A 56,015-nucleotide genomic window follows, 5' to 3' on the forward strand; every position below is an offset into this window, starting at 1 on the left:
CCCAGAAGGCCTCGCGGGCGGAACGCAGCCACTCGCGGAAGCTGGCGCGCGGCAGGGCCGGCAGCTTCTTGATGCGCGCAACGATGTAGATCGCGATCATCAGTGCCAGGCCGAGCATCACACCGGGAATCACACCGGCCATGAACAGCTTGCCCACCGACTGCTCGGTGGCGGCGGCGTACACCACCATCACGATCGACGGCGGAATCAGGATGCCCAGGGTACCGGCGTTACACACGATGCCGGCGCCGAAGGCCTGCGGGTAACCGGAGCGCACCATGCCGGCGATAGCGATGGAGCCTACGGCCGCGACGGTGGCCGGCGACGAGCCGGACAGCGCAGCGAACAGCATGCATGCCAGCACCGCACCGATGGCCAGGCCACCACGGATGTGACCGACGCAGGCGTTGGCGAAGTCGATCAGGCGACGTGCCACGCCACCGGTGGTCATGAAGGCACCGGACAGCAGGAAGAACGGGATCGCCAGCAGGGTGTAGTGCTCGGAGGTCTCGAACAGCTTGATCGCCAGCGAGCGCACCGAGTCGGGGCTGAACAGCATGATGGTGATCGAGCCGGCCAGGCCGAGCGATGCGGCGATCGGCACGCCGATGAACATCAGCAGGAACAGCAGCAGGAAGAGGAACAGCACGGTCATTATTTGGCCTCCTCGTGCTCATTGATTTTCAGCGCATCGGCGGCTTCGTCAGCCAGGCCGAGGCCGGTCTGCTCGTTGCGCAGGATGCGCACGAGGATTTCCAGGAAACGGATGAACACCATGGCGTAGCCGAACGGCACGATCATGCCGATGTGCCATTGCTGGATGCCGTAGTGGCCCAGGTCTTCGGCGCCGATACCGGCCCTGAACAGGGTGCTGACCCAGTCGAAGCTGCCGACGGCGATCAGGCCGGCGTAGCCCAGGCAGGCCGAGCAGGCGATCACGCCGATGACGCGCTGCACGCCGCGCGGAGCGAGTTTGACCAGAGCGTCGACGCCGATGTGGCCGGCGGTACGCACGCCGTAGGCCAGGCCGAAGAAGATCAGCCAGCCGAACAGGGCCTTGGTCAGGGCGTTGCTCCAGGTCATCGCCTGAGCAAGGTCGAGAATGAAGTCGCCGATAGTAAGCAGAGCCTCGTTACCGCCGAAGGTGTCACCCAGCCAATAGAACAGGGTGTAGAAGTTGTTGAGGATCACGTAGACGAAAGTGATCAGCGTCATGGCCGCCAGGAGGAAAGCAATGAAGCCTTCCTCGAAGTGCTCCCAGACGCGCCGCAAGGCGTTCATGGTCGGTTCTCCCGAATGGAAAGGGCGTAGGGTGGGACGGCAGCCGGCCCACCGGTTACAGCATTGAACGACGCCCGTCGCGGGCGTCGTGGTGGGTCAGCGCTGCAGTGCCCTGCCCACCCTACGGCTCTCCGGCCTTATTGCTGGTTGGCGGTTTGCGCGGCCTTGATCAGGTCGGCACCGATTTCGCCTTCGAACTTCTTCCATACCGGCTGCATGGCGTCGCGCCACTGGCCGCGCTGCTCGGGAGTCAGGGTCAGGATCTCGGTAGTACCGGCATCGAGAATGCGCTGCTTGTCGCCTTCGTTGAGGGCGTCAGCCTGCTTGTTCACCTCGACGGTGACCTCGGCGATGATCTTGTCCAGCTCGCTACGTACGTCAGCCGGCAGACCGTCCCAGAACTTGGTGTTGGTGATCAGCATGTAGTCCAGCAGGCCATGGTTGGACTCGGTGATGTACTTCTGCACTTCGTGCATCTTCTGGCTGTAGATGTTCGAGTACGGGTTCTCGGCACCGTTGACCACGCCGGTCTGCAGGCCTTGGTAAACCTCGGCGAAGCTCATCTTGCGCGGGTTGGCGCGCACGGCCTTGAACTGCTCTTCCAGTACGGCGGAGGCCTGTACGCGGAACTTCAGACCACGGGCGTCTTTCGGCTCCAGCAGCGCCTTGTTGGCCGACAGCTGCTTCAGGCCGTTGTGCCAGTAGGCCAGGCCGGTGATGCCCTTGTCAGTCATGGAGGTCAGCAGCTTCTGGCCTTCCGGACCTTTCTGGAAGCGATCGACTGCAGCCATGTCGTCGAACAGGAACGGCAGGTCGAATACCTGCAGCTGCTTGGTGTAATGCTCGAACTTGGCCAGGGACGGGGCGATGATCTGGACGTCGCCGAGCAGCAGCGCTTCCATTTCCTTGCCGTCGCCGAACAGCGAGGAGTTCGGGTAGACCTCGACCTTGACCTTGTCGCCCAGGCGCTCTTCGGCCAGTTGCTTGAACAGCACGGCACCCTGACCTTTCGGGGTGTGCTCGGCAACCACGTGGGAGAACTTGATGACGATCGGGTCGGCAGCGTGAACCACGCCAGCGATGGACAGGGACAGGGCGCAAGCCAGCGCCTTGGCAGTCAGTTTGAACATGCGGATGCTTCCTCTTGTTGTGTTTATCGCATTTGCGCCGAGGCGCTGCTGACGAACGGACAAGAGCAAGTCTAGGCGGCTTGGAGAAAAACGCCGGTGGCATCAGCGAGGCCTGGACTTGTACTTGTGGGTTCGCTTGGAGCTAGCCTAGAGCAACCCTTGTGCCAGTCTGCCATGGGGTGCGTGCCTGCCTAGAGGAAAAGCCCGTGGCTGTGGGCTTTGATGGCGTTTTGCCGAGCGCCTGGCGGGCGTATGCGCCCGCTGACGGCCAGTCTTTGATGATGGCTTTGGCGGTTTGCCGCCAGTCAGTCGAAGTCCTCTGGCGAGCTTCCGCCAGCACCGGAGAAATTCAGCCCATGTTTGCGCAGCTTGTCGTGCAGGGTCTTGCGCGGCACGCCCAGCGCTTCGGCCAGGCTGCGCAGCGAGCCGTGCGGACGACTCAGCTCGGCGGCGATCAGCGCGCGCTCGAAGGCTTCGACCTGTTCGCTGAGCCCGCCGTTGACCGGTGGCAGGTTCGGCGCGTTGCTATCGAGTGCCAACTCCAGGCCCAGGGCGAAACGTTCGGCGGCGTTCTGCAGTTCGCGCACGTTGCCCGGCCATGGATGACGCAGCAGCAACGCACGCTGTCCCGGTTGCAGCTCACGCGGAGCCAGGGCGTGGCGGGCTGCCGCCGCTTCGGCGAAATGCTGGAACAGCAGCAGGGCATCCTCGCCGCGCTCGCGCAGCGGCGGGATGGACAGCGGCGCGACGTTGAGCCGGTAGTAGAGGTCGGCGCGGAAACGCCCGGCGTCGGCAGCCTGGCGCAGGTCTTCCTTGGTGGCGGCGATCACGCGGATATCCAGCGGGATCAGCTGGTTGCCGCCGAGGCGTTCGACCACGCGCTCTTGCAACAGACGCAGCAATTTGACCTGCACGTCCAGGCTCATGCTCTCGATCTCGTCGAGGAACAGGGTGCCGCCGTTGGCGAATTCGAACTTGCCGATGCGGCGCTTCTGCGCGCCGGTGAAGGCTCCGGCCTCGTGGCCGAACAATTCGCTTTCCACCACGGACTCGGCCAGTGCACCGGCGTTGATGGCGACGAAGGGCCCGTCGCGGCGGCTGGACAGATCGTGCAGGGCGCGGGCGACCACCTCCTTGCCGGCGCCGGTCTCGCCGAGGATCAACACGTCGGTGGTGATGCCGGCGAGCGCGCCGATCTGCTCGCGCAGGCGCTGCATGGCGGGCGACTGACCCACCAGGCGGCTGGACAGCTGCTGGCGGTCGTTGAGCGCCATGCGCAGGCTGCGATTGTCCAGTACCAGGCGGCGCAGCTGCAGGGCGCGGCGAACGCTGTCGAGCAGCGCCTCGTTGGCGAAAGGTTTCTCGAGAAAGTCATAGGCCCCAGCGCGCATCGCCTGCACGGCCAGCGGCACGTCGCCGTGGCCTGTAATCAGCAGTACCGGCAGCTCGGCATCGCGCTCGCGCAGTTGCTGCAGCAGTTGCAGGCCGTCGATGCCGGGCATGCGGATATCGCTGACCACCACCCCTGGCCAGCCCACCGGAATACGTGCAGCCAGACCCTGGGCATCGCCCAGGCTGAGGACCTTGAGCCCGGCCAGGTCGAGCGTCTGGCTGAGCGCCTGGCGCAGATGGGCGTCGTCGTCGATCAGCAATACCTGAATGCGGCTGTCGATGGCGCTGTCGCTGGTCATGGCGAAGGGTCCTCAGAAGGTTGCAGGTTGACGCCGGGGCTGGCCAGGCGCAGGCGCAGGGTAATCAGCGCGCCGCCGGCCGGATGATTGGCCAGCAGCAGTTCGCCGTCCAGCGCCCGCACCAGACTATCGCAGATGGCCAGACCTAGCCCCAGGCCCTGGGCGCTGGTCTTGGTGGTGAAGAACGGCTCACGCGCGCGGGCCAGGGATTCGCTTGAGAAGCCGGGGCCGTTGTCGCGCAGCAGCAGGTCGAGATGCTCGGCCTGATGCTCAATGCTGATCCAGATACGCCGTGGCGGCGCCTTGTCGACCAGGGCGTCGAGCGCATTGCCGAGCAGGTTGCCGAGTACCTGACGCAGGCGCGTTTCGCCAGCCTGAACCCAGAGCGTGGCGTCCGGCAGGTCGCGAATCAATTCCACATCCATGGCCCGGCGGCGTTTGGCGAGCAGGGCAAGGGCGTCGTCCAGTGCCGGTTGCAGCGCCACTCGCTCGGGCGCATGGCGGTCGCGGCGGGCGAAGGCGCGCAGATGCGCGATGATCGAGGCCATGCGCTCGGTCAGTTCGCTGATCAGCTTGAGGTTGGCGCGGGCATCGTCGCTGCGCTGGTGGTCGAGCAGGGTACTGGCGTTCTCGGCGTAGCTGCGGATCGCGCCCAGTGGCTGGTTGAGCTCGTGGCTGATACTGGCACTCATGGTGCCGAGCGCGGAGAGTTTGCCGGCCTGGACCAGTTCGTCCTGGGCGCGCACCAGCTCCTGCTGCGCCTGCTCGCGTTCGAGCACTTCCTGCTTGAGTCGGCTGTTGAGCAGCTCCAGGTCCTGCGTACGCTCGGTCACCCGCTGTTCCAGTTCGGCCTTGGCGCTAGCATCGAGGGCGATGCGTTCGAGGTAGTGTCGGCGGCGCAATATCAGCAGGCCGAGCAGCAACAGCAGGGCCAGCAGGGCAGCCGCCCCCACGGCCACAGCGCTGCGCACGGGGCGATCGAGAAGGATGCGCGGGGCGAGAATACTCACCGTCCAGCCGGTTTCCTCCAAGGCCCGGCTTTGCGTCAACCAGGCGTTGGGATCAAGGTCGAGCGCGGGCGGCGCCTGGGTCGGGTAGGGCTGGTTGGCGGCGATCGCCGATTGTTCGACGCGGTCCAGCGGGCGGCTGGCGTGAAAGCGCCAGTCAGGGCGCGAGGTGAGAATCACCACGCCATTGGTGTCGGTGACCAGCAGCTGTTCCGGGGTGTTACCCCACAGCGTTTCGGTGTGGTCGAGGTCGACCTTGACCACCAGTGCGCCAATGTTGTGGTCGTCCTCGCGCACCGGGTAGGCAAAGTAGTAGCCGCGTTTTCCTGAGGTGGTGCCGAGGCCGAAGAAGCGGCCCAGGCGGCCGGCCAATGCTTCGCGAAAGTACGGGCGAAAGGCGAAGTTGCCGGCGACGAAACTGTCCGGCTTGTCCCAGTTGGAGGCGGCCAGGGTGACGCCGCGGGTGTTCATCAGGTAGATCACGTCGGCCCCGGTCTGGCTCTTCACGCGGGCCAGCAGGCGGTTGGCGTTATCCAGTACTGCGGGGTCTTCGGGCGTCTTCAGGGCTGCGCGCAGGCCGGGCAGGTCGCCGAGAATCTGCGGCAGCACCTCGTAGCGGCGCAGCGTGCCAAGCAGGTTGGCAACGTACAGGTCCAGGGTTTGCCGGTTCTGTTCGATCAGGACTTCGCGGTAGTAGCGTTCGGCCAAAAAGTGTACGGGCAACAGCAGGGGCGCGAGCAGCAGCGCCAGCAGCACGAGGCTGCGCCAGCGCAGGCGGCGGGGAGTGGCAGTGTTCGTGCTCATGGAGAACCGTGCAGAAATGATCGGCGCATTATGCACGTTAAGCGTGCGGCCGGTGACGTGCGCCGGCCGCTGGTGATGAAATGTCGGGCGTCAGCCCATGCGCTGCAGGCAGGCGTCCAGTGCCGTTCGCCAGTCCGGCAGGCGAATCTGCCATTCCTCTTCCAGGCGTTCACCGTCCAGGCGCGAATTGAGCGGGCGCTGCGCCGGCGTCGGGTACTCGCTACTGGAGATCGGGCGCAGCCGGGCACAGGGCTTGCCGGTGGCGCGCAGGCGCTCGGCGATGGCGCTGGCGAAGCCGAACCAGCTGGTTTCACCCTGGCAGGTCAGGTGATAGGTGCCCCAGCGATGGCGTCCTTGTTGCCACTTGTCGATCAGCTCGGCGGTGGCGCTGGCGATGCTGCCGGCCCAGGTCGGCGCGCCGATCTGGTCATCGACCACGCTGAGTTCTTCGCGCTCCTGCAGCAGGCGCTGCATGGTCAGCAGGAAGTTGCGCCCATGCTGCGAGTAGACCCAGCTGGTACGCAGAATCAGGTGGTCGCAGCCACTGATGCGCAGTGCCTGTTCCCCGGCAACCTTGCTGGCGCCGTAGACACCCAGCGGGCGCGGCGTGTCCGCCTCGCGGTAGGGCGTAGTCTTGCTGCCGTCGAAGACGTAGTCGGTGGAATAGTGGATCAGCGGGATGTCCAGCTCGAAGCAGGCATCGGCCATGACGCCCGGCGCTTCGGCATTGATGGTGAAGGCCAGTTCGCGCTCCTGTTCGGCCTGATCGACGGCGGTGTAGGCGGCGGCATTGATCACCAGCGCCGGGCGTTCGCGCAGGATGGTTTCGCGCAGGCTTTCCGGGCGTGACAGGTCGAAATCCTGACGGCCGAGGCTGATCAATTCATGCTCGCGCAGGGCCAGTTGCAGCTCGCGCGCGACCTGGCCGGTGTGGCCGCTGATCAGAATCTTCATGCGAACGTCTCGGCGTCGGTCAGGCTCAGGCCTTGTTGATCCTTGGCCGACAGCTGTGGCGTCAGGCCGTCGAGCGGCCAGTCGATGGCCAGCTGCGCATCGTCCCAGCGGATGCAGCGCTCAAAGGCCGGGGCGTAATAGTCGGTGGTCTTGTAGAGGAACTCGGCGTACTCGCTGAGCACCAGAAAACCGTGTGCGAAGCCTTCCGGCACCCACATCTGGCGCTTGTTCTCGGCAGACAGATGCACGCCCACCCACTTGCCGAAGTTCGGCGAGCTGCGGCGTACGTCCACTGCGACGTCATAGACCTCGCCGGCACTGACGCGCACCAGCTTGCCCTGGGCCTGCTGCAGTTGATAGTGCAGGCCGCGCAGTACGCCTCGCGCGGAGCGCGAGTGGTTGTCCTGCACGAACTCTCGGGTCACTCCGGTCGCCTCTGCGAAGCGCTGCGCATTGAAGCTTTCGTAGAAGAAGCCGCGCTCGTCACCAAATACCTGAGGTTCGAGAATCAGCACTTCCGGTAGTGCGGTCGCGATCACTTTCACAGCGACTCCTCCGCCAGTTTGTAAAGGTATTGACCATAACCCGTCTTGCCCAATGCCTTGGCACACGTAAGCAATTTCTCTCGGTCGATCCAGCCCTGCTGATAGGCGATCTCTTCCAGGCAGGCGACCTTCAATCCCTGACGCTTTTCCACCGTTTGCACGTATTGCGAGGCATCGAGCAGGCTGTCGTGGGTGCCGGTATCGAGCCAGGCGAAACCACGGCCGAAGCGCTCCACGCGCAGGTCTCCACGGGCCAGGTAGGCATTGTTCACATCGGTAATTTCAAGCTCGCCGCGTGGCGAGGGTTTAACGGCCTTGGCGATTTGCACCACATCGTTGTCGTAGAAATACAGGCCGGTTACGGCAAAGCTGGACTTGGGTTTCGCCGGCTTTTCCTCGATCGACAGCGCGTTGCCGGCGGCGTCGAACTCGACCACGCCAAACCGCTCCGGATCGCTGACCCAATAACCGAATACCGTGGCCCCACTGTCGTGGCTGGCGGCGCGAAGCAGCATTTCGGTGAAGTGTTGGCCGTGGAAAATATTATCCCCGAGGATCAGGCAGACCGAGTCGTTACCAATGAACGACTCGCCGATCAGGAACGCCTGGGCCAGGCCGTCCGGCGAGGGTTGCTCGGCATACTGCAGAGTGATGCCGAACTGGCTGCCGTCGCCGAGCATCTTCTCGAAGTTGGGCAGGTCTTCAGGGGTGGAGATGATCAGAATCTCGCGGATGCCGGCCAGCATCAGCACCGACAGCGGGTAATAGATCATCGGCTTGTCATAGATCGGCAGCAGTTGCTTGGACACACCCAGGGTGATGGGGTGCAGACGGGTGCCGGAGCCGCCGGCGAGAATGATGCCTTTCATTGAAGCTCCTTAGAGTGCGCCGAGTCGCTGGCCCTGATAGCTGCCATCCTGCACGCGGCGACACCAGTCGAGATTGTCCAGGTACCACAGCACCGTCTTGCGCAGGCCGGTTTCGAAGGTTTCCTGCGGCACCCAACCCAGTTCGCGCTCGATCTTGCTGGCGTCGATGGCGTAGCGCAAGTCGTGACCCGGACGGTCCTGCACATAGGTGATCAGGTCTTCATAGCGCGCGAGGCCGGCGGGTTTCTGCGGTGCCAGCTCTTCCAGCAGGGCACAGATGGCGCGTACCACGTCGAGGTTCTTCTGCTCGTTGTGTCCGCCGATATTGTAGGTCTCGCCGACTTCGCCTTGGCTGACCACCTTGAGCAGCGCACGTGCGTGGTCTTCCACGTACAGCCAGTCGCGTACCTGCTGGCCGTTGCCATACACCGGCAGCGGCTTGCCGGCCAGGGCATTGAGGATCATCAGCGGGATCAGCTTCTCGGGGAAGTGATAGGGGCCGTAATTGTTCGAGCAATTGGTGATCAGCACCGGCAGGCCATAGGTGCGTTGCCAGGCGCGGACCAGATGGTCGGACGCGGCCTTGCTCGCCGAGTAGGGCGAGCTGGGGGCATAGGGGGTGGTTTCGGTGAACAGGTCATCGACACCGTGCAGGTCGCCGTAAACCTCGTCGGTGGAGATGTGGTGGAAGCGGAAGGCCGCCTTGCGCTCGGGGCTCAGGGTTAGCCAGTAAGCGCGCGTGTTCTCCAGCAGGCTATAGGTGCCGACGATATTGGTCTGGATGAAGGCCGCCGGGCCATCGATTGAGCGATCGACATGGGATTCGGCGGCCAGGTGCATGATGGCGTCTGGCTGGAATTCGCTCAGCGTCGCAGCGACTCGCCCGGCATCGGCAATATCGGCCTGAACGAAGCGGTACCGGGGGCTTGCGGCGATCTCCAGAAGGGATTCCAGATTGCCGGCATAGGTCAGCTTGTCGAGATTGAGCACTTCGTGCTCGGTGTCCTGAATCAGGTGGCGAATCAGTGCCGACCCGATGAAGCCGGCTCCGCCGGTAATAAGGATGCGCATTTACTGTGTCCTTGGCGATGAGTGACGGCAGACGAGGCCCTGGATCAATTGAAAGTCGCGGAAGCTGTGGCGCAGCAGGCCACGTAGAGGCTCAATAGCCATAAGCCTGAATGGTTGATGGCGCATTTTGTACATCAAACCGCTTGGGTTGCGCGAGTCGTTTTGGCGGTAGTACGAGCACATGGCGTTCTTCAACAAAGCTTCTTTTTTGCTGGCTTTCTGGCGCCAGAAATTAACTGTGCTATTCATCAGTGCGGATGTTGAAATGCCATCATAAAAGTGGTTAAGTCGCGCCATAAAACAATTTGACGATATTCTGTCGAAAATTTGATTTTTTGCATTTTACTGCCTGTTTTTTGACGTCATCGGATGTTCATGAGCGAAATTAAGGCGGGAGTGACTTTTCATGCGTCTGCAATCAGCCGGTGGTTCCTTGCTGGCGCGTCCTGGGTTCATCGAATATTTCTTGGCGGCCATTCGCCTGGTTCATGGCATTACCGCCATTTTGCCAGGGTTTGCTCTTCTGGTATGGCTATCGGATGAGCCCGTGCTGACACAAAGCTACGCCACGGTACTGCTCTTCTTTGGCGTTCTTACGGTAATGATGTTTCAAGCCCTGGGCGTTTACTCCGAGGAGATATTCAGTAGCCTGTTGCGCTTTCGCATGATGTTCTTTGCCTGGTCTGCGGCGTTCTGTCTGTTGCTCTTCATGCATCAGGCGCTGGCAATGTTCAGCTTCATGGAGTGGCATTTCCTCAGCCTCTGGTTTCTGGCCAGCCTCTTCGCGTTCGGCGCCGAGCGTTTGGCGTTGCTCGCTCTCTATCGGTATTGGATGCGTGCCGGACAATTTCTGCAGAGCGCGGTCATCCTCGGGGCGACCGAGAATGGCCTGCGGCTATCGGAATTCATGCAGCGCCATAGCGACATTCGTTCTGGTTTGATCGGTTTTATAGATGACCGTATCGGTCGCTTGCCCGATACGTTGGGTGGTCTACCGTTGTTGGGCGACAGCAATGCCCTGGAGCGCCTGGTGCGGGATGAGCGAGTGACGCAAGTGCTGGTCGCACTGCCTTGGTCAGCCGAGAATCGCATCGGCCAGATCGTGCGCGAATTGCGCAAACTTCCGGTAAACGTTCTGCTGGTGCCGGACATGCTCGCTTTCCGGCATGCGCGCAACCGCATCACCGAGGTGGCCGGGCTGCCGATGTTCAACGTCTCGGAAAGGCCGCTCGACGGTTGGTCGCCTTTGATCAAGCGAATTGAGGACCTGCTTCTGGCGCTGCTGGCTCTGGCTTTCGCTCTACCCCTGATGATCCTGGTCGCACTGGCGATCAAGCTCGACTCCCCTGGGCCTGTGCTGTTTCGCCAGAAACGTTACGGTTACAACAACAAGTTGATTGAAGTGTTCAAGTTTCGTTCTATGTACTGTGACCGCGCCGACGCCAACGCCGAGCGGCAGACCACGCGCAATGACGACCGCATCACCCGAGTCGGGCGCTTTATCCGCAAGACCAGCCTGGATGAGTTGCCGCAGCTGTTCAACGTATTGCTCGGCAGCATGTCCATGGTTGGCCCGCGCCCGCATGCCACGGCGACCAAGGCGGCTGGCATCCTTTTTGAGGATGCGGTGAAGGAATACACCGCCCGCCATCGGGTCAAGCCAGGCATTACCGGTTGGGCACAGGTCCATGGCTATCGCGGCGAGACCGACACGCTGGAGAAGATCGAGAAGCGTGTCGAGTTCGACCTGCAATACATCGAAAACTGGTCGGTGTGGTTCGACCTCTACATCCTCTTCCGCACCTTGCCGGCGGTCATCCTCACCCGCGAGGCCTACTGAATGAGCGTCCTGATCCCCTGTATCGTCGCCGGTGGTGCCGGCACGCGCCTGTGGCCGGTTTCTCGCGAGGCCATGCCCAAGCCGTTCATGCGCCTGGCCGATGGCCGCAGCCTGTTGCAGAAGACCTTCGAGCGTGTCGCCGGCCTGGATGACGTTGCCCGATTGCTGACGGTGATCAACCGTGATCTTTTGTTTCGCACGCTGGATGACTATCGCGCGCTGAATCGGGGACTTGTGGGGCTGGACTTTCTCCTCGAACCCACGGGGCGCAATACCGCGCCGGCGATTGCGGCTGCAGCGTTGCACGTCGCGCATCATTACGGCGAGGACGCCCAGTTACTGGTGTTGCCTGCCGATCATCTGATTCGCGATCAGGCTACTTTCGTCGCCGCTATCGCACAGGCGCGAGCACTTGCCGAGGCCGGCTGGTTGGTGACTTTCGGTATTCAGCCGGATCATGCCGAGACCGGCTATGGCTATATCCAGCAAGGCGAGAGCCTGGAGGGCGGTTACCGCGTCGCCAGTTTCGTCGAGAAACCCGATCTGGCGACGGCCGAGGCCTACCTGGCCGGTGGCCGGCATCTGTGGAACGCTGGCATGTTCTGTTTCCGCGTGGACGTACTGTTGCACGAACTGCGCGAGCATGCGCCGCAGGTCGTCGAAGGCGTGGAGAAATGCTTGGCTCTGAGCGTGTCCACGGCAGGCAAGCAGGGCGTGCAGTGCGAGCTGGACGCGGCGAGCTTCGCCGAAGTGACCGACATTTCCATCGACTACGCCCTGATGGAGCGCTCGCCCAAGGTGGCCGTAGTGCCCTGTGACCTGGGTTGGAGCGACATCGGTTCGTGGCAGGCGCTGCGCGAACTCACCGCCGCCGATGCCAACGGCAACCAGATCAATGGCGAGGTGGTGCTGCACAACGTGCAGGGCTGCTATATCGACTCGCCCAAGCGCCTGATTGGCGCCGTGGGCGTGCGTGACCTGGTTGTGGTGGACACGCCCGATGCGCTGCTGATCGCCGATGCCAACAGCACGCAGGACGTCAAGTACGTTGCCCAGGAACTGAAGAAGCGAGGCCACGAAGCCTATCGCCTGCATCGCACCGTGACCCGTCCGTGGGGCACCTACACCGTGCTGGAAGAGGGCGCGCGCTTCAAGATCAAACGCATCATGGTGCGCCCTGGCGAGTCCCTGTCGCTGCAGATGCACCATCACCGCAGCGAACACTGGATCGTCGTCAGTGGCATGGCGCGGGTGGTCAATGGTGAGCGTGATTTCCTGCTCAATACCAACGAGTCGACCTTCATTCCCGCCGGCCACCGCCACCGCCTGGTCAACCCAGGGGTGATCGACCTGGTGATGATCGAGGTGCAGAGCGGCGAGTACCTGGGCGAGGACGACATCGTCCGTTTCAACGATATCTATGGTCGTGCGCCGGTGAGCGAGAAGACCAGCTGATGCGTGTGGCCCTGATCATCCCGACTCACAACGCTGGCGCTCATCTTGATCGCCTGTTGCCGGCGCTCGCCATGCAGACGCTGCAGCCGGACGAGTTCCTGGTTGTCGACAGCGCCTCGCGTGACGATACGGTGGCGCGCTTTCGCGGCGCCGGGGCGCGTGTGGAAGTGATCGACCCATCGCAGTTCAACCACGGCGGCACCCGCCGCTGGGCGAGCGAGCAGGTCGATGCGGACGCGCTGATCTACCTGACCCAGGACGCGATTCCGGCCAACGCCGGTACCTTCGCCAACATCATTGCCGACCTGCACGGCGAGGCCGATATCGGGGTTGCCTATGGGCGACAACTGCCGCACCCGGATGCAGGCCTGCTGGGCGCGCAGTCGCGTCGTTTCAACTATCCGCCGCAGAGCCGCACCAAGCGCATGAGTGATGCACCTGAGTTGGGGATCAAAACCTGTTTCAGCTCCGATTCGTTTTCGGCCTACCGGCGTGATGCGCTGGTCGCCGTGGGTGGCTTTCCCGAGGACGTGATCGGCAGCGAAGACGCCTACGTCGCGGCCCGCATGCTGCTCGGCGGTTATGCCGTGCGTTATGCAGCGCCCGCCGAGGTGTATCACTCGCACGATTACAGCGTGCTCGAGGAGTTTCGTCGTTACTTCGATATCGGCGTGTTCTACGGGCGGGAGAACTGGATCCGTCAGGCCTTCGGCTCGGCTGGCGGTGAGGGCAAGCGTTACGTCAAGGCGGAGCTACAGGCGCTGATGGCGGCCGGGGCCGTCTGGCGAGTTCCAGAAGTATTGCTGCGTAGCGCCGTGAAGTTGCTGGGCTATCGCATAGGGCAGGGTGAGCGCCATCTCGACGTGGGATTGAAGCGGCGCCTGAGCATGTTTCCGGGGTACTGGAAGTGAATATTGGGGTCTCAAAGGAAATTTCCCATATGAAAGCGTTTCTGCTGCTTGTTCTGACGCTGGGCTTGACGGCCTGCACCACGCCGGCACGTATCGGCCTGCCGGACTCCGATACTGTCGACGCGGGCCATGCGGCAGCATTGACCCTGGCGGATCTGCCGCCCGCGCAGGAGCGCATCTACCCTGGCGATACCCTGCGTATCGTCCGCGAGAGCGGGGAGACTCCGACCATTTCTGCCTTCACGGCCAACTCCATCTACGAGCTCACCCTGTACACGGTGCTCAATGATGGCACCTTCTCCTATCCGTTCATCGGCAAGGTCCAGGCCGGTGGTAAAACGCCGGAGCAGCTGTCGGCCGATCTGGAGCAAAGGCTTGCGCCCTACTACCGCGAACCCGGAGTGACGGTGAACATCAACCAGGCGCCGGGCAACACGGTGTTCGTCGGTGGCTCGGTGCGCAACCCGCAGCCTTACTCGACGAGCGTGGCGACCACCCTGGAGCAGGCCATTCTCACCGCCGGTGGCGTCATGCCCAATGCCGACAGCCGCAATGTAGCCCTGCTGCGCTCTGATGCCGAGGGCCGTTACAAGACCTACTTCGTCGATTTCAGTCAATTGCTCATGGGCGGCGACCAGCCGCGTCAGGCAATAGCGCTGCAGCGTGGTGACGTGGTCTTCGTGCCCAAGTCCGGTGTGGGTGACCGCATCGAAGGTGTCGATCTGTACCTGAACCAGTTGATCCCCTTCACCAAGTCGATTGGTATCGGAGCCAACTATGACCTCCGTAACAACAACTAATCGCTAGGGACAGCCCTCATGATCGAAATCCGCACATTCCGTGATCTGCTGCGCCTGTTCTTCATCTTCTTCAGGGAGTTCAAGCTGGCGGTGATCGCCACCCTGATCGTCGTGCTGCTGGGGGCCTTCCTGCTGCCGACCTCCTTCGAATCCAGCGCGCGTCTGCTGGTGAAGCCGGGGCGTGACACCAACACGCTGCCCATCGAAATGGCTGATCGCCAGTCGATCGTCCTGCCCGCCACGCAGCGCGACCCGATTCTCGATGAGGAGCGCATGCTCACCGGCCGCCCGATCAGCCGCCAGGTAGCGGAGCGCTATCTGGAGCAACTGGCCAATGCGCCGCGCCCGGAAGGCTTTCTAGCGACCCTGAAGTACTACGTCGGCCAGGTGACTGGCGGCGCCATCGAACTGGTGCGCGGCTTCCTGCAACTGATCGGCCTGTCCGAAGAGCAGACCCCGGTCGATCGACTGGCCACCAAGCTCGAAGACAAGTTCAGCGTCACCCACGCGCCGGGCTCTTCGGTGATGGAAATCCGCTTCCGTTGGAGCGATCCGGCGGTGGCCCAGTCGGTGGTGCAGAGCTGGGTTGAGCTGTACATGGAAGAGCGCACCCGCGCCCTCGGCCGACGCAGCCTCTATGACTTCTATCTGAACCAGAGCGATGCCAGTGCGGCCGAGATTCTCAAGCTCAAGAGCAAGCTGGCCGAGAACATGGAGCGTCTGGGCGCCGTGGAAATCGAGGCGCACCTGGGCAACCTCTCCGACCGGATCAACCAGCTGCGCAATGATCGCTTCAATTCCCGCCGTCTAATCTCGTCGACCGAAGGCAGCCTGGCCACCCTCAACCAGCAGATCAAGAGCCTGCCGGCGGAGATCCGCACCGTGCGCGAGATCGCCCTCAACCCGGTGCATCAGGACCTGCTGCGTACGCTCAATGGCAAACGCGCCGAGCGCCAGGACCTGCTGCGCACCTTCACCGAAAATGCTCCGCCAGTGAAGAGCATCGACGAGACCATCGCCAACCTGGAGGCCATGGTCAAGGGCGAGTCGGCCACCGTTCAGGTCTCGCAGAACCAGGCGCCGAACCCGATTGCCGAGCGCCTGCGCAGCAACTTCATGGATCAGCAGTCCGACCTGGCGCGGCTCAAGGCCCAGCTGGTGCGTCAGGAGGAGCAGCTCAAGCAGCTCGAGGAGGAGCGCACCAACGTCATGTCGCAGGAGCCGGAACTGGCCCGCCTGCAGCGTGAGCTGACCGCCGCCGAGAAGAACTTCGTGCTGTACAACGAGAGCCTGGAGAAGGCCCGTATCGACCGCGAGCTGGACAACAGTCGCATCAGCAACATCGCGATGATCGAGCAGGCCACCTACAACCCCAGCCGGGTCTTCCCCAAGAGCATCCTGATGATCCTGCTGGCGTTGCCGCTGAGCATTCTGGTCGGCTTCCTGGCGGTCTATATCTGCTACCTGCTGGATCAGCGCATCCACGACGGTGGCCGCTTCGCCGCCAGGTTCGGTATCCCGCTGTGGACCACGCTGCCCGAGGTATCCGGCGATGCCAGCCAGAACAGCGCGTTCCTGGCCGCCCTGTACCGCCTCTACGGTCTGCTGCCGCTGGACCAGTTGGATGAGCGCGGGCTGGTCTTTGGCCTGACGTCTGCGCGTCGTGGCGAAGGCGTTAGTTTCATCATCGACAAGCTGCAGCGTCTTCTGGAAGAGCGCGGCCACAAGGTGCGGGTCGGCGGTGCGCCAGCGCAACCGGGCGAGGTGGTGCTGCTCGATGCCTCGGCGCTGCTGTCCAACCCCGAAGCCTTCGTCAGCCTGCGCCGTGCCGATCTGGTGGCGCTGGTGGTCGAGGCTCAGCAAAGCAACATCCCGACCGTGGCCCATGCCATCGGTGTGCTGAACACCGCGTTCAACAAGGTCGACGGAGTGATCATCAACCGTCGCCGGTTCGAGGTTCCCGACCGTGTTCTGCGGGCAATGGCCAAGGTTAGGGGCGCGGCCTGATGCGTGTGGCCCTGCTGGCGCCATTGCCGCCCGAGCAGACCGGGATTGCTGATTATGCGGCAGTGCTAAGGGCGGCTCTGGAGTCGACCGCGATAGAAGTGGTCACGCCATTGGCCGGCTGCGGCAATGACCATCAGCGGGCGTTGCAGCGTGTCGCCGATTTCGACTGGCGCGGCGTCGACCTGGTGCACGGCGAACTCGGCGGTGGCCGACTGGCCGAGTTCCATGCCCTGCGTGCCCTGCGCGCACGTTTTCCGCGCCTGCCGATGACCGCGACTGTGCATGACCCTGAGCGTCTGGTATGGCGTCGGGCATCCTTGCCCTGGCCACTGTCCCTGGCGCAGTCATGGTCATCGCCCTGGCCACAGGCGGCGACGGTGCTGGCCGATCCGTTGTGCCTGCACGAGGAGCGCCAGCTTGCCAGTAGCCTCGACGGCCTGATCACGCTGACCGACACTGGGCGTCGCTGTCTGCAGCGGCGCATGCGTCTGCCATTGGGCAAGGTTCATGTCATCGCCCACGGCAACCAGTCGGTGGCGCCTGTCGCTCTGCCGCCGCTGGAGCCCGTCCGCCTGCTGTACTTCGGCTTCATCTATCGAGGCAAGGGTATCGAGGACCTGCTCGATGCCCTGGCGCTGGTGGTCAGGCGCCAGCCCCAACTGCTCGATCGCGTGCGCCTGACGCTGGCCGGTGGCACAGCGCCCGAGATGGCCTTTGAGCCCGGAGAAAGCTACCTTGATCAGCTACGCCGGCGTATCGTCAAGCAGGGGCTCGAGACGCTGATCGAATGGCGTCTGGATCTGCCTGCCGAGGAAATCGCCCCGCAGATCCAGTCTCACCATGTGATGGTGCTGCCGTATCGGGAGTCGAGGAAGCTCCGGCTGCTGGGCGAGCAGCGTGGTACCAGCGGCGCGCTGTCATGGGCTGCGGCCTGTGGGCGGGGTGTGCTGACTTCTGACGCCCGCGCGTTTGCCGAGGAAGTGGCGACGGGCAACGGCGCGCTGTTTCCACAGGGCGATATCCAGGCACTGGCCGATCAGTTGGAGGCTTTGTTGTTGCAGCCTCAGCGCTGCCAGCAGTGGGCCGAGCGCGCTGCGCAGATCGGCCGCGAGCGGCTCTGGCCGCTGACCGCCCAGCGCTTCAAGGCCATTTTCGTCAGTTTGTGCGAGGGTAGGGCTCATGCAACGTAAGCCAATTCTTCTGTCGGGGTTGCTGATCCTCGGTGTGCTGTTCGGCGCGGCCATCCTAATCAGCCGCAATGCCGAGGCCGACGTTACCAGCCTAAAGCCCAGCCGCAGTGTGGTCTGGAAGGACTTTCTGGGCGTCAACGCGCAGTTCCACTTTTTCCCCGAAGCGACCTATCGCAAACAGATGGAGAGCCTGCGGGAGTTGGATCTGCAATGGGTGAGAATCGCCATGCACTGGGCCATCCTGGAGCCCGAGCCCGGCCGCTATTACCCACCATTCGATGCCGCGACCAAGATCATGGCCGAGGAGAAGCTCAAGGCCGTGGGTTTTTTGGCCGGATCGGCACCCTTTGCCACAAGTGCGCCGCGCAACTCGCCCTATCAGGACTCCTTTCCGCCGAAGGACAATCGCGTGTACAGCGAGAGCCTGACTCGGTTCATCGAACGCTACCCCGAATTCGAGGCGTGGCAGATCTGGAACGAACCCAACCTGCCCTCCTTCTGGCGGCCGAAGGAAGACCCCGACGCCTATGCGGCGCTGCTGCATGACGCAGTGATAACGGTGCGCCAGCGTTTTCCAGAGAAAACCCTGGCGACCGCCGGCATGGCTTATTTCAGCCAGATGCCGTCGCGCGGCATGGACCTGATGCTCAAGTCGCTGCTGGCCAAGGGTTTGGCCAGCGAGAACCTGATCGTCGCCTACCACCCCTACACCGAATACCCAGAAGGCAATACCGTCGGCAAGAACGAGTTTCTCGACACTGCCCGCTTTATCAATGACGGCCTGCGCAGCGCAGGGGTGAAACAGATCTGGGCCACCGAATGGGGCTGGTCCAGCTACTCGGGGCCGAAGGAGATGCAGGCGATCATCGGCATCTCCGGTCAGGCAGATTTCACCTTGCGCCGGCTGGCGCTGATGAGTGCGCTGGATTACGACCGGGTGTTCCTGTTCAACCTGAGCGATCTGGATGCCCGCGCCAGTGTGCGTGATCAGTCATACGGCCTGCTGGACCTCGATGGTCAACCAAAGCCGGTGTTCCACGCCCTGAAGAACTTTCTTGAGGTCACCGGGCCGCGCCTGGAGCCTGCCGAGCCGCCAGTCTTCACCAGCGCGCCGAAGGATCTCTACAGCGTTGCCTGGACGCGTGGCGACGGCAAGAAACTGCTTATGGTGTGGAGCGCCACGGCCGGCAAACTGCAACTCGATGGCGTACGCCAGGCCGTGCTGCACGATCCGCTGCGTGGCACCGAGCAAACGTTGAAGGCCGATGGTGGCGCGCTGGTCGTGGGGCTCAAGCCCAGTTTGCAACTGCTGGTATGGGACTGAGCGATGTCGTTGAGGATTCTCTGGGTGCTGCCGTACCTGCCTTGGCCGACCAGTAGTGGTGGCAAGACGCGCCAGTTCCATCTGCTGCGTGCGCTGGCGGCGGCGGGGCACCGCATCACTTTGCTGGCGCAGAGCAAGACGCCGCTCGATGAGGCGACCCGTCAGGTGTTGCAGCCACTGCTCGAGCAACTGATCGTCATGCCGCGACGAGCGCTGCGCAGCCCGACCACCCTGCTGGCTGTCTCCGCGTCGCCATTGCCGATGCTGGCCAGTATCAATGGTCATGCCCCGGCCCTGAGCCAGCGTTTCGCCGAGCTGCTCGAACAGCAGTGGGATGTGGTACAGATCGAACACAGCTACAGCTTTCAGCCCTATGAACAACCCCTGCGGCAAGCCGCGCAGCCCTTCGTTCTTACCGAGCACAACGTCGAGTCGGCGCTTGGCGGCGCGACCTATGATCGTTTCCCGGCCTGGCTCAAGCCTTTGGTGCGGCTCGATCAATGGCGTTATCGCCGCTGGGAGCGCCGAGTCATGGGCCAGGCCGCCCAGGTCGTCGCCGTGACCGAGGCCGATGCCGGTGTGCTCGCGGAGATTATCGGGCGCCCGGTGCCGGTGGTGGTCAATGGCGTCGATGCCGCGCGTTACGCCCAGGTCAGCCCGGCCTATGCCAGCAAGCGGCTGCTGTTTATCGGCAACTACGAATACCCGCCGAACGTGGACGCCGTGGAATGGGCCATGGATGAAGTGATGCCGCGTGTCTGGCAGGCGCAGCCCGAGGCGCGCATCACCATCGCCGGCTATGCGCTGCCGGAGGCCTGGCGGCAACGCTGGCCGGACGCGCGCATCGACTGGCATGGCTTCGTGCCTGATCTGACTGCGCTGCAGGAGCAGGCGGCGGTCTTCTTCGCGCCGCTGCGCCAGGGCGGCGGTTCCAAGCTCAAGGTGCTCGAGGCCATGGCTGCCGGGCTGCCGGTGGTCACCACGGCGCAGGGCGTGTCCGGGCTGGCGGTGGTGGCGGGTGTCGAATACGACGGTGGCGAGGACCCTGCGGCCCTGGCTGCGGCGGTTTTGCGTCAGCTGGCCGATCCTGCTGGCGCCGAGCGCATGGGGGCCGCCGGGCGGGACTATGTCGCCCGCGCGCATGACTGGAGCGTGGCGGCCAGCCAGTTGCTTGCGGTATACCAGGCGGTGAATGGCTCCGGGAGAGCGGTATGCGAGTAGGCCTGGATTATCGTCCCGGGATCAGTAACCCCAACAATGGCATCGGTCGGCAGAACGTGGCCCTGGCTCAGGTGCTGGGCGAGCTTCCTGGCGTCGACCTGCACCTGTTCACCCCAGCACCGGCCGAACATCCGCTGCGTGCCCGGGCGCATTGCCCCGTGTGGGCAAGCACTGTGGACGGCCAGCATCGTCTGCCCAGGCGGCTGCGCTTCGAACTCGGCTACATGCCCTGGGCATTGCGGCGCCTGGGCATCGACGTGCATATCAGCACCTTCAACATGGGCCTGCCGTTGCCACCGCGGCCGGAGGGTGTGAGCTACGTGCTGCAGCTGCATGACCTGTTTCAGCTGCATCTGAAGAACCGCCACAGCTCCTGGCTGCGAGAGACGGTCTATCGCATCAGCGACAACCTCTCGATCCGTTATTCGGTGCAGGTTGCCGACCGTATCTGGACCCCTTCGCAATACAGTGCCGATGAACTGGCGCGCACCTTCCCATCGGCCGCGCACAAGGTGCGGGTGCTGACCAATCTGGTGCCGACCAGTACCCTGACCCCGGTACTGCCCGCGCAAGCGCTGCCGGCGCGCTTCTGGCTGCTGGTCGGCACGCGAGAGCCGCGCAAGAACGTGCCCTGGTTCATCGAGCACTGGCAGCAGGCGCGCCAGCATGATCCGGCCATTCCTGATCTGGTGCTGGTCGGTGGTGGCGAATTCCTCCCCGCCGATCAGCGCACGCTGGCCGGCATCCATTTGGTGCCGGCGCTGGGCGATGCCGAGTTGCAGGGGCTCTACGCCGCGGCCGAACGCCTGTGGCAGCCGTCCTATGCCGAGGGCTTCGGCCTGCCGGTGATCGAAGCGATGGCGGCCGGTACCCCGGTGGCGGTGGCAAGCGGTACCTCGCTGGACGAAATCGTGCCGCAGGGAACCCCGCGTTTCAGCCCTCATGACGGCGCCGCCCTGGTCGAACAGATACATCGACTGGCGCAGCCAGCCGAGCCCGATCGCCAGGCTCTGCAGGAGTGGGCCAGACGCTATTCGGAGCAGCCTTACCGCGCCCGCGTGAGCGAACTGCTACAGGAGTTACAGGCATGACATCAACGTTCGGGCTTCCTGTCGCCGTCATCACCGGGCTGATCTTCGGCGTTCTGCTGTGGTTTCTTTCGCCACTGAAGGTCGTCGTCCTGATCGTTGCGATGGTCGTTGGCCTCAACCTGCTGCGTCGCCCGCTGCTCGGTCTGCTGCTGTTCGGGGTGATCGCCAATTTTCTGCCTTACTCGACCATCAACGTCGGGGTGCGGACCACGGTTTCCGAGTTGCTGATCATGGTGATCTGGGCTTGCGTGCTGTTCCAGGCGATCTTCGAGAGTGACCAGCGCGCGCCGAAATCCGGCAGCACGGAGCGTTACGTCCTGGCGCTGATCCTGTTCAGTGCGTTTCCCTTCGTCGTCGGCCAGGTTATGGTCCATGCCGATGGCAGTGGCGTGGCCAACTGGCTGCGCTGGTTGGCCAACATGTCGCTGATCTTCCTGGTGTTCCGCCTACTGCGTGACGGCGCGTCCAGGGAGTCAATGGTCCAGGCGATGCTGTTCGGCACGCTGGCGATGCTGATGCTGTCGTTGCCGATTTTCCTGGCCGAACGCTCGGCCGCGGCGATCAATCCGTTGCTGACCAAGTTGGGCTACGCCGTCCTCGATGAAGTGATTGGCGATACCTCCGGTGCGGTCTTCCTGCGTATGGGCTCGCCCTGGGTTCACCCCAACACCCTGGGTGGTGCCATGGCGCTGATCCTGCCGCTGGCCTTCTGTTACGGCATCACCCGCTTCGGCTGGCGCCGTGCGCTGGGCCTCAGCGCCGGCGTCTTGGGTGTGCTGGCCTTGCTGCTCAGTGGCTCGCGTGGCGCCTTGCTGAGCCTGGCGGTGGTCCTGGTGTGGTTGGCCATTCGCCGGGTGCCCTTCACCGGCCGCCTGCTGCTGACCGGCTGTGCGGCGATGGTGCTGCTGGTGCTGTCCTATCCGCCATTGCAGGAGCGGATCTCGACCATGTTCGAGTTCAGCGATGCCAGTACCTCGGTGCGTTTCGACGAGTACGCCAGTTTCCCGCGGGCTATGGCGTCCTACCCGCTGGGCATAGGTTTCAAGGTCGAACCGCCGGTGCCGGGCACCGATCTGCTGGGTATCTCCAACCTTTGGTTGAACTTCATCTACAAGCTCGGGCTGCCGGGCATGCTGCTGTTCATCGCCGCCACCTGGAGCTGGTGGAAGGAAACCCGGCCGAGCGGCAGCCGAACCGATCTCAATGCCGACAACGCGATCTGGCTGGGCAGCACGGCCGGGCTGCTGGCGGCGCTGTTCAGCGGCCTGTTCGACCACTACTTCGGCTTCCAGCCGGTGCTGGTCGGCCTGTTCTGGCTGCTTGTCGGTATCAACCTGCTGGAGGCCCGCCGCCTGCGCGCCGAACAAGGCGTGACCAATCTCCCCGGTACGCGCATGTGAGAGAACGAGAGTGCTTGGCTCCACTGTCTGGCTGACCCTGGCCACGCTGATCGGACTGGTCGCCGGTTTTGCCCGCGAGTGGCTGCTAATCCATGCCTGGGGCGCCAGTCTGCGCAGCGACGCCTTTCTGGTTGCCCTGTTCCTGCCCGAGGCGGTGCGCATGGCGCTGGCCACCGGGTTGTTCAGCTCGGCGGCGCTGCCGCTGTACCAGGCGCGTGATGCGCTGGCGCGCAGTGCCTGGCTGTCGGCCCTGAGCTGGCGCGTCATGGGTGTGGGCCTGGTGCTGGCCTGCCTGCTCTATGTGGCGGCGCCGCTGTGGGTCTGGGTGATCGGGCCGGGTCTGTCCGAAGAGGGGCAAACGCTGGCCGGGCAAAGCCTGCAGCTGCTTGCCTGGTGCGTGCCGGGTTTCCTGCTGCATGCCTTGCTCTGCATTCCGCTGCAGGCGCACGCCCGTTTCATCCTAGCGGGGCTGGGTTCGCTGTTGTTCAATCTGCCGCCGGTGATCTATCTGGGCGTGGCGTCTGCCGATGCCTCGCCGTCCGGGCTGGCTCTGAGCTGCCTGCTGGGCAGTCTACTGATGCCGCTGGTGCTGATACCCGCGATGCGTGGAATGGGCTGGCGCCCCTGGCAGGTAAAGGCTGACTGCGATTGTGGCAGCGAGCTGTTGCGCCGCCTTGGGCCTTTGCTGGTCAGTACCTTGGCCAGCCAGGGTCTGGCCCTGCTGGAGCGGATGATCGCCTCGCTGCTGGGCGAGGGGGCCGTGACCTGGCTGAATTTCGCCCGCAAGCTGATCAACCTGCCGATGGTCGCCCTGATGAGTCTGAACCAGGTGCTGCTTGGCCTGATGGGCGGCCGTTCGGAGCAGGAGCGTCTGGCCCTGCTGCGCCGTGGCGTGGCGATGGCGACCCTGCTGACCCTGCCGGTCGCGGTCGGCCTGGTCGGTGCGGCAGAGCCGCTGATCCAGCTGCTGCTGCCCAGCCAGGCCAGTGGCGGGGTGCTGGCGGCCTTGCTCGGCTGGCTCGGCCTGACGCTGCTGTTCGCCGCCTGGAATGCCTTGCTGGCGCGCTATGCCTATGCGGTCGGCGATACCCGTCTGCCCCTGGCCTGTGAGCTCAGTGGCAATGCCCTCAACGTCGTCTTCCTGCTGACGCTGCCCTGGCTGCTGGGGCTCAAGGGCATTGCCTTGGCGGCGCTACTGGGCGTGCTGCTGACCGGCGTGCTGCTGATGCGCAAGCAGCGCCTGCTGCAGGCGATGGACTGGAAACGGCAGTGGGGGCTGGGGCTGGCACTTCCGGCGCTGGCGCTGCTGATCCCCTTGGCAGTGGCGCCAGGCTGGTGGCAGCTCGGCGTGACGGTCTCTGTTTCGGCCACGATGCTGCTGCTGATGGCCTTCTGGCTTAAGCCCTGGCGGATGACCTAGAACTCACCTCGAGGCAGCGCTGGCGTCCGGCCTGTCGCTCGGGCCCTCCTTGCCGGCCTGCACGTAGTGGCTGTTCTTGAGCAGCCAGCGTTTCTCCACGCAATGCCACATCAGCGCTGCACCACAGAGGGTCAGGGCCACAGTGGCCAGCAGGGCTAACGAGGCATTGGCCTGGTACGCGCCGAAATGGATCATCGTCTGCACGATGGGGAAGTGCAGGATATACACGCCGTACGAGAAGTCGCCGAACTTGCAGAAGTTGCCCACGTAGTTGTATAGCGCGAAGAACACCACCAGGATGCCCAGTGCAATCGGCCTGAGCGCCTCCATATCGAACTGCAGACGCACCAGGAAATAGGCCAGCGCGGCGAGCACCAGCCATTTCACATGGCGTTCGAAGAACGGCAGCAGGTAATAGATCGCGGCACCTGCGATAAAGAACCTCAGCTGTCCGGGCAGCTGTTTCTCCAGCTGGAAAAACATGCCGCGCCCGGTGCTTTCATGCAGATGGAACATGACCAGCGAGTAGACCGTTGAGGCGATGAACAGGGCCAGGAGCACGCGCACTCGCCCTACACGGCGGCAGAGCCAGACGATGATCGGCACGCTCAGGTAGAACATTACCTCGATCTTGATGGTCCAGAGCGCGCCGTTCACCGCCGTCAGCCGGTGGTCGCTGAATACGCCGGGCAGGTCTGGCTGGAGGAAATTGAGAAAGCCCAGATTGAAGCCGAGGTAGCGCACTAAGTCGCTCGACAGGAAGTACTCGCTCAGTGAGCGTTCGCTGACGCTCGACAACAATATCGCTACGAAGGTCACCGAGACGAAATAGGCGGGGTAAATGCGCCGCGCGCGTTTCTCGAAGTAGTCGGGGAGCGAGCGCGATTTTTCGTAGCTCATGAAGATCAGGAAGCCGCTGATCACGAAGAACGACTCGATGGCGATCTTGCCCGACAGCAGGGTATCGATGATACCCAGCTCGCTGGCGCCCGACAGTTCGTGGGCATGCAGCAGGCAGACGGCCAGAGCCAGCAGCAAGCGTATGAGGTCGAAATTGTTCTGACGCAGGCGCGGGCTGCTGATCTTCATGGGCGTCGGTCACTCGACTGGTTTGGCGGCCATCTTGGCAAGATCTTGTTTTGGTTTCTTGCTGAACAGCTTCTTGCCCAGGCTGTTGGCTGCGTTCATCAGAGGCGCCTCGATAAGGCGGAAGCCAACGAGACCATAGATCATGACCGCTGAGAACATGATCACGAGGAAGGCAATATTGCCGATCAGGCTGGTGGAGGCCAGCCCTAACATGACCCATAGCTTGCCTATCACCCCGATCACCAGCAGGTGCGCGAGGTAAGTGGTGTAGGAGCTGTCGCCGATGGCGACCATCAGCGACGGAACGCTCAGCTTGTCGCGGCGCTCCAGAAGTGTGGCGCCGATGGTCAGCAGACCGAACAGCGTGCCCAGGCTGAATACGCGAATCAGCCCCTCACCACGGAACATGTCCAGGTTGTAGCCCACTGGCACCCCGACCAGTGGCACGAATAACAGCATGCCAACGGCGACCTTGGTGGGGACCCGTTCGCTCAGGGGGCTGAAGTAGAACATGGCGATAAGGCTGCCCATGACGAACTCAATAGCATAGGGGTGCAGAATCAGGCGCAGTACCGGACCCAGGCTGAGCACATCGATGGTCAGGTTGGCGCAGATGATCAGGCCGGCCCAGCCGAGCAGAATCCAGGGCAGGTAACGCTCGCGAAAGAACATCAGCGAGGTGAAGACCAGGTAGAACCACATCTCGAAGATCAGCGACCAGGCCACCATCACCAGTGGCAGGGTCTTGTCCGGTATCAGGAAGAAGGACTTCCACAGGTTCGGTTCGCCATGGGTGTTGTTGAACCACTGCGGCATCACCAAAAAGACCGCCAGGGTTATGAAGAAGTACACCCAGTAAGGTGGGTAGATGCGTGCGACCCGGGCATAGGCGAACTTGAGGATCTCCCGTTGCACCTGAAAGCGGCCGCGAGACACCATGACCATGATGAAACCGCTGACGACAAAGAACCAATCGATGAATAGCTGGTTGAAGTCTTTAATTGCTACTGGCAATAAAGTGGCGCCAGCATATTGTTCTTCTGCAAATGTCATGTGGCCGATGACGACCCCCGTCAGGCCTATACAACGAAATGCCTGCAGAGTATTCAACTTGGACATGACAGGCTCCTGGTGCTTTGGATTTTGCTAAATAAGTTAAAGGCAGGCCGACAGAAAAATGGCATTAGTATTTTGGCAGGAAAGAAGTGTGCTATTTGATCTGCAGGAGTTTTACGTGCGGGATATGAGGCAGCATGCCATCATGTCGGCCACGCTGGCAAGTGAGTGCTGCCGCCTTCGAAAACACTCTCCGCAGGCTGGGTGGCGACGCTGAATCAGGTCGGCGTTTGAGGGCGGCAATGGGACGGTATTCGATTACGGAGTCAACAATGGTTCGATTAGTAACCTCAGGTACGTTTTTCATATTTATTCTTGTTGTCTCGCCACCGTTCTATGCCTTGAGCCACGCCGCGGATGAAGACCCGGTTAGAATGGTTATTAAAAAATATGGGCGCGATACTTATTCGTCGATGGACGATCTGCTCTATATAAAAACCTACGATTGCCTAGAGCCCGCTTATAGCGAAAACGCAGTTCTGTTTTATATCCCCTATTCCGATGACAACAAGCTGCAGTTCAGCAACAAGGTGGAGTGCAAGGTGATTGAAGTCTACGACCGAGGGGCGCACTACAGTCGGGAAGGGAGATAGCGAAATGCGGGCATGAAAAAGCCCGCAGATGGCGGGCTTGTTCAATTTCGTGGTGCCGGCACCAGGAGTCGAACCCGGGACCTACTGATTACAAGGTTCTGGCAGAAAGCATACATATCAAGAGCTTACGAGGCAATTTTTTACGCCAGGCCATCGCCGAAAGCTTAGTGCTATGCAGGCTTTGGCCGGAATTTACGCGGTTCTTAGCGGTGCGGGCAGGTTCATGTGCAGAGCGGCCTGCAGCTCCCGGGTACCTGTCTTGGCTATTGCCGCTCGTGAAAGGTCGTAGTCGCTCTACAGCAGCCAGTCGCTATAGGCAATAACCGGCTAGAAGCATAGGCCGGGGATGGCTGCCGGAGCAGGGGTAGTCCAGGACACATTGACTGTCGCGATTGAGCTCTTGCTCACCAGCACACCATCAGCTTGCGTTAGCTTATATTCAGCAGTACATTTCCTTACCGGGAGTGTACGATTTTCATACGGAGCGCTGAATGAACCTTAAGGCCGAGATAGAAAAACGGCTTGCTGAATTCTGGGATAAGCGTGCGCTCGAGATTGCGGATGACCCGCTCTCCATCGACGAATTGGGCGCGCCTCTGGACTCAATGGTCGCTGTCGATTCGTTGATAGAGATAGGAAAACTCCTGAAACAGAAGATTCCCGTAGATGTGGTAATCCGCAATGGGGGTTATGAGAGCAAGGAGCAGTTCATCAAGCTCGTAGCGGCTGGCATTCTAAAACACATGAAGAAAACTGGATCATGAGTACAACGGCATCAGAAGTCCAAGATCGGCTGAGGCTGGCTGAGCGGCTTAAAGAGGCTCGGGAGTACATCGGCCTCTCGCAAGACGAAGTAGCAAACGTTTTGGGGCTTTCGCGGCCAGCAGTCAGCAACATCGAATCAGGATCTCGTAAGGTGGAGGCTACCGAGCTCAACAAGCTCGCCAAGCTCTACAGAAAGTCACTTGAGTATTTAATGACTGGCCGCGATCCGTTACCTTCAGGCCCCGAGCAGCTCGCGTTTTTGGCTAGGGCGGTCAAAGGGCTCTCTCAGCAGGACATTGACGAGGTAGCTCGCTTTGCCGAGTTTCTAAAGCACAAGGGATAGTGAATGAGCCGCCGCGACATAATCTTACGAGCTGCACAGCGCGCCTCTGAAGTGCTAGACGACTGCGGCGCAATGCAACGAATCGAACAAGGTTACACGCGGATCGACCCTTTCCTGGTCGCTGCGCAGCATGACATTCTCGTAATGCTGCGTCCCATGGAAAAGCTCTTGGGCGCCTTCTTGGGAGATACCAACCCGGGAATTCTCGTCAATAATCAGCGACCTGCCGGCCTCGTGCATATGACATGTGCTCACGAGTTGGGCCATTTCTTCATGGGCCATGAAAGCACCGCTGACGAAGACATTTACTACGGCAACAATGCCCAAGTAATAGAACTGGAAGCGGACGAATTTGGATATAGCCTGCTTGCGCCCCGAAAATTGATCTCGCTGGTCATGAAGCGGAAGGGCTGGCAGAAGTCGGACTTGTGGCACCCAGTCGTTCTCTACCAGTTGGCTCTTCGCTTGGGGACAAGCTACAAGGCCATGGTTTGGTCCTTAGTTCGACATCAGGTGTTTTCATACGGGGATGCTGAGAAGCTTCTGCGCGTCTCGCCTGCAGCGCTCAAGAGGAGCATCTTCGGAGAAGTGCCGCCAGACGCTTCCAAAGAGGTCTGGTTGCTCGACGAATCGGATAAAGACTCGATTTTGGAGCCGCGCCCCGACGATCAGATCGTCATACGACTGAAAAACCACGCCTCTGCCGGGTATCTGTGGCAAACAGATTGTCTGAGTGATGCTGAAGGGGAAGGTTTCCATCTCCAGCCGGTCACCGTGCTCTCTGAGAATGTGCCTGACGATCCGCTCATGTTCGGCGGCCCGGACACCATGGACTACGTGCTTACCGGTGGGAGAACCTTGGACTCAGGGCCTACGGAATTCCAGCTGACTGAGCGTATGCCCTGGTTACCCGAGGGCGAGGTATTGAGCAGGTTCGGCTCAAAAGCCAAGTTTGAAGGGCTCGAGACAGGACTCACGCCGTATTCCCGCGCTCAACTGATTAAGGTCTCCGCATCTTGATCGTCCAGGAGGTTCTCCTCGACGAATTCCACTCGCCAGCCAGACCGCAGGGTGGGCGAAATACTTGCTTGGTTTTCGCAATTTCAGACTTGAACCGACAGCTATCCAACGCTGACCTGAGCCCTGAATACCTCTACCGAGCGGCAGCGATTGCGTCTACGGGTTGGCGGCCCGGCAATGGAATTTTTTTCGAGAGTGCCCAACAAGCTGCTCAGCTAGGGCAACCAGAAGAAGACAGCTTTCCATACTGTGCGGAAGAGCCTCCATCTCCTATACCGGCTCTTCCCACTGGCTTGCCCTTATTTGGAAAAGCCCCGGAGTTCATTTCTAAGGACCCAACAGACCTGGTCTGCTCGATCCGAGCGGGGAAAGCAGTTGGCCTAGGGTTACGCATCACCCAAGCGTTTCTTGACGCCAAAACCGACATCATCGATTTCAGCGAAAGAGTCCTGCCCGGACTGCTGCATGCTGTGGTGGCTGTAGGTGTAGGCCGCAAGGAAGGCGAGGTCACCCCATGGTTTTATGTTCGCAATAGCTGGGGACCAACCTGGGGCACCCAGGGATACGCCTGGATTTCAGGCGAGTATGTAGTTGCGCACGCAGCATGCGCGTTTGGAGTGGATCATGGCAAAAATAGTACCCAGTGAAGGTGTCGGGAGAGCTTGGCTAGCCGCGGCCAGACACCTAGATACCCAGAGGGGAAGGAAAGATCGGAACCTGGTTCTGGAGATTTCCAAGCCCCAGGCACTGTCGGGTGAAGACCTCACGATCATTCGAGCTGTGGACGCAAAGCTTCGCGAACACCATGACGACCTCAGCATCGAGACGGTGTCGGGGACGATCTTCCCCAACAGCCTATATCGCCGAGAGGGGCGCCCTCAGTTTTATAAGTCGTTTGTCGAAGTCATGGCCGTGGGCAAGAAACCCAACAGCTGGGGGACTTACGCGCTTCGCATGATCAATCGGGTGGATCGGAAGGGCAAAGGCACCTACAACCCTCTCGACAGCATCGTGGAGCGGCTGCTGAAGACACACACCGGGAAAACCTACCAAGCTGCGTATGAGCTAGGCGTTGTCGACATCCATGACGATTTCGACACAAACCTCAATGGCTACGGCTTCGAGCTGCCCTTGTTCGATCCATCGCGGGACGCCAAGCCAACGAATGTTCCCTGCTTGAGCCACCTGAGCTTCAAGCTCACCGACGGCAAGCTCGATCTGACCGCGATATACCGCTCACACTGGTACTGCATGCGAGCCTTGGGCAATCTCGTAGGATTGAGCCAACTACAGTCGTTCGTTGGGAAAGAATCGAAATACGAATGCGGGACGCTGACCTGCATCGCTACGCATGCTTATCTGGATTCCGAAAGCTTCGGCGGTGTACCGGCGACAACCACGCTTCTAACTGGCTTGCCTGTCACCTAATTACAGAAGCGAAGCTTGTCGACTCTGAGCGAAGGCGTTGGGGCGTATGTCATAGAGGCGTCCCATACCCGCGCGGAAATCACGCACGCCGCCGTAGCTCGGGTGCCGGATGCATTCAACTGCGACACCGAAGCGCGATGCATAATGAGCGGCGTCCTGGCCGATAGCTACAACCCGGCGGATCTTTAACCATCTGAACAGCTCGCTATTCAGTTCATCGACCTGGCCCAGTTCCTTGGCACTGAATCGGCGATTGCTGAAGGGGTTGCCCGGCTCGTGCGGATGGAAAGGGAAGACATTCCAGAGAAGAGGCGGTAGATCAATCGCTCTCAGCACACCCCAGATTTCCGCAGCCGTGCGCTCCGCGATCGCCGGGCCATGGGTAGCCTGCAGCGACTCACACCCAGGGTAAAGGCGAGCCATCTCCGAGAGATGATATTCGTCCGTCAGGGCGAGGCCTGTACGCCGGCCTCCACGGTAACCCAAGTCACGACCCATCCAGATGGTGTCGACTCCGATGTCCGCAGCAGCTTTCAGGTAGCTCTTGAGGTTCTTACGCCGACATGCAGCAGCAGTTGCGCGATCGTGAATAGGGCACGTGTCCGCATAGGGATTGAACACGTTCTCCAAATTGAACGCTGCCAGGGCCCTAACAAAGGTGGTGGGGGTCATTTTTCTGCTTTCTCGGCCGGAGCCACAAAGGTGAGGGTGCCATTGGTGATATCGACTTTCACAGTCCCGCCTCGCTTATCCTGAAGCTGACGGAAAACCTTAAAGCCCTCAATGATGGCCAGTTCCCACTGCCATAGCTTGCACTGATCGACTTCGTAACCACGAACCATGCTCTGAATCTGTTTCAGGAGCCCGTAATCAAGGCTACCCACCTCAACGGTCTCGTAATAATCGTGCTTCTTGGCGTGGTCGAAGATCCAGGTGGCAATGCCTTCCTCAATAATCATCGCCCGAGCGCCATCTTCATTCTCATCCTTGCTCGGATTCGACTTGCGCTTGCGCTTCAGCAACGCTCGTAGAACGGGAGACCACCCCAGATAGGCGGCATACGCGAGATGGAAGACATCGTGAAAGCGATAGTCATCCGCCTCGTTACTATTGTCGGTCAGGCGGTCTCCGATGTAGACGCCCCACAGACGCAGTACAACGTGCCCGTTTTCCTTGCCGCCTCGTTCGATGAACTCGATTTCAAATTCACGAGGCAGCTGCTCGTGCTCAGGGAAGGATTCGTCGAAAAGAGGGGCAAATCGCTTCTTCTCGCTGGGCCAACGGCTGGCCGTTTTCTCGAGGTTGGCTCGAGCAACATCTTCCATCAGCAAGTTGAAGCCTGCGCACGTCTTCGCAAGCTCCGAAAGCAACTTGCCGAAATGGCTGGCACGCTGGGGAAGAGCCATTGCCACCAGGGCGCCGTGGGTCATGTCCGCCAGCGCGCCGGCGCTAAAAGCCAGCTTGCCCATCTGCGCAGGGCGTCGAATTGTATCCTCTTCCCGTAGGGAATCGATCAGACCGTCTATCTGACGGAACGTGATCGGGCTGGCGGGGACCTTACTTGACTCGCCGAACTCCTCGCGAAGGATCCGAATACATTCCTTACCCAGATCGTCAGGTGAGATTCCGAGCATGTGCGCGGCGATAGCCAGGTACCAGAGCGCGTCACCCAGCTCCTCTGCAGCAATCTCACTTTGCGCCTTCTGTAACTGATCACGGCCGGCCTTCTTCACCGAGGAGAGCAAGCCACCAACCTCACCGAAATAGCCAAAACGGATGCTCTGCAGGCTATCCGTCAAGGCAACGGGGTCGTCAGTTTTGAAACGGAGACTATCCCGCGCTTTCAGTAGGTAGTTCGCCAGGGAAAGCGGCTGGGGTCTTGGAACTGCAGCCATAAATCCTCCATGATCAAGCGCCGGCGCAGGCGGATGAGGCCATCATCTCACGGCGCAACTCCAACCTCATCTGCCTGCTGCGATCGACAATCGTTTCACGGTCGGCGTCGATGGCACCCATACTCAGGGCGCGCTGCCGTACCGATATAGTCACATCGTAATGCGGGTAATTGCGCGATTGGAACCAGCTCCTGCGCAAACCGAGTCGTGCTGCAAAGTCGTGAAGCTCGTCGAGCGTGTCAGCCACTAGGTGACACCAAAGTTTGCCTCTCCATGGGATTTCTTCGGAATCAACGTACACAGCCATGGCTCTCGCCTTTTTCTACAAATTGTGCATTTAATATGCACATCATGGCACAAAGATTCAACTCAGAACTAGACGCGATAATGCTCGGCAAGCAGTTACGCAAAGCCCGTAAATACAGGGGGTTGACGCTGTTAGCCGCTGCTTCTGCCGTTGGAATTCATCACTCCCAGCTCTCTAGGATGGAGCATGGGGAGATGGCTACTGCTAACCATAATTTGCAGAAAATTTGCAAATATCTGAGCGTGCCATACGAGAGGTACCTCGTCCCTTCCTCGTCGCTCAGCTTGGGGGAGCGAGTTGATCAGCTCATCCTAGGTGCGCCAGAGAACGAGCCGGCACTGCGGAAGCTTGTGGAAGCACTGGAGGCGTTAGCAACCCGCCCATAACAACACTAGGTGACTGCACTCTTCTTTAGGGCTTATGGCGACTAAGTGTTGATCCCATATGAAGGTCGATTCCTGGCGGCTCGATGGCGCGCATTGATGGATTGCGCCCCACCTGCCCGAAGCCGTGTCGTATCGCTGGACTTGAGGTTGCTGTCGGAGAGGGGCAATAGCTCATCCCTCCCCAGCAGCATCAACAATCGGCACGCTGAGGTCGTAGACATCCAGCATTGAGGCATCGCGATGTCCGCTAGCTTCCTGCTTTTCTGCCCGGTTACCGGTGGTGTCGGTGATCCCGCGCCGTTTGAAGTCATGTAGGCCAAAGCGCTGCTCGGCGGTCATGATGCCTTTTTCGATCGCCTGCTTAACCAGTCGCTGCCATGCAGTGTCTAGGCTTGATTTCTGCAATGCGCCGCCGTGCGCGGCCACGATGAGTCTGCGCTGTTCTGGCAGGTTTGAAATCGGCATCTTCTTCTTGGCCCAAATCGTGGTGCGAACTTGCTTAGCGGCTTCCCATGCCGCCCGCAGGCGTGGGGTCCAGCGCACGATGTTGTCGCGGCTGCCCTTGCGCCGGTTGGTGAGTACGCCTTCGGGCGTCTCGTTAGCGTCAGTCAGGGTTACGGTCTCGATACCGCGCAGGCGGCACAGGTAGCTGATCTCCATGACGTACCAAAGGTACGGCGCGCATGCTCCTTTTTCTCCACGCGTGAGCTGTCCCTGCTGCTGGGCGAGCTGGATCAAATCGACCATAACGGTTGGTTCTGGGAGTCGGCGCTGTTTGCGTTCTTTGGGGGCCTCGATGCCTTGAGCTGGGTTAGTTTCCACGTAGCCACGGTTGCGGCCCCATTGCATCAGGAGGCGCAGGTAGCGCAGCGCGTGTGTCGCCTTGGATGGCTTACCTTCTTCGGCGATCTTGTCGATCAGGCGCTGCACCAGTGAGGGGGTGAACTTCCGTACGGCCAACTCGCCCAGCGGCTTGCCCAGTTTGGTGGGTGTGGCGAGCAGGACGTCGCGAGCGTAGCAGTAGCTGTCCTGCGTCTTCTTCCCCAAGCTTTTGAACTTCTGGCTTTGATGGTATTGCTCGGCGAGAAAGGCCAGGCTGTCGCGGTCAACGCCTGAGCGTTCCTCCATCAGGCGATGCAGTTCAGATAGCGTGGTCTTGGGGCCGGCCAGATTTTTACGGCGCTGTTTGCCGCCTTCATCGTTGAAAAGGGTGTACCAGACGCCCGAGCCACGGGCATCGTAGTAAACACCCCGTGGCAGGGAGCTCTGGTCAATGTGCTTCGGTATGTCCGGGTTGAGCTTACGCTTGCGGCCTCTCTTCATCAGATGATCTCCGCGTCGTAATGCTCTGGGTTGCCAGTACCTGCTCCGCCCGCGTAGTTGATCAGCGTCAGGGTGGTCCAGAGGCCATGCCGGCCATGGAAAAACCGGATGCCTTGCGACTGCAGCGAGCGTTCAATGTCAGAGCGACGCTCATAGCCTGTGAGCGCTTTCAGGGACTCAAAGGTTACGAGGCCTGGCTGAAGTGGTTGCGTGTTGTTGGGTTTAGATGTCGGCATCTGGCGTCTCCTGTTCTGTTGCCGACACCCATTTAATTGCACCGCTTTCGTGTTTTGGGGCGTTATCTGACCACTTTCTTGTAGGTTTCGAGGATTTTTGGCTGGTTGCACCTACATGCCGATAAAGGGTGGTGCGTGAAATTCCATAGCGGCTGGCCACATCCACAACCTGGATATCCGAATCTCTTAGCAGTGCTCGTATCTCGCGTATTTGCTGCGGATCTAACGATGGCTTACGCCCGCCCTTCCGTCCGCGAGCACGCGCTGCTGCGAGACCGGCCTTGGTTCGCTCGCGAATCAGATTGCGCTCAAACTCGGCCAGGGCCGCGAATACATGAAATATCAATCGGCCGGCCGCACTGGTCGTCTCAATCCGTTCGGTGATGGACTCGAACCCAACCCCTGCGGACTCCAGCTGGCTGACGATGCGCACGAGGTCGGCTAACGACCGGCCCAGTCTATCGAGCCGCCACACAACCAGTGTGTCGGTACTGCGCAGCGCCTTTAGGCAATGATCAAGTTCGGGCCGGTGCGCCGACTTGCCGCTGATGGTCTCCTCATAGATGTCGCTGCACCCTGCCAGGGAAAGAGCATCACGCTGGAGGTCGAGGTTCTGATCATCCGTTGAAACACGGGCGTACCCAATCCGCTTTCCCATACGAATTCCTTGCATAGATATCGGTATGGAATACGTGACACTGAAGGGGGGAATCCCAAGCCCGAAACAGGGACTCGGCTATCCGCAACAAAAACGACCGTTTTTGGTACTGCCAAAATGGACGTTGCCTGGCAACGCAGCAGATTTTTTCTCCTCGGTAGCGGACGCTGTTGCCAAAACGGATGGGTTGCGGCAACGGGGCGGGTGTGGAGGGAATACCCGAAATGGACTTTTCTTTTTCTGACCAGAATCTGGTCGAATTCCGAGCCAAACCAGCTTGGGCGTTCGCCATCCTAGCGCCTCCACATAGAGGAGGTGTTATGCCAAAAATTCAGTTGTTGTCCGAAACAGCGCTAGATCAGCTCCACAAGCAGATGTACGACGCAAGCATGTTGATTTCCAGGACTTATCTGGAAAGCGTTAGTGCTGTGATTCAAAGTCCGCTCACTGAGCGAAAGTTGTATACACATTTTTTGATAAGCGTACGAGTTCATTCCCCTGGTTCATGGACCGTGAGCTGGTGCAAAAAAGTGCCGGTGATGGACACTCCCCAGTCGAAACGCGTTGTAGCTGGGCTGCGTAAGAATGCGCGGGCATCTTCGGGGCGCTACATCACCCGGGAGCTGCCGAAAGGTAAAGGCGACCGTTACCCGAACTCCACGTTCAACGCTCTGCCGGTGGAGGTGCGCGCTATCGCCATTTTCTACGAAGGGTTGTTGGCAAAGTTGCGCCGCGCAGCCAAAGACAATCGCGCCATGAAAAAAGCAGAGTTTTACTGTTTAGAGCGTGGAGCAAAGGCTTTGGCTGAATGTGCGAGCGCGGTAGAGCAATGCCGGCAGGTGCTCGCTGACGTGGAAGCGCAAGGTCTGCGTGATCTCAAGCCGCTGACTGATCTGGTTAGCCGCAGTTAAAAATCTGCTTAGGCGCCGTTTTTACGGTTCACACCAACACCCCGTCACCCACTACGCACAGAGTAAAACCTGCTGCGTAGTGCCAAGACCCTCATGCGTAGCACTTCTACGCTGGTCATTGCCGAGCGTGCCCCTGAAATCCACGAAAGCCAGGCAGGGTGGGGCTTACAGCTCAGTAGAAATTAACTGCGTAGTGATTCAGGGTCAGCTACGCAGCCAACTTCTACGCAGAGGCGTTCAGAACGGACGGTAGAAGTCGTGAAACCCAGCAAACACGAGGCTTCCAGCTTATTTGCCGAGCTACTACGCACGCTGGCTTCATTAGCGTAGAAGTGCAAAAAACGCGACCTTCATCCTTAGAGATATTAAAGGGAAAGGAAATTTTCTACCTCTGGGCGCTACGCAAGCGGCCTGTACCGTAGAAGTGAAAGGACCCTGGGGAGAAGTTAATACCCCCGTGTCGCGCAGCGGATGATGGCGCTGTCAGGGCAGGCGAGGGCGGAGAGATCGGCGGGTAGCGTCTGTAAGCCTGTCAGCAAAGCTTCAGGCGTACTCCGCTAGCATCGACTGGTTCAGTTCCTCGCGCAGCGTTCGCCATTGCGGCAAATGGAGGTCGAGGAGAGAGGTGAAACGTTCGTTGTGATGCCGCTCATGCAGGTGGGCCAGCTCATGCACCAGGATGTACTCAAGGCACTGCACGGGTTTCTTAGCCAGCTCCAGGTTGAGCCAGATGCGCTGGGCTTCGATGTTGCAGGTGCCCCACTTGGTCTTCATGCGCTTGATGCCCCAGGCGCGCACTTCAACGCCTAACTTAGGCTGCCACTTTTCCAGCAGCTCCGGCACCAGGCGCTTCAACTCTGCACGATAGAAGTCCTGAAGTACCTGCTCGCGTCGCTCGACGGTGGTCTCCGGGCGTACGAACAGATCCATGCATGCCTTCCCGCGCAGCGCTATATGAAGTGCTGTACCACTGCTCTCGTGCACGCGTAGGCGATACCGCCGGCCCAGGAAGTAATGGCTCTCGCCACTGACCATGCGTCGCTGGGATTGCCGGGGCTGAGCCTGAAACTTCGCACGCTGGCGTTTGATCCAGCCGAGCTTACCTACGACTGCCAGGCGCACGGCTTCGTCATCTACCGCCAACGGCGCGGCCACACGCACACGTCCTTGCGGCGGATAAACGCCCAGATGCAGGTTCTTGATCGGCTTGCGCACGACCTCCACGGTCAAACCGCTGACCATGATATTGCGGGACTCAATACTCATGCTGATGCTTGACCAGTTCCAGCAAAGCATCCAGCTGTTCGCTGTCCTGTCCTACCGAATAGTCGCCCAAGGCCTCAGCGGCGTCTTTACCCCACTGATCCAGCACATGCTTGATCGCCAGGCGTACGCGTTTGATCTTCATGGCATTGCCGCGCCAGTCGTCCTGCCGGCTATCTAGTACAGCGGCATCCACAGCCAATGCCAGGCCTGCATTGTGCCCCAGGTTGTCATACAGCGCTTTGCGAGCAGCGCTATTGATCGAGCCAGGATAGTTGTTCGAGCTGGTCGGATTCTTGGCCTGCTGAGCCAGCTTCACCACCTCATCCAGATACTCCTGATAGCTGATGGCGTCTTCCTTGCGCTTGGCGATCAGCGCATCGAGAAGCGAAGACATGGTCTCGTAGTACTTCGGGTTGATCGGCGACTCATCGATGATCAGCTTGCGCACGTTGTTCTCGATGGTCTCGGCGACGGCTTCCTGGCTTTCGCGGATGCCCTTGGGCAGCGCGTCCACAGCACCGACACCGCGCTCGACGATCAGTTGGATCAGCGACATATCATCGAAGGCTGAGATCTTCTCGCTCTCATCGGCACGGATATAGGTGTCGATCAAGAAACGCATGTCCGGCTCGTAGGCCTTCAAGTCGATGTAATCGCCACTGGCCAGTTTCACCTCGTCGCGCACCTTGGTGAAGTGATCGACCTCATCCTTGATCTCGGTGATTTCCCTGGCGCTATAGCCTGCCTCTTCCAGCTCATTAGCCAGATTGCCGAAGCAGCGAATCAGCGCGGAGGTCATCTTGTACAGGTTCAGGCGCTTCGGCTCGTTGGCCTTGAGTACCTCGGCGTTACCCGAGTCGGGGCCACAGAAGAAGCGGATATAGGCTGGTGTGTCCTTGGGCTTATCGACGGGTTCGCACAGGGCTTTGATCGCCTCGCGGGCTTCCTCCAGGTCTTCCTGGGCTTTGCTCAGTCGGTCTTCCAGCAGGCCTGCCACATCGGCCTTGTCGTAACCGTCCAGTGCACCGCTGGTGTAGTCGCCGATGGCGCCTTCCAGCTGCTTGAACAAGTCCTTGTAGTCGATGATGTAGCCGTATTGCTTGTCTTCACCGTCCAGACGGTTGACCCGGCAGATGGCCTGGAACAGGCCGTGGTCACGCATCTGCTTGTCGATGTAGAGGTAGGTGGCTGAAGGCGCATCGAAGCCAGTCAGCAGCTTGTCCACCACGATGAGCAGGCGCATCTGCCCCGGCTCCTTGATGAAGCGCTGCTTCACCTCCTTCTCGAAGGTTTCCGGGTCTTTGTCGCCTAGCATCTGGTTGTAGATTTCGTACTGGCGCAGCTTCTCGGTCAGCCCCTCTCCGGTGGCTTCGCCCTTGATATCCGCTGGCGAAGGCTTGTAGCTGGTGACGATGGCGCACTTGTCGCCCATCCCGGCCTTGCAGAACAGCTCATAGCACTTGCAGGCCTCGAAGATGCTGCTGGTGACCAGCATCGCATTGCCCCGGCCATCGGCCAGGCGGTGCTTGGTGGCCATATCCAGCAGGATGTCGGCGACGATCTTCTCCAGCCGTGACTGGCTCGACAGCACTTTCTGCATGGTGCCCCAGCGCTGCTTTAGCTGGGCCTTGGCTAGGTCGTTCAGGCCCTTGGTCTTGGCCTCAAACCACTGATCGATCTTCTGTTGCGAGGTAATGTTCTGGTCAATGTCGCGGGCTTCGTAGCGCAAGTCGAGCACCACGCCATCGGACACCGCCTCGTCGAATTTGTAGGTGTGGATGTAGCGGCCAAACACCTCAATACTCTTCTGCTTGTCTGCCTTCAACAGAGGCGTGCCGGTGAAGCCGATAAATACGGCATTGGGCAGGATGGCCTTCATCGCCTTGTGCAGCTCACCGGACTGGGTGCGGTGGCACTCGTCGACGAATACATAGAGGTCGCCCTTGGCGCGGAAGTCCGGCGGCAGGCTCTTGCGCAGCTCCTTCACAAAGTCTTCTACATCCGCATCCTCGCGGGTGCCGAACTTGTGGATCAGTGAGCACAGCAGCCAGGGCGATGGCTGGTTGAGCTTGTCGATCAGATCGGCACCACTGGTGGTACGCACGATCTGCTCGTTGACGCCGGTAAACACCTTCTCGATCTGTTCATCCAGCTCGGTGCGGTCGGTGATGATCAGCACCCGCGAGTCCTGGATGTTTTCCCGAATCCACTTAGTCAGCCAGACCATGGTCAGGGATTTACCCGAGCCCTGTGTGTGCCAGATGATCCCGCCCTCGCGCCTACGTAGGTAGCGCTGCGCCTCGCGGATGCCGAAGTACTGGTTATGTCGGCAGAGCTTCTTCACCCCACTGTCGAACACGATGTAATCGTGGATCAGCTCCAAAAAGCGCGTTTTGTTGCACAGTTGAAGCAAATGCCGATCCAGCAGATTGTCGGCAGCGGCGCTCTCCTCGCTTTCTTCCTTCCAACTCAGGTAGTACTTCTCGCCGGTCTGGATGGTGCCGTAGCGCAGGCCCTGGGTATCGTTGCCGGCCATCACGTACTGCATAGTGGAGAAGAACGGCTGGATAAATTCAGCCTTCTGGTTATCCAGGTTCTGCCGGATGCCCTCGTTGACTGCCACCTTGGAACGCTTCAGCTCCAGTACGCCGAGGGCGATGCCATTCACATAGAGCACAATATCTGGGCGCTTGCTGTAGGCCTTGGCATTGGCGCCCTTGACCGTGACTTCCTCGGCGATGGCGAAGTGGTTCCGTTCAGGATGCTTCCAGTCGATCAGCCAGACGGTCTGGGTGTTCTCACCCACCTCAGGCTTGATCTTCACCCCATAGCGCAGCAGCTCGTAAACTGCCCTGTTGCGGTCATACAGACCCTTGCTGGCGTCATTGGCCGCCCTGTTAAGCTCAAAGATGGCCCGGCTGGCAAGATTGGCTTCAGCGCCCTGCTCAAGCAGCCAGCCACGCAGCAGTTCCGCCTCGATATTGGCGTTGTTCTGGCGTTCGCCCCAGTCGCCAAGGTGCTCATAGCCCAGCGCCTGCTGAAACAGTTTGGCCACGCGTTGCTGGGTCTTTTTTTCGATCTGGCCGACACTCATCTGGCTTGCATCCACTCAAAACATTCCCTGAACGCGGGCATTTGTTTATCGACTTGTGCTGTTGTTAGCTGTCCAATCGCAAGCTCTTGCATCTGAATGGCGTCCTCTCCTTTGTCGAGATGCCCAGTGACATGCTCAATGCACCCCGCCGCCCATACCCAAATGCCCTGCTCTTTGAGGGCCTGCTGTATCAAACGAACTACCTCGACCCCCTCTGCATCTTTGGCAAAGCAAGCCCAAGTATCAGCCGCCTGCCAACCTGTGTTCTTGTCTTTTGTTGGCAAGCCATTTCCACCAAGAGGGAAGCCATGCTCTGCTTGCAGTCGCTGCAAGATGGATTTGGCGGTATTGAGTTGTTCGTCTTCCTTGGGGAGTAAGGATCTCTGGCCTTTGCGAGCGTCTGTAAAGGCAAAATCCAAATCGGCAAAAGCACAGGCATTGATGCCCATCGCGGCGAGTACAGGCAATGCCTTTGGGATATCTGAGCATGAGCCGACAGATACAAAAGTGATCTGATCTAGCTCGGGATGCCGCCCATACAGTGCTTCGTATGCGAGTGGCAGCAGCCGACGGTCGGTTTTGCCTTCACACAACACTACACGCTCTGAAAAATAGATCTCAGAGAGGTTGCCAAGCTCAAAGAGAGTGCGGGACTGAGCCTCGGCTTCTTGCAAAGCAGAAGGAACGGCTTGACGCAGTGGCAAGCGAGTGAACGTACCGACTTCCCTCTGCTTACCCACGATGATGGTATCAGCAGCATTTTCGCGACTGAGCATCAATGGCGAGTGGGTTGAGTACACAACCTGAAAGCCAGTCTTGGATAGGGTTTCCAAGGCTTGCCTAAGACGCCGTACGGCTTGTGGGTGGAGATAAAGTTCGGGTTCATCTATCAACAACAGACGTCGTGCTACACCAGCTTGAGCGGTGGTGCGGAGATCTGCCAAGTGGCGGATGAGTGCCATTTGAATAGCTCGCTGCGCTCCCGTACCCAGCTGATCAAATCGCCTTCTATCGCCCGTTGATGAGTCAGTAACGATGAGGTCTCCAGCCTTGAAGAACTCTTTTGCTTCAATGACCTGAAGATCGAGTTCCAAGTTAAGGCCAGGAAAGAAATGGGCCAACGCATTTGACGCGGCGCGATCAAAATCACTCAGGTGTTGGGAGCGTGCTTCTCCTCCGGTCGTCAGCACCCTTCGAATGGCGGTGAGTGCCTCTGTCAGCTCCACATGGGCTTGAAGGATAGGCTCCATGATTTCGTCCAGCAGGGCCTTGATGGTGCTGCCTGCTTTGGCCTTGCCTAGATCTTCACCGATGTCATCCATGGCGTTGATCTGGAGGGGGTCTGGAAGCAATGCACCAACAGCTTGAGGTAGCCCTGTGGGAAATGCCCTCCAAGACTCCGGAATACCTTCGCCAATGTATTGCTCGTGATCGTAGATCTCCTGCGTGATAGCACGCGCAGTTGTGCCAGTTGTATGTGCACGTATCCAAATAGAGCCATCGCGGCAGAATGGCTCTATCGCTGCGCGGTGACGCCCATCAGGAATTTGATCAAGGACTTCAGCAGTGATGCCGTCGATGCGTGCGGACACCTCAATAGGACGGCCCGCCTCGGCAAAGTCTGATACTTGCAGGGCATAAGGTTTCAGCACCCATGCCAGGGCTGCCAATATGGAGGACTTGCCAGTGTTGTTCTGCCCTACCAGAGGAGTAAACCCTTCCAGTGGTAGTGAGACCTCACGGCAAAGTCGATAATTCTTGATGTTTATAAATCCGATCTTGTGCATGTTCATCCCTGTATTCGTGCTTAATGACTAGACATTAGATCAGGCGAGTTCGACCTGTTAACAGCTCCTGCATCATTCCCTGTTTAATGTGACGGGCTTTGTCGCGGCGGGCTTCGAGGGCGGCTAGTTCGGTGTCCATATCAGAGAGGATAGTGGCGATAGCTTTCTGCTCTGCCTGTGGAGGAACAGAAAACGTGATTGCTGAGATATTTGCCTTCGAAATCTCAAGAAATGTCGAGCCAAATGCGCGCTCAATCATGTCTTTCTTCATTGTCAGAAGCTTGTAGTACATGAATTCTTGACTTATATCGTCATGACAAATTAATGATTTAAAACCTTGGTTGGTACATAAGGGGGTTCTGGCTATTTTTAGCTCACCGATTGTTGCGCGTGTACAGATGAGCAATGATCCAGCAGGCAGTAGTCTTGCTCCACTGTCAGCTAAGCCGGCCTCAGAAATGTTGCGCTCAGTTTCTGATAAATACTTCCCTTTCGACCGAGTTATGTCCGTGGGAGTACACCACTTAATATTTCCACCCCAGTATTCAGGGTTCGAGGTTTTTGGCGTCCCCCCGCTGATTAACTCGCCGACGTCACCCAGGCGCTTCATTTCCCACTCCTCACTAAACCCCGGCAGGCGGCGTTGGCCGGTGAGGAGTTGTTGCATAGCGGCTTGCTGGATGTCACGCTTTTTGGCGATCAGTTGATCTAGACTGGTGATCACTGACTCAACTCCAGAAAGAGTAGAAGCTATTGCTTTCTGTTCTGCAAATGGAGGTATCGGATAGACGAAATTAACAGCATCACTGATGTTGAACTGCTTTTGTGCGGTGCCGTACTGTACGTTCTCGACTTGTTTTCGGCCAATATCCGAGTTCATGACATAGCAAAGCCAGGTAGAGTCAAATGCTCGGCCTTGCCTTATAATCATCATAGAAGCGCAATTACATCCATCAAGCTCAGGAGGGACTACAGCTGTAACTCCAGGCTCGCCAACACGAACCATGACTAAATCGTTGGCATACAGTCGTGAAGCGGAAATTTGATTGTTACTCTTCTCGGTAATTTTATTCGCGGTTTGCCATGAAATTGAGTTTTCACTGACATGCGAACCGACAAGCATTGGTATTGTTCCGGCCTCTTCGAAATATGAACTTGGATTTATGACAAGGCCTACTGTTTGTGATGGTGAGATGTCTCGTAGTCGTTTGACTTCCCAGTCTTGAGGTATAATTCCGACCTCGGTCTGCTTATACCCCGGCCTCACTTCTGCATTCATACAGCAAACCCCATCTTCGCCAGGTGCGCATTGACCTTGGCCGCCAGAGCGTCCACCTCAGCATTCAGCGCCGGCAATGGCGTGGCATAGCGCTCAGCCAGTTGGCGAATACGACCACTAAGGGCCTGGGACACCCGATCCAGCTCGGTCTGTACATCGGCTTGCAGGGTGGCCAGCCATTTATCGTCCACCACCAAGGTTAACAGCTCGGCTTCGCTGAGCTGGGCGTAGTGGGCCAGCACCTTGGCATCCAGCACCTTCTGCGCAGCTTTGGCCTTTTTGCTGGCTTCTGCCTCGCGCTCGATCAGCGCCAGGCATTGCTCCAGCGCCTGGCGTTCTTCATCGGCGTCGCGGTCGTGCTTGATGGCTTTAAGACGTGCCTTGACGCTGGCGGCGGTGAGTTTGCCCTTGTCGGTTTTGCCTTCTGCCAGCGGGCCGTCTTCGCCACCCTGCTCCTCATCCAGCTCTTCCAGCTCACGGCTGATAGCATCGCGCTTGGCTTCCAGCTCAATGATGGCGGCGGCTTCGGCAGCATAAAAGCGACGTACGACCAGCTCGGGTGGCAGCAGGTCGGTATTGGGCTCGCCCTGGCTAGAGCCGCTGGCAATTAGCGGCTTCCATCCATCGATCACCAGTTGGTACACATCGTCCTGAAAGGTGGCGTACCAGTAGTCCTGGAGGTGCTGGTAGACGTCGTAGGCATCCAGCAGCGGTGCTGCTTCGAAGCGATGCAGCAGATCTTCGGCCAACTCTTTGAGCAGCGCTTTGGGCTGATCGCCAATGGCGATGCCGGCGAGGTTTGGGCGGTGTTCGGCACGCCAGGCCTCGAACAGGCCCGCCACCGTCTGGCGAAAGGCTTCGAACTCGGGGTGGCCGAAGATGGTCGGCTTGATCTCGCTGATGGAAACTTTAAGGCTGAGGTAGCCGGCGCGCAGTGGCTCGAACAGCGCGCCGCGCAGGTTAGGCATTACCTCCCAGTAAGCATGTAGAGCGTCGATATCACGCTCGGGAATGCCGCCATGCAGGTGGGCCTCGATGTCCTGAAGATCTTCTGCTTCGCTGGTGTCGATATAGCGCGGGATATTCAGGTTGAAGTCGTTGGCCTCAATCTCGGCCATTGGCACCAGCCTCGCGAATTTCTCCACCTCAATTTGCTGGGTGAAGGTATCGACGATCTTGTGGATGTCCTGCTCACGCAGACGGTTCTTGTTGCCGTCCTTGATAAAGCCCTTACTGGCGTCGATCAGGAACAAGCCTTTGCGCCCAGCGCTGCCTTCTTTGTCTAACACGATGATGCAGGCAGGAATACCGGTGCCATAGAAAAGGTTCGCCGGTAGGCCGATGATGCCCTTGATGTAACCCTGCTGGAGGATGCGCTTACGGATGGCTGCCTCAGCACCGCCCCGGAACAGCACGCCGTGGGGCAGAATCACTGCCGCCTTACCGGTGCTCTTCAGCGAGGTGAGCATGTGCAGGAGGAAGGCGTAGTCGCCGTTCTTCTCAGGCGGAATGCCGTAGCTGAAGCGGTTGTACTCATCCTCTGCCGGATTGAAGCCATTGCTCCAGGCCTTGGTGGAGAACGGCGGGTTGGCGACAATAAAGTCGAACAGCTTGAGCTTGCCCATCGGGTCTTTGAAATGTGGTGCGGACAGAGTGTTGTCCTTCCAAATTTCCGCTGTCGGGCAGTCATGCAGGATCATGTTCATCTTGGCCAGGGCGCTGGTGGCGTTGTCCATTTCCTGGCCGTAGATGGCTAGGTCGAGGCCGGTGACGCTCTTGGCTTCGTCGTGTGCCTTGAGCAGCAGCGAGCCCGAGCCGCAGGTCGGGTCATAGATACTCTGCTTGCTGTCGGTGGCAGCGGCCAGGCCGATGACCTGAGCCATGATTCGCGACACTTCAGCTGGGGTGTAGAACTGCCCTTTGCTCTTGCCAGACTCGGTGGCGAAGTGACGCATCAGGTATTCGTAGGCATCGCCGAGGATGTCGTCGCCCTGTGCGCGGTTGCTGCGGAAATCCAGCCCCGGCGAGTTGAAGATGCTGACCAGATTGGACAGACGGTCGACCATCTCCTTGCCCTTGCCGAGCTTCTCCTGGTCGTTGAAGTCGGCCACGTCGATGACGCCGGTGAGGTTATTGGCCTCGGCCAGGCGGGCGATGATCTGGTTGATCTTGTCGCCGATCTCCTTGTCGCCTTTGAGCGCCACCATGTCGGCAAAGCTGCCGCCTTCCGGCACCTCGATCAGCGAGTTGGGGTCGCCAGCGTACTTGTCCGAAACGTACTTCACGAACAGCAGCACCAGGACGTAGTCCTTGTACTGCGAGGCATCCATTCCGCCACGAAGCTCGTCGCAGGATTTCCAGAGGGAGGAATAGAGTTCGGATTTCTTGATGGCCATCGGGCGTACTACCTGGGTCTGTCTGGTGGCTCAGGCAGAGCGGCGGTCTGGGTGCTCCCTGCGCGACCTGCCCGAGGTTCCGTTTCGTGACTGCATTCTCATGGCTGGGGCGGAGGCGTGCAATGCTTTGCCTCTCCTTGAGTGCCTGCGGGCCGAGTCGAGGCGAAAATTTCTGTGGTGATTGCAGCGCTGGTGCAGTGCGGGATGGTCGTGTTTGCGGATTGCGACGCTGCACCGTTAATGATGGGCATGCGAACTTGGGTTTTTCGGGGGGCGGGGCAGGCTGAAAGGAGAACCTAACCAAGGAGCTGCTATGAACCTGTTGATGTGCATTGCCCGAGTATTGTCGGCCCTCAAACCACGCCACCAGGCCTATACGACGATTGTTTATCCCGTATTCGGCCAGGCTGTGGTGATTCATGATGATCTGAACATTCGCCACGAGCGCCCCTGGTATCAGGTGGCTGAGTCGTTTAAGGCAAGATTCAGCGAGCCTGCCCAGGACCTCTGGTTCTCCGAATCCAACCAGGCCTGGGACGTTATTGATAGCGCGAGCGCTATTGACGGTCTTGCTACGACGACACTGACCATCGCTGATACAACGAGCAGCAATCACATGCAGGTCAACCCTGCCAATGGCCTGCCCATGATCGATGGCTGCATCGATGTCATGGGCAACCCCTTTGGCATGGACATGCTCAGCGACAGCTGGAGCGACTCCTTCTCGGGCTTTTCAGGCGTTGATTTCGGCTGATTTCCTACAGGAGGAATTGATCATGTCTGCACTGGGCTTTGCGGTTCTGTTTGTGCTGTGTTTTGCCATCGCGATGTCTTCGCTCGCACTGAATCTCGATGCTCGTATAGGGCGCGGCAGGAAGGTTTGTCAGCTGCCTTTGCCGTTGGACTACCTGGGCTCTGTGCGAGTTAGTGAACAGTCCCCGGAAAGGCGGCTGCTACTGGCAGTCGTAGGGAGTTTGCTGCTGTTCTTTGCGGCTATGGGGGCTATCGGCCTGGGGCAGCTGGCGACCATGATGCCGGAAACGGCTGCAGCGGTTTTTCAGGCCTATCCATGGCTGCAAAGTGCCTGGAGACCAATGATGGCATTCGGCCCCATCGTCTTTGTTGTCATTACTGTGCCGGGGATGGTTTTTCTGAAGTCGGGGATCGACTCGTGGGAGCGCTGAGTGGGCTGCCGTTTGTCGTCCGATTTGGCAATGGATGCATTGGGGGAGCGCCGCTGCTGGCGATGTACTGATGCTATCGGTGTCGTTGCTGCCAAAGCGTATCCGTTCCGGCAGCGTGCTTGGCCGTGCTTAGGTCTGAACGCATAAGGGCTTGGGTTCTCTGGGGTGCCGGTGAGGATGGAGGTAAATCGAACCCCAACCAGGAGATGCCATGCGCCATTCAACCGTGATCTGTCACAACTGCGGAAAAGTCATGGTGCCGCGTACGCGGTATAGCCGAAATCTTTTGGGCTATGCCCCCAGCGGTAACCATTGTCCGTTTTGCCTTAGCGAGAACTGGGACGGCAGCGCGCCTAGCCTGGGCATGCGACTGTTCGGGTTGCTTGGGCTGGGGCTTGGGGTCCTTCTCGCCATCCTGGTTGGGGCGACACTATTCAAGCTGCAGGCATGGATGGGACTCGATGATCAATATCCGCTGCTCTCACTGCTGACTCTGGCGGTTTCGGTATATTCCGGATACCGGTTCTATTTCTGGTTCGTGGCCTGGGATGGCGGGAACTAAGGAAACTCTGAAATAGCCGTCATTCCCGCGCAGGCGGGAATCCAGAGCCTGCGTAGCCCTGGGCTCCCGCCTTCGCGGGAGTGGCGATAGATGGCTTTTTCAGAAACTCCCTAACGCAAAGCTCGGCGTATATGGCCGGCCTGGTTCGGCCATATGCGCTCGACGGTCAGAACTGGAACTCGATATCGGCAGCGAAATAATATTTTCGCTCATTGCTGACTCTCACCGCCTCCAGGCCATGCAGGATCACCTGTTCCACCTCATCCTGACTCAGGCCGTAGGCGCTCTGAAATCGATCTCGTGCCCAGAATGACAGGCTATAGGCTTTCGCTCCGCGCCCCAGTTCCTCGCACGCATGGGGCGCAAGTTCGATTGCGTGTTTGAACACCTGGCTGCGCAGCCCCTCTGGCAGGGTGGCATGGCAGCGCGGAGACCATTTGGCATTTGTCAGTTGGCAGAAAATCAGTGACAGCCTTGTGTTGAGCGTCACTCCCGTTTTACCGCGCCGATTGCGCTGCAGCTCGTTGCTGGTGGTGGCGATATTCGGCCAAAGCCACCCCGCCTCAGACAGTGCTGGTAGATCCTCCTCGGTAATCAGCTCTGTCAGCAATAGAAACGCTCGATTCTGCAGTTCGCTGATCATCACTTTACGCTCGAATTCGCGCAGCAAACGGCTGCCCAGGGCGGGGTTTGCTCGCAGATAGTCCGCGTCCTCCTCGCTCAGGCGGCCGTCGAATATGCGTGGAATGAGCAGGGGGATGCTGCGTTTTTCACGCGCTTCTACACCGGGATGGCTGTCCGCACCTGACCTATTGCTGGCCGCCTGCTGGTGGTTGGGAACGATTGCCTCGGCACGCTTCTTGGCCTCAACTGGTAACGAAGGCTGCTTCTGCTTGCCAATTGTTGCCGGGGCGATGCCGACCTTATCGAGGCCCCTGGGAAAGATTTCTAACGGATGCTTGAGCTTTACACAACGCAGCGAAGGGCCTTTGCTGCCTTTCTGCAGGATATGCGGCGCGACGTACCAGATCAGCGAGCCGTCAGGGTCCTTATCGATTAACTCTCGCTCGCCCATCGCTGCCAGTAGGCTGTCATCGCTGCGGGGAAAACCAGCAACTTTGTCCCGGATGACGTGCTGGATAATTTCCGGTGCCCCAGTACTCCAGACGAGAAATACGCCCTCGGCAGTTTTCCACAGGCGCGAGCCTGGCTCGTTGAATGTCCAGGTGCCGTCATCCAGCAAAAACCGTATGGCGTCTGTGCAGAATTGCTGCGTTGAGCGATTCTCAGTGGGTTCGCTATGGGAATTGCCCGAGCGCTCTCTGTCTGCTTTAACTGATCGGCTGTCGGCCAGCTTCAGTGCTGCCGTAAGTGGGCCAGAGCTCCCTGACACGGCATCCAGCAGTGCCTGCCAAATGTCCCACCCCCCCTCGATCAACCAGGTACGAATTTGAGAGGTCACAAATGTACCAATCAGCACGATGGAGTGATCCAGGTGCTTGTCGGCGCGGCCCTTTTCCCATGCCAAGAAGTATCGACTAAGGTTGTTGGCAACCGCCCACTGGTGAATGGTCTGGGTGCCCATAACCCACTTCTTATCCCCTTCGAAGCTTATTACCCGTACATCCGTGAGCGGCTTGCCGGCGTCGTGAAAAAGCGCCGCGATGATCCCGGCGACATACCAGCGTCGCAGCCGCTTGCTCGCCTCCCCTGGGGTCAACTCATGGTCGAACCGGGTCATCACCATCCAGTCCAGCATGAAACAGGCGGTTTCCAGCCCATGGCGCAGCAAGCCGCCCGGAGTATTGTGGTGGTGGTGCTCTGATGCAGGCAGCAGATGCACAAGCTCCGCATACGCGATCAGAATCGGCTCCAGATAACTGCTGAATTCCTCAGGGGAGAGGCCTGATTGAATCTCCAGCTTATCCATCAATTTCCCCTGAAACTTGCGCATGCAGAACTCACCCGAGATCAGGCCGTAGTAGCCATGGTGGTATGGCGGGTTACGCAGGTATGTGGGGTCGCCGATGGCGCGCAGCAGTTCCTCGGGGAAGTCCTTGTAGGCCGGATGTGCGAATCGAGGATCCACGAGCGGTGCCAACAATTTGCTGCGCTTGGGCTTTCTAGGACGAATAAGTGAGAGCAGCCAGAAGATGAACTTGAGCATTGATTTCTCCAATTGGGGTTGGTGAAACCATGATCGCGATTGAAGTTCGTTTTGGGCGGGCTAATCCGACCACTTTTTGGTCAGATAAAAAATCTTAGGCTGGCACTGCTGCTAATCGCCTTGGGATGTCTTCAGCGTGCAGCAACATGAAGAGGTCTTCATCAAGCTTGAGAACCGCTGAAAAATAGGGGGAAGATATTCATGCACAAGCGCTATGCGGAGGCGAAGGCCGAAGCGCTCTCATACATCCTGCTAGCCGTGGTTGTGATGCTGGTCTGCTATGCGTTCTGGTCTCACTGGAGCATTACCAATCTGCCGATAGAAGACATTCACCAGCGTGGCGCACTGGTTCGGGCCGCTCCGGCGTTGCTAGCTGCTCTTATCGTGCCCCTGATGCTATGGGCAATCGCTTGCGGCAGGTTGCGGCTAACGGACGTTATGCGCAGGCACTGGATGATCTTTTCCCTTGCTGCAGCCGGGGTGTGTGCAATCGTTGCAAGCGCGTCCTGGCTGCTGCTTGACGATGGCTACCAATGGGGCGCTCAGGACAGGGTTATGACCACCGTCCTGCTGGTGCCGGTGGCAGTAATCTGTACAGGTCTGGTTGGCTACGCGGTGACCGTTAGGTCTGCTGGAAAGGCGGGTTCCCGTTAGCACCGCGTCCCTGGTTGGGAGCAATGTGGCGTGGTTAGGGGCCGGAATTTTACGTAGTATTTTACGTCCGGCAGAAAAAGCAAAGGCCTGCATCGCTGCAAGCCTTTGATTTATATGGTGCCGGCACCAGGAGTCGAACCCGGGACCTACTGATTACAAGTCAGTTGCTCTACCAGCTGAGCTATACCGGCTAGGTGGGGCGCCATTATATCCATTCGTCGGCCTGAGTAAAGCTATGTTCGAGCCTGGCTTTTCCAGGGTTGGCTATCAATAGCTTTTGGCTTATGCACAAAGAGAAGGCGCGTGCGATAGGTGCGCACCTTGTCTGTGCAATCGGTCACGCTTTTTTTGCAACTCATTGTTTTTGTTAGAGCTTATGCGGTTGAGCAAAAAATGATCAGATGTTTGCGAGGCTGTTCCCGATTGGCTTTGCAGGGGTTGCCCAGAAAGGATCAACAGAGTTATCCACAGGTTCTGTGAGCAACTCAGGCGCGTTCCGCCAGAAGCAGCAGGTTGCGTGGACTCAGTTGGTAATCGCAGAAGGTGCCCAGTCTGACGCTATAGCCCTGTTCGTCCAGATACAGGGCGCGGTCCAGCAGCAGCCAGAGCTCCAGTGGGCGGCGGAACAGGTTGCGCAGCAGCTCCAGGTTGCGCACCTCGGCCAGACGCTGCCAGCCGCTCGCCTCCAGTGTTGCCCAGTCCTGCTCGCCGGGCGAGGCCACGCCTTTCAGGGCGGCAAGGTCATGGCAGAAGCGGGCGAAGGGTTTGCTGAGCCACTCGCTGGGCAGCGATGGCGTCGGCAGGTATTCGTCGATACCGCGTAGTTGGCGCTGCAGCAGGTCGAAGGCCAGGCGCCAGGCCATGGATTGGTCGCGTTGCCTGCGTACCCGGGCGCCGGCCGTGACGGTCTCGCTTAGCGGCAAGCCCAGATCGTCGCGTGAGAGCTGCAGCGCCGATGCTTGCGCCGCTGTCGAAAGCGTTTGGTACTGCTTGCCGGCGATGCGGTTGTAGCAGCAGGGAGCGACCGCCAGTTGCGAGCAGCCATTACGGCTGGCCAGTTGCAGCAGGCGTACGTGCAGGTCGCCACAGGCGTGCAGGGCGACCGGGGTGTGTTCTTTGCTCAGGCGTTCGCTGCAATCACCGGCCAGCACATCCTGCTGCAGGTGCATGGCATCCAGCCCCAGCCGTTTGCTCAATGCGCTACCGGATTCGATCAGTGCCGGGTCGTACTCCAGGCAGGTCAAGCGCTGATCAGTCTGGGTCAGCCAGCGACCAAGATGGCCCTTGCCGGAGCACCAGTCCAGCCAGTGCGTGGGCTGTTGTTGAAACTGCAGGTGACTGGCGAAGGCCTGAATCTGCGCCAGCTTTCTACCGGGCACATCGACGCTAAGGTTAGGCGAGCGCGCTGGAGCGTCGCGGCTCGGGAGTTCGCCCAACTGGCTGAGCGCCTGCGCCTGGCGGGCTAGTTCGGTAAACGGAGCGGGTGCCGCGAGCGCAAAGAGGTCGCTGTCGCTGGCTTGCGCCTGCTCCAGAGAGCGGCTGCGCAGCCAGGCGGCAAGCTCGGGCAACTCTGCTTCCCAGGGCAGGCGCAGGTGATAAAACGGCCTTGGCCGCCACAGCGCCTGATGCTGCAGGAGAAAGCTGTCCAGCGCCTGGAAGCGGGCGAGCAGTTCGCCTGAGGTAAGAATCGGCTCGGACATGGCGTCTATGGCGGAAGGGCGGGCCGTCTGTGCAGGCGGCCCGCAGGCTTAGCGGCCCTGGCAGGCGTCGACGCGCAGCCAGCGCTCCAGCAGCTTGAAGAGGTTGATCAGGATGAAGGTGATGGCCAGGTAGAACAGTGCGGCGGTGAAGAAAAACTCCATGCTTACGTAAGTGCGGGCATTGAGCGTGCGTGCCATGCCGGTCAGTTCCAGCAGTGTGACCGTGCTGGCCAGGGCGCTGGCCTTGAGCATCAGGATCACTTCGTTGCTATAGGCCGGCAGGCCGATACGCGCGGCGCGCGGCAGGATGATGTGCAGCATGGCCTGGGTGCGCGACATGCCCAGGGCGCGTGCAGCCTCGATCTCGCCTGGCGGTACGGCCTGGATGGCGCCGCGCAGGATCTCGGCGATATAAGCGGCGGTGTGCAGGGTCATGGTGAGCACCGCGCACCAGTACGGATCACGCAGATAGGGCCAGAAGACACTCTGGCGCACGGCATCGAACTGGGCCAGGCCGTAGTAGATCAGGAACAGCTGCACCAGCATCGGTGTGCCGCGGAAGAAGAAGATGTAGCCGTAGGGCAGGGCGCGTACGTACCAGTGTTTCGACGCGCGGGCGATACCCATGGGCAGTGCCAGGATCAGTCCGGCAATGACGGCAACTGCCAGCAGCTCGACGGTCAGCAATGCGCCCTCGAACATCTTCGGCAGGTATTTGTAGATCAGCTCCCAGTTCATTGGTTGCTCCTGACGAAGCCGCGTGAGGCTTTCTTCTCAAGGAAGTGCAAGCCGATCATGGCGATGATGGTCAGCCCCAGATAGATGATGGCGGCGACCAGGAAGAAGGTCATCGGATTCTTGGTGGCTGTAACCGCGATTTGTGCCTGGCGCATGATTTCGGTCAGGCCGACCACCGACACCAGGGCGGTGTCTTTCATCAAAATCATGAACAGGTTGCCCAGACCGGGCAGGGCGATGCGCCACATCTGCGGCATGATCAGCTTCCACAGGATGCGGCCCTTGGACATGCCGAGTGCCTGTCCCGCTTCACGGTGCCCCTTGGGAATGGCCAAAATGGCGCCGCGGAATACCTCGGTGGCATAGGCGCCAAAGCACAAGCCAAGGGCGATAACGCCCGCAGCAAACGGGCTGAGTTCCAGGCTGCCGACGCCCAGGCTTTCGCCCAGCGCGCGCAATACGTTGACGGTGCTGAAATAGATCAGCAGTACCCAGAGCAACTCGGGCACGCCGCGTACGATGGTGGAATAGCTGCCGCCGAGCCACTGCAGCGGCTTGTACGGCGAAGTCTTGGCCAGCGCGCCGAGCAGGCCGAGCACCAGACCCAGAACCAGCGCGGAAAGCGCCAGTTGAATGGTCATCAGGGTGCCGGCGGCCAGGGCGGGGCCGAATCCTTGGAGATCGAAAATCATCGGAGGGCTCGGGCGACCGCGCCGCCAGGTCGGCGGCGCAGTGCCCTCAGGTCATCAGTAGATGCTGAACGGGAAGTACTTGTCGTTGATCTGCTTGTAGGTGCCGTCTTCGATGATGGCCTGCAGCGCGGTGTTCAGCTTCTCGCGCAGCGGATCACCTTTGCGCACGGCGATGCCGATCTTGTCGTTGTCGAATACCGGGTCGCCCTTGAACTCGAAGTCCTTGCCAGCGTCGCTCTTGAGCCATTCCCAGTTGACGAAGGTGTCGGCCAGCACGCCGTCGAGTCGGCCGGAAGCCAGGTCGAGGTAGGCGTTTTCCTGGGTGTCGTACAGCTTGATATCGACCACCTTGCCCATGTTGTCTTCCAGCCAGGTACCGGCGATGGTGGCGCGCTGGGCACCGATCACCTTGCCCTTGAGGCTGGCTTCGTCGGTCTTGAAGTCGGCCGACTTGGGTGCGATAAACTGCAGCTTGTTGGTGTAGTAGGGCTCGGTGAAATCGACCGCTGCCTGACGCTCTTCGGTGATCGACATGGAGGCGATCAGGAAGTCGAACTTCTTGGCGTTCAGCGCCGGGATGATGCCATCCCAGTCGGAGGTGACCACTTCGCACTCGGCCTGCATCTTGGCGCACAGCGCCTGGCCGATTTCCACGTCGAAGCCGGTGACCTTGCCGCTGGCGTCGATCAGGTTGAAGGGCGGGTAAGCGCCCTCGGTGCCGAGTCTGAGTTTGTCAGCTGCGACAGCACTGGTGCCGAAAGCCAGGGTGGCGGCCGCGGCCAGCAGGATCTTCTTATAGTTCTGCATGCGTGTTGCTCCGTGTTAGCGATTGCTGGACATGAATTGTTTACAGCGTGCCGAGTTCGGGTTGTCGAACACCTGGGCCGGTGGCCCCTGTTCCTCGACCAGGCCCTGGTGGAGGAACACCACTTCGCTGGATACCTGACGAGCGAAATTCATTTCATGAGTCACCAGCAGCATGGTGCGACCTTCATCGGCAAGTGCGCGAATCACATTAAGCACTTCTTGTACCATCTCCGGGTCGAGCGCCGAAGTCGGCTCATCGAACAGAATCACTTTCGGCTGCATGGCCAGGGTGCGGGCGATGGCTGCGCGCTGCTGCTGGCCGCCGGAAAGCTGGTTGGGGTAAACGTGACGCTTGTCGGCGATACCGACCTTGGCCAGCAGTGCCTCGGCCACCTCGATGGCCTCCGCCTTGCTCTGGCCGAGCACGCGCCGCGGCGCCTCGATGATGTTGTCGAGCACGCTCATGTGCGGCCACAGATTGAAATTCTGGAAGACGAAACCGATCTCGCTGCGCAGACGATTGATCTGTTTGTTGTCTGTAGCAACCAGCTCGCCGTTCTTCGCGGCCTTGAGCTTGAGCTCCTCGCCAGCGACGAAAATCTGACCCTGGTGCGGGTTTTCCAGGAGGTTGATGCAGCGCAGGAAGGTGGACTTGCCGGAGCCGGAGGAGCCGAGAATGGAGATTACATCGCCGTCTTTGGCCGTCAGGGAAATGCCCTTGAGCACTTCGAGATCGCCGTAGCGCTTGTGCAGGTTGCGAATTTCCAGCGCGGGCGTTGCCTCGGCCATGGGGTGGGATCCTCTTCTTCTTCGAATGCGCTCCGGCGTACGGCGGGCCGTCCTGGCAGGCGGCCAAGCTAGCATAGCGTTTCCGTGACCGCCAAGCCGTTTGCCGGGCGATAGCGCGTGGCCGGGTCGCGGGTGTCGCCTGGTTGCAGCTGCTTGTCGCGCAGGCGAAACAATGGCACGAGAAAAATGCCGGACGCAGAAAGCAAAAAGCCCCAGCGCGTGGCTGAGGCTCTTTGTCGTATATCAGTGGTGCCCAGGGACGGAATCGAACCGCCGACACGGGGATTTTCAATCCCCTGCTCTACCAACTGAGCTACCTGGGCCAACGGGGCGCTATTAGACGGATTTGAAGGATCAGTGTCAAGCGCGAGTTTGAAAAATATTTAATTATTTCGGGCGCTTAGGTTCGTGAGGGGCTGGAGACGGATTGTGTACCCAGCACACTGTCGCGGCTGAAGCCCCTCCCACAAGCATTCTTATTCGCTTGGCGGTACGTAGCCTTCCGCCTGGGCGTATTCCTCACCGGAGAGGAACTTGTCCATCTCGGCCTGGAGGAACTTGCGGTCCTCGGCGTTCATCATGTTCAGACGACGCTCGTTGATCAGCATGGTCTGGTGCTTCTGCCACTCGTCCCAGGCTTGCCTGGAAACGTTGTTGAAGATGTCTTCGCCTTTGGCGCCGGGGTAGGGCGCGCGATCCAGGCCGGGCAGTTCCTGTTTGTATTTGCGGCACAGCACGGTGCGGGTCATGTCGGTTCTCCAGCGGTAATGGCTTGCGCCGCGCGTTTCAGCAGCTTCTTCACCGGGGCGGCGAGGCCCA

At 59.9% G+C, this 56,015-nt stretch carries 52 protein-coding genes, 2 tRNA genes and 1 pseudogene (1 of these 55 running past the window's edge); 23 read left to right on the forward strand and 32 right to left on the reverse strand.

The genetic code is table 11. The features are described from left to right. The 9 genes and pseudogenes from dctM to rfbB form a co-directional block, all read right to left on the reverse strand. Window positions 1–655, reverse strand: a pseudogene (dctM, locus tag B2U07_RS11430) (C4-dicarboxylate TRAP transporter large permease protein DctM); the annotation flags it as partial. After that, entirely contained in the window at window positions 655–1,281 is a 627-nt protein-coding gene (locus B2U07_RS11435; protein ID WP_275546787.1) for a TRAP transporter small permease, read from the reverse strand. The gene B2U07_RS11435 and the pseudogene dctM, both read right to left, overlap by 1 nt. Before the next feature lie 137 nt (window positions 1,282–1,418). Continuing rightward, window positions 1,419–2,411, reverse strand: coding sequence for a C4-dicarboxylate TRAP substrate-binding protein DctP (gene dctP / locus B2U07_RS11440; protein WP_275546788.1), 993 nt, complete (start codon window positions 2,409–2,411; stop codon window positions 1,419–1,421). Window positions 2,412–2,716: 305 nt separating this feature from the next. Beyond that, entirely contained in the window at window positions 2,717–4,102 is a 1,386-nt protein-coding gene (locus tag B2U07_RS11445; RefSeq protein ID WP_275546789.1) for a sigma-54-dependent transcriptional regulator, read from the reverse strand. Next, the gene (locus B2U07_RS11450; RefSeq protein WP_275546790.1) at window positions 4,099–5,913 is read right to left on the reverse strand and encodes an ATP-binding protein; all 1,815 of its coding nucleotides are present in this window, start codon (window positions 5,911–5,913) and stop codon (window positions 4,099–4,101) included. The genes B2U07_RS11445 and B2U07_RS11450 overlap by 4 nt, the downstream gene beginning before the upstream one ends. Window positions 5,914–6,003: 90 nt before the next feature. Continuing rightward, window positions 6,004–6,867 carry a dTDP-4-dehydrorhamnose reductase gene (gene rfbD / locus B2U07_RS11455; RefSeq protein WP_197859207.1) on the reverse strand — a complete coding sequence of 288 codons (864 nt, stop codon included), beginning with the start codon at window positions 6,865–6,867 and terminating at the stop codon, window positions 6,004–6,006. Beyond that, a complete protein-coding gene (gene rfbC / locus B2U07_RS11460) occupies window positions 6,864–7,412 on the reverse strand; it encodes a dTDP-4-dehydrorhamnose 3,5-epimerase (protein ID WP_275546791.1) in 549 nt (182 codons plus the stop codon). Before rfbC ends, rfbD begins: the two co-directional genes overlap by 4 nt. Continuing rightward, on the reverse strand, window positions 7,409–8,281 hold the full coding sequence (gene rfbA, locus B2U07_RS11465) for a glucose-1-phosphate thymidylyltransferase RfbA (protein WP_275546792.1): 873 nt from the start codon (window positions 8,279–8,281) through the stop codon (window positions 7,409–7,411). The genes rfbC and rfbA overlap by 4 nt, the downstream gene beginning before the upstream one ends. 9 nt (window positions 8,282–8,290) lie before the next feature. Continuing rightward, window positions 8,291–9,352, reverse strand: coding sequence for a dTDP-glucose 4,6-dehydratase (gene rfbB, locus B2U07_RS11470; protein ID WP_275546793.1), 1,062 nt, complete (start codon window positions 9,350–9,352; stop codon window positions 8,291–8,293). 406 nt (window positions 9,353–9,758) lie between these two features. Here rfbB and B2U07_RS11475 point away from each other — a divergent pair, with 406 nt between their 5' ends. From B2U07_RS11475 to B2U07_RS11525, 11 genes are read left to right on the forward strand one after another with little or no spacing between them, the layout of a single operon-like run. Next, window positions 9,759–11,192, forward strand: coding sequence for an undecaprenyl-phosphate glucose phosphotransferase (locus B2U07_RS11475; protein WP_296276958.1), 1,434 nt, complete (start codon window positions 9,759–9,761; stop codon window positions 11,190–11,192). After that, a complete protein-coding gene (locus B2U07_RS11480; RefSeq protein WP_296276960.1) occupies window positions 11,193–12,647 on the forward strand; it encodes a mannose-1-phosphate guanylyltransferase/mannose-6-phosphate isomerase in 1,455 nt (484 codons plus the stop codon). Continuing rightward, entirely contained in the window at window positions 12,647–13,558 is a 912-nt protein-coding gene (locus tag B2U07_RS11485) for a glycosyltransferase family 2 protein (protein WP_296276962.1), read from the forward strand. The genes B2U07_RS11480 and B2U07_RS11485 overlap by 1 nt, the downstream gene beginning before the upstream one ends. Window positions 13,559–13,587: 29 nt before the next feature. Beyond that, the gene (locus B2U07_RS11490; protein ID WP_296276964.1) at window positions 13,588–14,358 is read left to right on the forward strand and encodes a polysaccharide biosynthesis/export family protein; all 771 of its coding nucleotides are present in this window, start codon (window positions 13,588–13,590) and stop codon (window positions 14,356–14,358) included. A gap of 18 nt (window positions 14,359–14,376) precedes the next feature. Continuing rightward, the gene (locus B2U07_RS11495; protein ID WP_296276965.1) at window positions 14,377–16,365 is read left to right on the forward strand and encodes an exopolysaccharide transport family protein; all 1,989 of its coding nucleotides are present in this window, start codon (window positions 14,377–14,379) and stop codon (window positions 16,363–16,365) included. Beyond that, complete coding sequence (locus B2U07_RS11500) at window positions 16,365–17,555, forward strand: glycosyltransferase (RefSeq protein ID WP_296276967.1); 1,191 nt, start codon at window positions 16,365–16,367, stop codon at window positions 17,553–17,555. The genes B2U07_RS11495 and B2U07_RS11500 overlap by 1 nt, the downstream gene beginning before the upstream one ends. Next, window positions 17,545–18,879, forward strand: coding sequence for a beta-xylosidase (locus B2U07_RS11505; RefSeq protein ID WP_296276969.1), 1,335 nt, complete (start codon window positions 17,545–17,547; stop codon window positions 18,877–18,879). The genes B2U07_RS11500 and B2U07_RS11505 overlap by 11 nt, the downstream gene beginning before the upstream one ends. A gap of 9 nt (window positions 18,880–18,888) precedes the next feature. Further along, window positions 18,889–20,100 carry a glycosyltransferase family 4 protein gene (locus B2U07_RS11510; protein ID WP_296277094.1) on the forward strand — a complete coding sequence of 404 codons (1,212 nt, stop codon included), beginning with the start codon at window positions 18,889–18,891 and terminating at the stop codon, window positions 20,098–20,100. Further along, window positions 20,091–21,191 (forward strand): glycosyltransferase family 4 protein, encoded by a 1,101-nt coding sequence (locus B2U07_RS11515; RefSeq protein WP_296276970.1) that lies wholly within the window; start codon window positions 20,091–20,093, stop codon window positions 21,189–21,191. Before B2U07_RS11510 ends, B2U07_RS11515 begins: the two co-directional genes overlap by 10 nt. Next, window positions 21,188–22,591 carry an O-antigen ligase family protein gene (locus tag B2U07_RS11520; protein ID WP_296276972.1) on the forward strand — a complete coding sequence of 468 codons (1,404 nt, stop codon included), beginning with the start codon at window positions 21,188–21,190 and terminating at the stop codon, window positions 22,589–22,591. Before B2U07_RS11515 ends, B2U07_RS11520 begins: the two co-directional genes overlap by 4 nt. Before the next feature lie 10 nt (window positions 22,592–22,601). Then, a complete protein-coding gene (locus B2U07_RS11525; protein WP_296276974.1) occupies window positions 22,602–24,011 on the forward strand; it encodes a lipid II flippase MurJ in 1,410 nt (469 codons plus the stop codon). Window positions 24,012–24,014: 3 nt separating this feature from the next. On the opposite strand, the gene B2U07_RS11530 is transcribed toward B2U07_RS11525, so the two are convergent. Together B2U07_RS11530 and B2U07_RS11535 are read right to left on the reverse strand one after the other, a co-directional pair. Beyond that, on the reverse strand, window positions 24,015–25,100 hold the full coding sequence (locus B2U07_RS11530) for an acyltransferase family protein (RefSeq protein WP_296276976.1): 1,086 nt from the start codon (window positions 25,098–25,100) through the stop codon (window positions 24,015–24,017). 9 nt (window positions 25,101–25,109) lie between these two features. Then, window positions 25,110–26,219 (reverse strand): acyltransferase family protein, encoded by a 1,110-nt coding sequence (locus B2U07_RS11535; RefSeq protein WP_197859226.1) that lies wholly within the window; start codon window positions 26,217–26,219, stop codon window positions 25,110–25,112. Window positions 26,220–26,380: 161 nt separating this feature from the next. On the opposite strand from B2U07_RS11535, the gene B2U07_RS11540 reads away from it, so the two are divergent. From B2U07_RS11540 to B2U07_RS11565, 6 genes are all read left to right on the forward strand, one after another. After that, the gene (locus tag B2U07_RS11540; RefSeq protein WP_296276979.1) at window positions 26,381–26,809 is read left to right on the forward strand and encodes a hypothetical protein; all 429 of its coding nucleotides are present in this window, start codon (window positions 26,381–26,383) and stop codon (window positions 26,807–26,809) included. A gap of 491 nt (window positions 26,810–27,300) precedes the next feature. Next, window positions 27,301–27,573 carry a hypothetical protein gene (locus tag B2U07_RS11545; protein WP_296276981.1) on the forward strand — a complete coding sequence of 91 codons (273 nt, stop codon included), beginning with the start codon at window positions 27,301–27,303 and terminating at the stop codon, window positions 27,571–27,573. Further along, a complete protein-coding gene (locus B2U07_RS11550; protein WP_296276982.1) occupies window positions 27,570–27,917 on the forward strand; it encodes a helix-turn-helix domain-containing protein in 348 nt (115 codons plus the stop codon). The genes B2U07_RS11545 and B2U07_RS11550 overlap by 4 nt, the downstream gene beginning before the upstream one ends. A 3-nt stretch (window positions 27,918–27,920) precedes the next feature. Next, window positions 27,921–28,937: an ImmA/IrrE family metallo-endopeptidase gene (locus B2U07_RS11555; RefSeq protein ID WP_296276983.1), complete on the forward strand. Its 1,017-nt coding sequence runs from the start codon at window positions 27,921–27,923 to the stop codon at window positions 28,935–28,937. A 68-nt stretch (window positions 28,938–29,005) separates the two neighbouring features. Continuing rightward, the gene (locus B2U07_RS11560) at window positions 29,006–29,584 is read left to right on the forward strand and encodes a C1 family peptidase (RefSeq protein ID WP_296276985.1); all 579 of its coding nucleotides are present in this window, start codon (window positions 29,006–29,008) and stop codon (window positions 29,582–29,584) included. Then, window positions 29,562–30,365: a hypothetical protein gene (locus tag B2U07_RS11565; RefSeq protein WP_296276987.1), complete on the forward strand. Its 804-nt coding sequence runs from the start codon at window positions 29,562–29,564 to the stop codon at window positions 30,363–30,365. The genes B2U07_RS11560 and B2U07_RS11565 overlap by 23 nt, the downstream gene beginning before the upstream one ends. Here B2U07_RS11565 and B2U07_RS11570 read toward each other — a convergent pair whose 3' ends face one another. Genes B2U07_RS11570 through B2U07_RS11580 form a run of 3 tightly spaced genes read right to left on the reverse strand, consistent with a single transcriptional unit; the run spans window position 30,366 to window position 32,567 of the window. After that, on the reverse strand, window positions 30,366–31,037 hold the full coding sequence (locus B2U07_RS11570) for a uracil-DNA glycosylase (protein WP_296276988.1): 672 nt from the start codon (window positions 31,035–31,037) through the stop codon (window positions 30,366–30,368). Continuing rightward, complete coding sequence (locus B2U07_RS11575; RefSeq protein ID WP_296276990.1) at window positions 31,034–32,260, reverse strand: nucleoside triphosphate pyrophosphohydrolase family protein; 1,227 nt, start codon at window positions 32,258–32,260, stop codon at window positions 31,034–31,036. Before B2U07_RS11575 ends, B2U07_RS11570 begins: the two co-directional genes overlap by 4 nt. Window positions 32,261–32,273: 13 nt before the next feature. After that, window positions 32,274–32,567 carry a DUF4031 domain-containing protein gene (locus B2U07_RS11580; RefSeq protein WP_296276992.1) on the reverse strand — a complete coding sequence of 98 codons (294 nt, stop codon included), beginning with the start codon at window positions 32,565–32,567 and terminating at the stop codon, window positions 32,274–32,276. An 80-nt stretch (window positions 32,568–32,647) separates the two neighbouring features. Between B2U07_RS11580 and B2U07_RS23100 the strand changes: the two genes are divergently transcribed. Further along, a complete protein-coding gene (locus B2U07_RS23100) occupies window positions 32,648–32,953 on the forward strand; it encodes a helix-turn-helix domain-containing protein (protein WP_419096341.1) in 306 nt (101 codons plus the stop codon). 171 nt (window positions 32,954–33,124) lie between these two features. Here the strand turns inward: B2U07_RS23100 and B2U07_RS11585 are convergent, their stop codons facing one another. Genes B2U07_RS11585 through B2U07_RS11595 form a run of 3 tightly spaced genes read right to left on the reverse strand, consistent with a single transcriptional unit; the run spans window position 33,125 to window position 35,170 of the window. Further along, window positions 33,125–34,276, reverse strand: coding sequence for a site-specific integrase (locus B2U07_RS11585; protein WP_296276993.1), 1,152 nt, complete (start codon window positions 34,274–34,276; stop codon window positions 33,125–33,127). Next, complete coding sequence (locus B2U07_RS11590; RefSeq protein ID WP_296276995.1) at window positions 34,276–34,512, reverse strand: DUF4224 domain-containing protein; 237 nt, start codon at window positions 34,510–34,512, stop codon at window positions 34,276–34,278. Before B2U07_RS11590 ends, B2U07_RS11585 begins: the two co-directional genes overlap by 1 nt. Beyond that, window positions 34,499–35,170: a recombinase family protein gene (locus tag B2U07_RS11595; protein ID WP_296276997.1), complete on the reverse strand. Its 672-nt coding sequence runs from the start codon at window positions 35,168–35,170 to the stop codon at window positions 34,499–34,501. Before B2U07_RS11595 ends, B2U07_RS11590 begins: the two co-directional genes overlap by 14 nt. 320 nt (window positions 35,171–35,490) lie before the next feature. Between B2U07_RS11595 and B2U07_RS11600 the strand changes: the two genes are divergently transcribed. Next, a complete protein-coding gene (locus B2U07_RS11600; RefSeq protein ID WP_296276999.1) occupies window positions 35,491–36,081 on the forward strand; it encodes a hypothetical protein in 591 nt (196 codons plus the stop codon). Window positions 36,082–36,624: 543 nt separating this feature from the next. Here B2U07_RS11600 and B2U07_RS11605 read toward each other — a convergent pair. Genes B2U07_RS11605 through B2U07_RS11625 form a run of 5 tightly spaced genes read right to left on the reverse strand, consistent with a single transcriptional unit; the run spans window position 36,625 to window position 45,903 of the window. Further along, window positions 36,625–37,347 carry a M48 family metallopeptidase gene (locus tag B2U07_RS11605; RefSeq protein WP_296277002.1) on the reverse strand — a complete coding sequence of 241 codons (723 nt, stop codon included), beginning with the start codon at window positions 37,345–37,347 and terminating at the stop codon, window positions 36,625–36,627. Then, window positions 37,337–40,441 carry a type I restriction endonuclease subunit R gene (locus B2U07_RS11610; RefSeq protein WP_296277004.1) on the reverse strand — a complete coding sequence of 1,035 codons (3,105 nt, stop codon included), beginning with the start codon at window positions 40,439–40,441 and terminating at the stop codon, window positions 37,337–37,339. The genes B2U07_RS11605 and B2U07_RS11610 overlap by 11 nt, the downstream gene beginning before the upstream one ends. Next, window positions 40,438–42,234 (reverse strand): ATP-dependent nuclease, encoded by a 1,797-nt coding sequence (locus B2U07_RS11615; RefSeq protein ID WP_296277006.1) that lies wholly within the window; start codon window positions 42,232–42,234, stop codon window positions 40,438–40,440. The genes B2U07_RS11610 and B2U07_RS11615 overlap by 4 nt, the downstream gene beginning before the upstream one ends. Window positions 42,235–42,262: 28 nt before the next feature. Next, window positions 42,263–43,507 carry a restriction endonuclease subunit S gene (locus B2U07_RS11620; RefSeq protein ID WP_296277007.1) on the reverse strand — a complete coding sequence of 415 codons (1,245 nt, stop codon included), beginning with the start codon at window positions 43,505–43,507 and terminating at the stop codon, window positions 42,263–42,265. Next, window positions 43,504–45,903, reverse strand: coding sequence for a type I restriction-modification system subunit M (locus B2U07_RS11625; RefSeq protein WP_296277008.1), 2,400 nt, complete (start codon window positions 45,901–45,903; stop codon window positions 43,504–43,506). Before B2U07_RS11625 ends, B2U07_RS11620 begins: the two co-directional genes overlap by 4 nt. A 313-nt stretch (window positions 45,904–46,216) precedes the next feature. On the opposite strand from B2U07_RS11625, the gene B2U07_RS11630 reads away from it, so the two are divergent. The 3 genes from B2U07_RS11630 to B2U07_RS11640 all read left to right on the forward strand — a co-directional run bounded on the left by B2U07_RS11630 (window position 46,217) and on the right by B2U07_RS11640 (window position 47,649). Further along, complete coding sequence (locus tag B2U07_RS11630) at window positions 46,217–46,657, forward strand: hypothetical protein (RefSeq protein ID WP_296277009.1); 441 nt, start codon at window positions 46,217–46,219, stop codon at window positions 46,655–46,657. Between the two features lie 22 nt (window positions 46,658–46,679). Next, on the forward strand, window positions 46,680–47,087 hold the full coding sequence (locus B2U07_RS11635; protein WP_296277011.1) for a hypothetical protein: 408 nt from the start codon (window positions 46,680–46,682) through the stop codon (window positions 47,085–47,087). Window positions 47,088–47,298: 211 nt separating this feature from the next. Beyond that, window positions 47,299–47,649 carry a hypothetical protein gene (locus B2U07_RS11640; RefSeq protein WP_296277013.1) on the forward strand — a complete coding sequence of 117 codons (351 nt, stop codon included), beginning with the start codon at window positions 47,299–47,301 and terminating at the stop codon, window positions 47,647–47,649. A 166-nt stretch (window positions 47,650–47,815) separates the two neighbouring features. Here B2U07_RS11640 and mobH read toward each other — a convergent pair whose 3' ends face one another. Continuing rightward, complete coding sequence (gene mobH / locus B2U07_RS11645; protein ID WP_296277015.1) at window positions 47,816–49,816, reverse strand: MobH family relaxase; 2,001 nt, start codon at window positions 49,814–49,816, stop codon at window positions 47,816–47,818. 201 nt (window positions 49,817–50,017) lie between these two features. On the opposite strand from mobH, the gene B2U07_RS11650 reads away from it, so the two are divergent. Further along, a complete protein-coding gene (locus B2U07_RS11650) occupies window positions 50,018–50,470 on the forward strand; it encodes a hypothetical protein (RefSeq protein WP_296277017.1) in 453 nt (150 codons plus the stop codon). Window positions 50,471–50,585: 115 nt separating this feature from the next. Here the strand turns inward: B2U07_RS11650 and B2U07_RS11655 are convergent. The 9 genes from B2U07_RS11655 to mutY form a co-directional block, all read right to left on the reverse strand. Further along, window positions 50,586–50,661: transfer RNA gene (locus tag B2U07_RS11655), tRNA-Thr, on the reverse strand. 294 nt (window positions 50,662–50,955) lie between these two features. Next, entirely contained in the window at window positions 50,956–52,170 is a 1,215-nt protein-coding gene (locus B2U07_RS11660) for a methyltransferase (RefSeq protein ID WP_275546804.1), read from the reverse strand. 48 nt (window positions 52,171–52,218) lie between these two features. Then, window positions 52,219–52,908: an ABC transporter permease gene (locus B2U07_RS11665; RefSeq protein ID WP_275546805.1), complete on the reverse strand. Its 690-nt coding sequence runs from the start codon at window positions 52,906–52,908 to the stop codon at window positions 52,219–52,221. After that, window positions 52,905–53,600: an ABC transporter permease gene (locus tag B2U07_RS11670; protein WP_197859232.1), complete on the reverse strand. Its 696-nt coding sequence runs from the start codon at window positions 53,598–53,600 to the stop codon at window positions 52,905–52,907. The genes B2U07_RS11665 and B2U07_RS11670 overlap by 4 nt, the downstream gene beginning before the upstream one ends. A 54-nt stretch (window positions 53,601–53,654) precedes the next feature. Further along, entirely contained in the window at window positions 53,655–54,407 is a 753-nt protein-coding gene (locus B2U07_RS11675; protein WP_197859233.1) for an ABC transporter substrate-binding protein, read from the reverse strand. Between the two features lie 15 nt (window positions 54,408–54,422). After that, entirely contained in the window at window positions 54,423–55,196 is a 774-nt protein-coding gene (locus B2U07_RS11680) for an ABC transporter ATP-binding protein (protein WP_197859235.1), read from the reverse strand. Between the two features lie 247 nt (window positions 55,197–55,443). Further along, window positions 55,444–55,519 (reverse strand) — tRNA-Phe (locus B2U07_RS11685). 153 nt (window positions 55,520–55,672) lie between these two features. Beyond that, entirely contained in the window at window positions 55,673–55,945 is a 273-nt protein-coding gene (locus B2U07_RS11690; RefSeq protein ID WP_037055319.1) for an oxidative damage protection protein, read from the reverse strand. After that, window positions 55,942–56,015, reverse strand: partial view of an A/G-specific adenine glycosylase gene (gene mutY / locus B2U07_RS11695; protein ID WP_275546806.1) — the final stretch only. Its footprint extends 994 nt past the window's final position; 74 of the gene's 1,068 nt are visible here — the last part of the coding sequence; the start codon falls outside the window, past its right edge; it ends in the stop codon at window positions 55,942–55,944. Before mutY ends, B2U07_RS11690 begins: the two co-directional genes overlap by 4 nt.

This window comes from Pseudomonas sp. UBA7530 (genome assembly GCF_002479365.1).
GTDB lineage: Bacteria > Pseudomonadota > Gammaproteobacteria > Pseudomonadales > Pseudomonadaceae > Aquipseudomonas.

Bases quoted from the DNA above. Each gene is read 5' to 3' on its own strand.
- B2U07_RS11435 (WP_275546787.1), bottom strand. From the start codon at position 1,281: ATGAACGCCTTGCGGCGCGTCTGGGAGCACTTCGAGGAAGGCTTCATT.
- dctP (WP_275546788.1), bottom strand. From the start codon at position 2,411: ATGTTCAAACTGACTGCCAAGGCGCTGGCTTGCGCCCTGTCCCTGTCC.
- B2U07_RS11445 (WP_275546789.1), bottom strand. From the start codon at position 4,102: ATGACCAGCGACAGCGCCATCGACAGCCGCATTCAGGTATTGCTGATC.
- B2U07_RS11450 (WP_275546790.1), bottom strand. From the start codon at position 5,913: ATGAGCACGAACACTGCCACTCCCCGCCGCCTGCGCTGGCGCAGCCTC.
- rfbD (WP_197859207.1), bottom strand. From the start codon at position 6,867: ATGAAGATTCTGATCAGCGGCCACACCGGCCAGGTCGCGCGCGAGCTG.
- rfbA (WP_275546792.1), bottom strand. From the start codon at position 8,281: ATGAAAGGCATCATTCTCGCCGGCGGCTCCGGCACCCGTCTGCACCCC.
- rfbB (WP_275546793.1), bottom strand. From the start codon at position 9,352: ATGCGCATCCTTATTACCGGCGGAGCCGGCTTCATCGGGTCGGCACTG.
- B2U07_RS11475 (WP_296276958.1), top strand. From the start codon at position 9,759: ATGCGTCTGCAATCAGCCGGTGGTTCCTTGCTGGCGCGTCCTGGGTTC.
- B2U07_RS11480 (WP_296276960.1), top strand. From the start codon at position 11,193: ATGAGCGTCCTGATCCCCTGTATCGTCGCCGGTGGTGCCGGCACGCGC.
- B2U07_RS11485 (WP_296276962.1), top strand. From the start codon at position 12,647: ATGCGTGTGGCCCTGATCATCCCGACTCACAACGCTGGCGCTCATCTT.
- B2U07_RS11490 (WP_296276964.1), top strand. From the start codon at position 13,588: ATGAAAGCGTTTCTGCTGCTTGTTCTGACGCTGGGCTTGACGGCCTGC.
- B2U07_RS11495 (WP_296276965.1), top strand. From the start codon at position 14,377: ATGATCGAAATCCGCACATTCCGTGATCTGCTGCGCCTGTTCTTCATC.
- B2U07_RS11500 (WP_296276967.1), top strand. From the start codon at position 16,365: ATGCGTGTGGCCCTGCTGGCGCCATTGCCGCCCGAGCAGACCGGGATT.
- B2U07_RS11505 (WP_296276969.1), top strand. From the start codon at position 17,545: ATGCAACGTAAGCCAATTCTTCTGTCGGGGTTGCTGATCCTCGGTGTG.
- B2U07_RS11515 (WP_296276970.1), top strand. From the start codon at position 20,091: ATGCGAGTAGGCCTGGATTATCGTCCCGGGATCAGTAACCCCAACAAT.
- B2U07_RS11520 (WP_296276972.1), top strand. From the start codon at position 21,188: ATGACATCAACGTTCGGGCTTCCTGTCGCCGTCATCACCGGGCTGATC.
- B2U07_RS11530 (WP_296276976.1), bottom strand. From the start codon at position 25,100: ATGAAGATCAGCAGCCCGCGCCTGCGTCAGAACAATTTCGACCTCATA.
- B2U07_RS11535 (WP_197859226.1), bottom strand. From the start codon at position 26,219: ATGTCCAAGTTGAATACTCTGCAGGCATTTCGTTGTATAGGCCTGACG.
- B2U07_RS11545 (WP_296276981.1), top strand. From the start codon at position 27,301: ATGAACCTTAAGGCCGAGATAGAAAAACGGCTTGCTGAATTCTGGGAT.
- B2U07_RS11550 (WP_296276982.1), top strand. From the start codon at position 27,570: ATGAGTACAACGGCATCAGAAGTCCAAGATCGGCTGAGGCTGGCTGAG.
- B2U07_RS11555 (WP_296276983.1), top strand. From the start codon at position 27,921: ATGAGCCGCCGCGACATAATCTTACGAGCTGCACAGCGCGCCTCTGAA.
- B2U07_RS11565 (WP_296276987.1), top strand. From the start codon at position 29,562: ATGGCAAAAATAGTACCCAGTGAAGGTGTCGGGAGAGCTTGGCTAGCC.
- B2U07_RS11570 (WP_296276988.1), bottom strand. From the start codon at position 31,037: ATGACCCCCACCACCTTTGTTAGGGCCCTGGCAGCGTTCAATTTGGAG.
- B2U07_RS11575 (WP_296276990.1), bottom strand. From the start codon at position 32,260: ATGGCTGCAGTTCCAAGACCCCAGCCGCTTTCCCTGGCGAACTACCTA.
- B2U07_RS11580 (WP_296276992.1), bottom strand. From the start codon at position 32,567: ATGGCTGTGTACGTTGATTCCGAAGAAATCCCATGGAGAGGCAAACTT.
- B2U07_RS23100 (WP_419096341.1), top strand. From the start codon at position 32,648: ATGCTCGGCAAGCAGTTACGCAAAGCCCGTAAATACAGGGGGTTGACG.
- B2U07_RS11585 (WP_296276993.1), bottom strand. From the start codon at position 34,276: ATGAAGAGAGGCCGCAAGCGTAAGCTCAACCCGGACATACCGAAGCAC.
- B2U07_RS11590 (WP_296276995.1), bottom strand. From the start codon at position 34,512: ATGCCGACATCTAAACCCAACAACACGCAACCACTTCAGCCAGGCCTC.
- B2U07_RS11595 (WP_296276997.1), bottom strand. From the start codon at position 35,170: ATGGGAAAGCGGATTGGGTACGCCCGTGTTTCAACGGATGATCAGAAC.
- B2U07_RS11600 (WP_296276999.1), top strand. From the start codon at position 35,491: ATGCCAAAAATTCAGTTGTTGTCCGAAACAGCGCTAGATCAGCTCCAC.
- B2U07_RS11605 (WP_296277002.1), bottom strand. From the start codon at position 37,347: ATGAGTATTGAGTCCCGCAATATCATGGTCAGCGGTTTGACCGTGGAG.
- B2U07_RS11610 (WP_296277004.1), bottom strand. From the start codon at position 40,441: ATGAGTGTCGGCCAGATCGAAAAAAAGACCCAGCAACGCGTGGCCAAA.
- B2U07_RS11615 (WP_296277006.1), bottom strand. From the start codon at position 42,234: ATGAACATGCACAAGATCGGATTTATAAACATCAAGAATTATCGACTT.
- B2U07_RS11620 (WP_296277007.1), bottom strand. From the start codon at position 43,507: ATGAATGCAGAAGTGAGGCCGGGGTATAAGCAGACCGAGGTCGGAATT.
- B2U07_RS11625 (WP_296277008.1), bottom strand. From the start codon at position 45,903: ATGGCCATCAAGAAATCCGAACTCTATTCCTCCCTCTGGAAATCCTGC.
- B2U07_RS11630 (WP_296277009.1), top strand. From the start codon at position 46,217: ATGAACCTGTTGATGTGCATTGCCCGAGTATTGTCGGCCCTCAAACCA.
- B2U07_RS11635 (WP_296277011.1), top strand. From the start codon at position 46,680: ATGTCTGCACTGGGCTTTGCGGTTCTGTTTGTGCTGTGTTTTGCCATC.
- B2U07_RS11640 (WP_296277013.1), top strand. From the start codon at position 47,299: ATGCGCCATTCAACCGTGATCTGTCACAACTGCGGAAAAGTCATGGTG.
- mobH (WP_296277015.1), bottom strand. From the start codon at position 49,816: ATGCTCAAGTTCATCTTCTGGCTGCTCTCACTTATTCGTCCTAGAAAG.
- B2U07_RS11650 (WP_296277017.1), top strand. From the start codon at position 50,018: ATGCACAAGCGCTATGCGGAGGCGAAGGCCGAAGCGCTCTCATACATC.
- B2U07_RS11660 (WP_275546804.1), bottom strand. From the start codon at position 52,170: ATGTCCGAGCCGATTCTTACCTCAGGCGAACTGCTCGCCCGCTTCCAG.
- B2U07_RS11665 (WP_275546805.1), bottom strand. From the start codon at position 52,908: ATGAACTGGGAGCTGATCTACAAATACCTGCCGAAGATGTTCGAGGGC.
- B2U07_RS11670 (WP_197859232.1), bottom strand. From the start codon at position 53,600: ATGATTTTCGATCTCCAAGGATTCGGCCCCGCCCTGGCCGCCGGCACC.
- B2U07_RS11675 (WP_197859233.1), bottom strand. From the start codon at position 54,407: ATGCAGAACTATAAGAAGATCCTGCTGGCCGCGGCCGCCACCCTGGCT.
- B2U07_RS11680 (WP_197859235.1), bottom strand. From the start codon at position 55,196: ATGGCCGAGGCAACGCCCGCGCTGGAAATTCGCAACCTGCACAAGCGC.
- B2U07_RS11690 (WP_037055319.1), bottom strand. From the start codon at position 55,945: ATGACCCGCACCGTGCTGTGCCGCAAATACAAACAGGAACTGCCCGGC.